The organism is Methanosarcina sp. KYL-1, from assembly GCF_024372725.1.
Taxonomy (GTDB): Archaea; Halobacteriota; Methanosarcinia; order Methanosarcinales; family Methanosarcinaceae; genus Methanosarcina.
Window position 1 is genome coordinate 1 of the sequence record NZ_VOUA01000008.1, and the last position, 57,671, is coordinate 57,671.

Genomic DNA, 57,671 nt, shown 5'->3' on the forward strand with positions numbered 1-57,671 from the left:
AGTTTCAGACAAATTCAGAAGTTCTGCCCGAAATCATGTACTTTGCCTCCCGATCAGGAAAGATCGGATCATGGACCTTTGCTCACACAATTGAGCTGTGTGAGGGATTGCTAACATAGCATTCTTGATATATAAAGGTTTTGATTCTGGCAATTTCGTATATAGATTTTAGACAAAAACTGAATTTTGTCAGAATCAATATAAATTGCCTTTCCGACTCCCGTATAACCGAGACTCGGACCCTTGCTCACACATTTGAGCTGTGTGAGGGGATTCCTTAACATATCAGTATTAATATATAAAGGTTTTCGTTGAGCAATTTTTATGCATATAGAGCCTTTGCAAAAATAGATTTTTGCCAGAATCTATAGATTTATTGCCCCCTGATCCCGCTTGATCAGGGAAGTACCAAGAGGCATCACCGGTATAAATACTTTCTGGTGAGCTGTGCCCAACAGAAGTATTTTATGAAAAAAGTAACCCAAATTCCTGCACAAAAAGGATCAATAAATCACGAATACACACTACAATGAATAGAGATAGGCGTTGAAAGAAGATTTACAGATCTTAAAAAATATAGCAGAACGTATATTAATGCTCGAATCAAAGGCACGGAATCCCGATGATTGAGGAATCAATGCACGTGAACTAACCCTCCCTAAAACCTTCGCCTGAAGGTTCAGGTTTTCATACTTGCATTTAAAGAGGAATTTCGGTTCAATAATATATAAAAAAAGAAGAAATCATGTTATGTAACCGCATCAACAAACTTAGAAAAAAGACTAAGATAAGCACCTATTTCAGTGCGATCCAAACTCTATTTTTAATAAATAGCTGAACTTTTGCTTTTTAATAACTTTTAAATTTTCCCGTGAAATATATATATCGCGAATTCCATTTAATAGAAGGGGAGTTAAAATCCCTTTTGGAAGTTGGGAAGAATTTTGGGAATTTATACCTAATTTAGATCTTATTTAGCTGGGGCTGTGTAAAATAAGGGAGAAATTAGACAGCATGGACAGCGAAATCCATAAGGTCTTTTTATAGGTGCTTTTGGCTTTTAGCCCGATTTTGGCCCCTGAATAGAATCAGGGATTGTTTGCTCCTCAAATGCCAAAATGGAGGTTAGATATTTGATAGACATAGATCCCAGTGCAATTCTGGTACGCTACAACGTGGCTCTGGAAAAGGAAATGACACCTGAAGAGGCCGCAGAAGAGTTATATCCTAAAGACTCGGCAATTTATCCGATTGCAAAGGCCATCTTCGAGGGGGAAGAAGACGATGTGGTGGAAGGCCTGGAAAAAGCCATTGCTACGGGAAAGGATCCGATCTCCCTCATCAATGGAGCCCTGATGCCTGGAATGGCTGTCGTTTCCAAACTATACGATGACGGCGTTATTTTCCTGCCAAACGTAATGATGTCCGCAGATGCAATGCTTGAAGGTATCGAATTCCTGAAGAAAAAAGCAGGAAAAGCACCCGAAGTTAAAGGGAGAATCGTCTGCCATGTTGCAGAAGGGGACGTGCATGACATTGGGAAGAACATTGTTGTCGCACTTTTAAGAGCCAACGGTTATGACGTCGTGGACCTTGGAAGAGATGTACCTGTCGACGAAGTCATTGAAGCCGTGGAGAAAGAAAACCCACTCATGCTCACCGGAACTGCGCTCATGACCACAACCATGTATGCCTTTAAGGAGATCAACGACAAGCTAATGGAGAAGGGCTACAGGATCCCCTTCGCATGTGGTGGCGGTGCTGTGAACCAGGACTTCGTGTCCCAGTATGAACTCGGCGTGTATGGTGAAGAGGCATCCGACGCTCCAAAAATGGCCGATTTCATCAAGGCAAATGGGGACAACGTTGTTAAACTGAGGGAGAAATTCCACAAACACTGAGGAGGTGAAGTAGATGGCAGTAAACAGATTCACTAAAATGGCTTATGCAAAAGCAGATGACATGGTCTTCGGAAAATCCGTCAAGCCCGTCAAAGCAGGACTGGGACTTGAAATCGGTGCTGGCTACACAACCCCTGAAGTGAACTATGCTCCCAGGCCTGAAGCCGGAGCATCCAAGGAAAAGCTCGTAAAGGAATACGAGAGGATCACCACTGACATCATGGCAAGGATGGTCCAGATCGGAGCTCCCTCCGTTGTCCTTGAAACCGAACACGTTCAGCAGATGTCCAACCACCCTGACTGGGGAGCAGCTGTTGCCCACGCCCAGAAAGCTATCATGGAAGACTACCATGATGAGTACGGCATCAAGTGCGCGCTCAGACACACCATAGGAGACATCCGTGAAGACCGTGACTACCTCAAACTCCAGGACAAGTTCCCGCTGCTTATGGAAGCCTTCGAGCAGTGCGCCCAGAACGGAGCAGACCTTCTTGCAATCGAAACAATGGGTGGCAAGGAAGTCTTCGACTACGCCATCCTGAGGAACGACATGGCCGGCGTGCTCTACGGTATCGGGTGCCTGGGCTCCATGGACATGGAACTGGTCTGGCAGGGCATCGTAGACGTCGCAAAGAAGAACAAGGTGGTAGCAGCCGGTGACACGGACTGTGCCCAGGCAAACACCGCAATGTTCATTGCCGGCGGCCTTCTGGACAAGAACCTCGCCCACACCCTGGCGATCATCGCAAGGTCAATTTCTGCCGCCAGGTCCCTTGTGGCCTACGAATGCGGTGCAACCGGCCCTGGCAAGGACTGCGGATACGAAAACACAATCGTAAAGTCCATTGCAGGCGTACCGATTGCCCAGGAAGGAAAGACATCCACCTGTGCCCACTCCGACCTGATGGGCAACCTGGTCATGCAGTGCTGTGACCTCTGGTCCAACGAATCCGTGGAATACCATGGTGAATTCGGCGGTACCACCGTGCAGTGCTGGTCCGAGACCCTGGCCTATGACTGTTCCCTTATGAACGTTGCCCTCGAATCAGGTAACGAAAAGGTTCTCAGGGACATGTTCGTAGCATCCGACATGTACAGGGACCCGCAGGGCTACGTCCTCGCATACCCGCACGCCTACAGAGTCGGACAGGCAATCGCAAAAGACGGAAACAACATCTATCTCCGTGCCAAGAACGCCGCAATCGAATGCATCAACATCGTCGAAGAAGGAGCAAAAGGCAAGCTCTCCCTTTCAAGGTTCGAAGCCAAGGCCCTTGCAGACGCAAAGTCAGCCTTTGAAGCCCTCACCGATGACAAGGACAAGTTCATGAGCGACTGCCTTGACAAGTATAAAAAGGAAGTCAAAGTCTTCCTGCCAAAGGAGAACTACGGTCTCTGATCGAGGAAGTTCTTCCTTTTTCTCTTTTTTTCAGGATTTTTTCAGTTAAGGATTTTTTCAGAATTCTTTTGGATATTTCAGGATTTCTCAGGATTTTCTCAGGCATCACGGATCATTTTAGCCAGAGGCAGCCACAATTGGGACTGAGAACGAAATAAAGAGTCAAAAAAGAGTAGAAAAAGAGTTAAAAATGAGTAAAAAAAGAGTCGGAACCGGAAAAAACTCCGAAAACTGATTTAAAAAAAATTAAACCCTCGTTTTTAAAAAGGAAAAATTAAGTTAAAAAATAGAGAGAAGATGTTTTGTATATCAGCTTTTTATTCATCAGTTTTTATTCAAGCATAATACTCGTCCCTTGCTGCGACCATGGCTTTGATGTTCTCAAGAGGAGTCATGGGGGCAATTCCACAGCCCGGAGCAAGTACATCCACACCGTCCGCAAGGGCCTGTTTGGATTCGGTCTTGATCTTTTCGATAGGACCTGGCAGCAGGGTGAAGGGGCTGGATATGTTTCCGACGAGCCTTGCTCTTGTCCCGATAACTTCCTTTGCCTTCTTGACGCTGCCTATCTTTTCTTCGACGCTCAAGCCCTCAAAGCCGCAGTCTGCCATGTAGTCCAGGACCGGGTTCACGTTTCCGCAAATGTGCAGGACGGTTACGGAATTTACATCGGCAGAGAACTTCTGCAGCCTGGGCTGGAGGTACTGCTTGAAGGAGTCGGGGCTCATGAGGTCAGGGGATGCGACAGGGTCAGCCACGGAAATGACATCTGCCCCTGCTTCGACCATTGCGTTTGCATATTTGATTGTAGCTTCGGTGGCAAGGTCAAGGACCTGTTCGAAAAGGTCTGGTTTCTTGATGGACCATTTCATGAAGGACTTTACACTTGCAAGGTCGGAGGCAACGGTGATCGGGCCTTCCATACCGCCGATGATGGGCACATCGGGACCGACCTTTCCCCTGATGATCTTAATCGCTTCAAGCACAGCAGGAATCCTGCCCCTCTGCAACAGGTCCTCTGGGATTGATGCGCCTTCAAGGTCTTTTGGGTACGGATGCCCGGTAACCGATGGCTGCCTGTTCTTTGTACCCATGTTGATTTCACAGCCCATGCCTTCGACAAGCACGGTCAGGCAGTAGGGGACCCTCACAGCCTCAAGCCCGCTGAGTTCATGGTTGGCAATTGCCAGCTTTGCCATCAGCCCTGCATCGGAGTGAGCTTCCGGCCAGGGTGCCCCCACTTCATCCATGAGTTCTACAATCCCGGTCTGGGTGACGGAACAAACAGGCGTTTTGTCAACTGTCTTGCCTTCGAGGGCATTTAAAAGCCTCTCCTTAAGTGTCATATTACTCATCTTTTATCTCCCCTTACGTTTAGTTTCCTGAATAGGAAGTTCTTTGAAATGTTTGTTTATAGGATAGCCTAATTAAACTTATATCAAATTTATTCCACAAGTTCGCCTCATTGACCCCCTTAGAGGCACATCAAGGTTTCAGAGCTGTCCTGAATGGCTATATCACCAGCAGGGTACTGAAAGCCCCGGGTCAGGATTGACTAGTATAATCTCTATTTTATGCTATATCATTGTTTGGGATTGTACAAACCCGAAGCTGTAACCCGTACATAAGCCGTTATAAAAACAAATAAGAACACGCCATCCAAATAATTGCAGGAACATTTCCGGGAACAAAGCAAACAATCAAGCAAAAAACCGCTCAAAAGAAAATCCCGCTCAAAAGAAAATCTCGATCAACCACATAAACAGAAAAAACCAGAAACGGAGCCAGACCATGCTGCAAATTTCGGAGAAAATAAAGGTAATTGAAGGCGACATTACAAAACTGGAAGTCGATGCCATAGTAAATGCCGCAAACCCCACACTTCTGGGAGGCGGAGGCGTGGACGGGGCCATCCACAGGGCTGCAGGCCCGGAACTGCTGGAAGAGTGCAGGCACCTCAACGGCTGCCCCACCGGTGAAGCCAGGATCACTAAAGGATATCGACTGCTCGCAAAATGGGTGATCCACACAGTGGGCCCGGTCTGGCAAGGGGGCAGGAAAGGCGAAGACGAACTGCTGGCTTCCTGCTACCGGAAGAGCCTGGTACTTGCCAGGGAATACTCCGTAAGGACCATTGCCTTTCCGGCCATCAGCACGGGAGTTTATGGCTTTCCTTTGGAGAGGGCTGCAGGGATTGCGGTTTCCGAAGTAAGGAACTTTATGAAGGAAAATGAACTGCCCGAAACTGTGTTTCTGGTCTGCTTTAACAGAGAAGCCTGCAGGCACCTTCGAAAAGCTATTGCTGAAAATCTTTAAAAGCCTGGTTGTGACTTTAGAATATCTTTTTATATCTCGTTTTATAATTTAGGGTGCCTGCGAAGGAGACACAGGGAAATTTGCAATCTCCTGTAAACAAAACCCCAAAGAAAACAGGAGAAGAAGCTAATGTTTCCCTTCTCATTTCTTGAGGATCGTTTATATATTATGTTAGAAAATTAGATTCTAAATAAAAATTAATAATGACAATAGATTACAGGCATCACAAGAAAAAGCTGACCTGATGAAATATGACCAGATGAAATCGTCTGGTTTTATGCCAGGTATTGCAAACCTCATATAGTCCACTAAACTAAACTGTAAAATTTACGAACTAAACCAACATGTTCACTAAACTAAAATGTTCACCAAATCAACATGCTCAATAAACTAATATACACATAAATACGCCTATTTTCACACCTGAACCTGCAGTAGTAGACCTGAAAAAAGGGATTGGAGGAGTTGCTTATCAGTCACGATGAAGCCTTTCAAAGAGGCCTTGACCTGTTTAACCGCAAAAGGTACGAAAAAGCGATTAACGTTTTCAACAAAATTCTTAATCGGGACCCCGGGCACACGGGAGCCCTTTTCAACAGGGGACTCGCTCTCCTGAAACTTGGGAAAAACGAAGAAGCCCTTAACTCTTTTGAAGAAGTCCTGCAGCTCGACTCCGGAAATCCCGATGCCTGGTACAGGAAAGGGCTTGCCCTGGCCTCCATGAGGGAGTTTGAAGCTGCCCTGGAAGCCTTCGGGCGGTCACTTGAGATAAAGCTAGGTGCAACGGAAGGCTGGTACAGGAAAGGACTCATACTCGCCGAACTGGACAGGACTGAGGAGTCCCTGCACTGTTTTGAAGAAGCCCTGAAGCTTGAACCGGGATGTGCGGATGCCTGGTATGCCAGGGGGACAGTAGAAGGAAGGGAAGACAGGTATGAAGAAGCCCTGGAAAGTTTCGGGCACGCCCTTGAAATAAACCCGAAGCACGCCGAGGCCTGCTATGCCAGCGGGCTGGTCCTTGCAAAGCTCGGAAACTGCGAAAAAGCTGTGGAATGCTTTGACTCACTGATCCGGGAAAACCCGAAACATACGGACGCCTGGGAACAGAAGTGCCTGGCCCTGGCAAAGCTCGGGAAAGACGAAGAAGCCCTGGAATGTCTCGATTCCTTTTTGAAGATAGCCCCGAACAGCGAGACTGCCCTCTACAGCAAGGGAGTCCTCTTAAGCGAGCTTGCCCGTTATGAGGAAGCCGAAAAAGCCTTTTCTAAAATGCTGAAACTCAACCCCGGAAATAAGGAAGCCTGGCTCAGGAAAGGTTTTGCCCTGCTCCAGCTCCTCCGGCTCAACGAAGCCATTGATTCTTTTGAAGAAGCCATCCGGCTGGACCCCACCTATTTCGAAGCCTGGAACCACAAGTGTTTTGCCCTCATGAAACTGGAGGTCTACGAAGAAGCCCTGGAAGCCTTCGATTCCCTCCTTGAACTCTATCCTGAAATGAAAGAGCTCTGGTACAACCGGGCCCTTGCCCTCCTGAAACTGCAGCGCTTTGAAAAAGCGGCCGACTCCTTTGGCAGGGTGACCGGCCTGGACCCGGGTTACGGGGACGCCTGGTTCCAGCAGGGGCGCCTGTATGCCAGGACCGGGAAATACGAAAAATCCCTCAAAGCTTTTGAGAAAGTGCTTGAAATCGACACCAACTCGGCTGATGCCCAGAAGTTCAGGGGCACGGTGCTTGTAGGGCTCGGCCGCTTCGAAGAAGCCCTGGACTCCCTTGCAAAAAGCCTGGAAAAAGAACCCGAAAACTACAAACTCTGGTTCCAGAAAGGGCTCATCCTCCTGGACAGCGGGAAATTTGAAGAGGCCCTCAAAGCTTTTGAAAAAACCGTGGAGCTGAACCCTGAATACGAAACCGCCTGGATGAACAGGGGCTTTACCCTCTATTCCCTGAAACGATATGAAGAAGCCCTCTCAGCCTTTGAGGAGGGCCTGCAGCTGAACCCATTCCAGGAAAAAGGCTGGAACAAAAAAGGAATCGTTCTTGGAAAGCTCAAAAGGCAGGAAGATGCCCTCAAAGCTTTCGACGAAGCCTTAAAGCTCAGGCCTGACTTTGAGGACGCCTTAAAAAATAGGGCGCTCATCCTGCTTGAGACAGGAGAGAACGAAAAAGCCGAAGAAGCCTTTTCCGAAGTCCTGAAAACAAACCCTGAAGACCCTGGCTCCCTTTACAACCGGGGAAAAGCCCTTCTCAGGCTCGGGAGAAAAGAAGAAGCCCTTGAATGCTTTGAAAAAGTCCTGGCCCTGGACCCCGATTACCCCGAACTCTGCTATACGCTTGGAACTGCACAGCTTGAACTGGGGAAGCGGGAAAAAGCCCTGGAGACCTTCGAGAAACTTGCAGCAAACCACCCCCTTGACGTTGAAATCCAGTGCAAGAAAGGGACCCTTGCAATGGACCTGGGAAAGTTTGAATCCGCCCTGCAGGCTTTTGAGCAGGTGCTCCGCAGGAGACCCGGGTCAAAAGAGGCCTGGTACAGGAAAGGGCTTGCCCTCCTAAAGCTGGAACACTTCGAGGACGCAATAAAAGCCTTTGACGAAGTGATTGTAAAGGACGCAAATTACAAAGATGTCTGGACCCACAAAGGTTTTGCCCAGATGAAGCTCGGGAAATACGTCCCTGCCCTGGAAACCTTTGAGAGCGTCCTTAAGGAAAAGCCGGAGTCCGACCTTACCTGGTACTGTAAAGGCCTTACCCTGCGCAAACTGCACAGGCCGGAAGAGGCTGCAGCGGCTTTCGGAACTGCCATCCGCCTTAACCCCGAACACAGGGATGCCCCTGAGCACAGGGCCTTCTGCCTCTTTGAAGTAAAACAATATGAAGAAGCCCTGGAAGCTTTTGATGCCATACTTGGAAAAGACCCTGAAAACCCCTCAGCACTCGAACACCGGGCCCTTTCCCTCCTGAAGCTGAAGAAGTATGAAGAAGCGGCTGAGGCTTTTTCCAGGCTGCTGGAACTTGACCCGGGCAGGGAAGAAGCAAGGTTCAACCTGGGAGTTGCCCGCTTCGAACTTGGCCAGTATGAGGAAGCCCTTTCCATTTTTGAAGGAATGGGCGAAGACCCCCAGAAAGCCTCCCCCGCCCTTTACTGGAAGGGGCTCGTGTTTATCCGCCAGGAAGCTTACGATTCTGCCCTTGGGGTTTTTTCCAGACTTGCCGAACAGAACCCCTGGTTTGCAGATGCCTGGTACTACAGGGGCCTGGCTCTTTCAAAGCTAGGACAGCAGGAGGAAGCCTCAGAGGCCTTTAAGAAAGTCCTGGAAATCGACCCGGGCTTTCAGGACACCTATTACCGGCTCGGGCTTGCCTGCTTTGCCCTGGGCAGTTTTGAAGCTGCAGCAGGAGCTTTTGAGGCTGCACTGAAAGCCTCTCCCGAAAATCCGGACGCCCTGTACAGGAAAAGCCTCTCCCTTTTCAGGCTTGGCAAATACGAGGAGGCCATTGCAGGGTTTATTGGGTTCCTTGCCTCAGAACCTGCGGATGAGCAGGCCCTCGAACACCTGGGCTCAGCCTACCTGAAACTCGAAAGGTATGAAGAAGCCCTGGAAGCCTTTGACAGGGCTCTCCTGCAAAACTCCGAAAAAATAACTGTCCTGTTTGAAAAGGGGCTCGCCTTAAAAGCCCTGGAAAAAACCCGGGAAGCTGCATCTGCCTTTGACGAAGTCCTCAGGCTGAAACCCGACTGCAGCCCTGCTACCGAGCAAAAAGCGTACGCCCTTTTCAAGCTGGGGCAGTATGAGGAAGCCGGGGAAGCCTTTAAAGAGGCTCTTGGGCACTTCCCGGAAAAAGAAGACCTGCATTACTGCCTGGCCCTTGCCCTTTTCAGGCAGGGGAACTTCAAGGATGCTGCGACTGCTTTTGAAAAAGTAAGGGGACCCGGAAACTCCAGGCCCGAACTTCCCTATTACCTCGGGCTTGCCTGCTTCGAACTCAAAGAATACGAAAAAGCCCTGGAAGCCATTGATGAGGCACTTAAGGCCGGGACCCTGAACCCCGAACTCCTTCAAAAGAAAGCCCTTGCCCTGTTCGAGCTTGGAAAGGCGGAAGAAGCAGTCTCGGCGGTTGACAGCTTGCTTGAACTTGTTTCCGAAAACTTTTCTGACGTAGAGACCTTCGCCTTCCCCACGGACTTCAATGAGCTCCTTGAAAAGTTTGCTTTTGCTCTGATGGAACTCGGACAGTACGAAAAAGCCCTGCTGCATTTTGAAAAGCTTGCCTCAAAGGGGATTGCGTCCGAGGACACCCTGTACAATCAAGGGATGGCGCTCCTGAAACTGGATAGGCCCGAAGAAGCCCTTCAGGCGTTTTCCACACTCCTTGAACGTTACCCTGGCTGTGGGAAAGCCGGAAAAGCCCTTTACAGGAAAGGACTTGTCCTCTTTTCCATGGAACGTTATGAGGAAGCTCTGCAGGCCTTTGAGCAGGCAGTTTCCGAAAGCCAGGAAATCCCGGAAAACCAGGGAGGAAACGACCCTGAGTACGAAGATGCCCGGATAAAGCTCGGGCTTGCCCAGCTCAAACTTGAACGCTATGAAGCAGCCCTCGAGACCTTCGGAAAGACCCTGGCAAAAAAACCGAAATCTGCCGATGCCTGGTACAGCAAGGGGATTGCCCTGAGGGGGCTTGACCGGGAGCAAAAGGCCGTGGAAGCTTTCGAAAGGGCCCTTGAACTCAACTCTGCCCTGGAAGCTGCCTGGGAACAGAAAGGGCTTGCCCTCCTGAAGCTGGAGAGGCTTGAAGAAGCCCACCAGGCCTTCAATTCCGTCCTTATCCTGAACCCGGAGAACACAGATGCCCTGTACAGCCGGGCTGCGGCCAATTTCAAGCTCCTCCACTTCAAGGAAGCTGCAAGAGACCTCGAAAGGGTGCTCCTCTTTGCCCCGGACTTCCCGGATTACACGGAAGCCTGCTACAGGCTCGGGCTTGCCCGGATAGAGTACCAGGACTACGAAAAAGCCCTGCAGGCCTTTGAAATGGCCCTGAAGCACGACCCCTCCCACAGGGAAGCCCTCTACCACAGGGCCCTTGTGCTCTTCAACCTTGAGGAGTACGAAGAAGCCGCCGGGAACTTCGGAACCCTGCTTGAGATTTTCCCCGAGGACCCGGAGAGCCTGAACTACCTGGGCCTCTGCAAAATTGAACTCGGAAAAACCGAAGAAGCCCTCAAAGCCTTCGAGCGGGCCGTCCTCTTCAACCCCAAAGACGAAGAAGCCCTCTACAACACGGCAACAACCCTGATAGAGCTTGACCGGGTGGAAGAAGCCCTGGGCTACTTCGACCGCATTCTTGCAGTCTCCCCTGAAAACTGCGATGCCCTAAACTACAGGGGAATTGCCTTCTGCAGGCTTGAAAAATACCGGGAAGCCCTGAAGTCTTTTGACCTTGTGCTCCAGAAAGACCCTGAAAACATCAAAGCCCTCTATAACGTGGGCATCGTCTGCTTCAAACAGAAGCTCTACGAAACCGCGGCAAAGGCTTTCAAGGAAGTCCTTTCCTTAAACCCCTGGCATGAGCCATCCCTCAAGTACCTGGGAATCTCCCTTGCAAAAACCGAAGAGTATGAAGAAGCCCTCAAAGCCTTCGACAAACTCCTCAAAATAAACCCCCGCGATGTCCAGTCCATGAACTATCGCGGCGTAATCCTCGGGAAGATGGGAAAATATGGGGAAGCCATAAAGACCTTCAACGAGATCCTCCGCCTCTACCCCGACCTGGCCGATGCGAAGGAAAAACTGGAGGTATTAAAAAGCCTTGAAAATGAGGAAGGTTCCCGCTAAATACGGGAGCCTTTACCCATTTCCATGAAGACCGCATTCCCGTGAGAAGTTTCTGCAGGGATTTTGAGGGATTCCTGTTAGGAGAACAGTTCCTGTTAGGAGAACAGTTCCTGCAAGGAAAGCAGTTCCTGCAAGGAAAGCAGTTCCTGTTGAAGACGCTGGGAGCACCTGTTGGAGATACCTGAAACTGTCTCCAAACCTTTTTTTCTAAACATTGCTTCCCAAAAGTATATGCCCTTTTAAAAGAATCGGAATTTAAAATCTATTTTGCAAGGTGGGGTGTCAGACAAGTGATATTCATGGATATTGTTTCCTGGGAACCGGAAGATAGTGTAAGAGTGGGAGAAATTTTCTCAACATACGAATACCCGAAAGGCATCAAAGTGATTGACGAGTGGGTCGACCTCTCAGGCTGCCGATCATTCATCATCTACGAAACCGACGACCCGGAAGCTTACATAGCTTCGATTCAGCCGTTCATGGAACTGTGCTGGTTCGAAACCTTCCCGATCATGAAGGCGAAAAAGTACATGCAAACGGTCATGAAACCTGCAGGAAAATCCGGGGTAAAAGGACATGGGGAAGCCGCAAAACTTGAAGGGGCTGCAGAAGAGGAAATCCTGAAGCAGATAGAAGGGCTTGAAAAAAGGGTCCACCGCCTGGAACACCACTCTTTCCTCAAGCAGGAGGACACGCCTGAGAAAGTATGAAGAATAACTGAAGTAGACTGCAAAAAGAAAAAAGGAAATTGAAATTTCAATCTACACGGAAAGGGCCTGGTCTGCACAAAAAAGGTGGAATCTAAACATTCAGTTGGCCGGACTTACACCCTTCCACTTATCCCCAAAAACCTTTTTTGACCTGCTTTTCAAGTACCGACGCTCTCACCGCCCGAGTTCCGTTTCGGGAGCACGGGGTCCGTTTCGCTCGCGTTGCTCGCTCAAGCGGACTCGTATAAAGGATAATTGCAGCTCTAAAAACAGATTTTCGAGTCTTACTTTTTATAGAGTACCGACGCTCTCAGCGGCCGCTCGTCAAGATATAAAATATAATTGACCAGATCTTAAAATAATAGTCCTCTTGAGGGAGCAAAGCGACCGAAAAGGACCGCGCACTGCAGAGCCGCAACTCTGCTGACGAAGGAGGCCGGCCTCTTCCTTAATATATATTGGAATGAACATAAGTATATCCCAATGGCTGTAGACTGTGTTAAGATATTGCAGTGACTATAAAGTACATCCCAATGACTGTGCAAAGATATTGAAAGTAACTTGAAAGTTATTGCAATGATACTGACAAAAAGAATTGAGATGGCTAAAAAGTACAATCAGATTAACTAAGAACCCGCCCGGCAATTTCTGTTGAAGGCATTTTTTCTCAGTGAATTCGGAAAAGGCCGCCCGCTGAGGCGGGCGGTGAGAGTCCCGGGAACGATATTGGGCTAGAGATCTACCGGATTTGAAAACCAGAGTTGAGCTCGGACATAACTCGGGGAGCTTTTCCGAAATATAACAGAATTTCTGCGGAGCGAAGGATAGAAGATAGAAGAATTGAAGATAGAAGAATTGAAGATAGAAGAATTGAAGATAGAAGAATTGAAGATAGAAGAATTGAAGATAGAAGAATTGAAGATAGAAAAATAGAAGATAAAATAAGAGGGGATTTGAAGAAAAATCCCCTCAACCTTATTTTTCAAGCGCACTTTCAAATTTATCTTCGGTCATGCGGTAGATGTGCCAGCCTTCAACAGGCCCGGCCCCGAAGTACTCGTAGAACTCCCGTGCAGGGTTCCAGTCAAGTACAGTCCATTCCATCCTGCCGCAGTTCCTCTCTTTTGCAAGTTTCACGCAGTGGAGGAACATGGCTTTTCCTATTCCTTTTCCCCGGAATTCGGGTTTTACGTAGATGTCTTCGATGTAGAAGCCCTGCTTTCCGACAAAGGTAGAGAAGTTGTGGAAAAAGACAGTAAAGCCTGCAGGCACGCCGTCCATTTCGGCAAAAAAGACCTCGGCATAGGGCCTTTCCCCGAACATGGACTCCAGAAGGGTTTCTTCGGTGGCAGTGACCATGTGGGAGAGCTTTTCGAACTCGGCAATGCCTTTGATGAAATCAAGGATGAGGGAAACGTCTTCTTTTTCTGCGATACGGATGTTTAAGCCGGATTTTTTCTCATTCTCTGTCATTTTTATTCCTTTATTAAATCGATAAGTTTAGATAATCCTAACAGGTTTGATGAGGCTGAATATACTTGATTTCACCCTTCAAGTGCGTAAGTCCTATTAGATTGAAGTTAGTATTTTAATGTAATTTATAGAAGTAAGTGCAATTTATAGAAGTAAGTTTCATCCACGTAAAGTTTCATCCATGTAAACCCTGATGGATAAATGATTATAATCCTGATGGGTAAATGGTTAAACCCTGATAGATAAATGATTATAATCCATGGGTAAATGATAAAATCCTGAGAGGTAAACGATTATTTAGTGAAATGTTATTAGTTAGAGAATAATTGACTGACCGTGCACGGTTTTATAAAAATTATTAAAACCCAAATGAAAGTCTTGTTTGAAATGCTGAACCTGGAAGATTTCAAACCGGTCACTCTTGCCGACCGGGCCTTTTTTGAGCGCCATTATGCGCTCTACCCGCAGACCCATAGTAGCAACACTTTTACGAACATCGTCTGCTGGAACCGTTTTGCGCAGTACCGGTATGCGTATGTGAACGGGAACTTGCTTCTAGCATTCACCACCGCGGGGGTTACCCGGTTCCACCCGCCGATCGGCCCCCGGGACCCTGCGCTTATGCGTGAGCTCATACGGCTGGCGCTGGACGTGAGCGACGACACGCCCCTTATGTTCATCGATCCGGATACTGCACGGTGGATTCAGGAACTCGATCCCGGTCTCGTGCTGGTGCCGGACAGGGACCAATTCGAGTACATGTACAGGGCTGCCGACCTTGCGGAACTCCCGGGAAAGAAATACCTCAAGATCCGCAGCCACCTCAACAGGTTCCGGAAGAACTGCCTGTATGCGGTCGAGACGATCACACCCGGAAACCTGGAAGAGGTGATGGAATTCCTGAAGAAGTGGTGCGAGTGGAAGGGGTGCAAAAAAAATTTAGTCCTTGCCCACGAGATAGAAGCAGCCATCTATGCGATAGAGCATTTCACCGAACTTCCCCTGCAGGGTCTTTTGGTCCGGGTCGATTCGCAGGTAGGAGCCTTCTCCCTCTATGAGCGCCTCAACGCGGATACGGCGCTCATCCACTTCGAGAAAGGACTGCCTGACTGCAAAGGGATCTATAAGGAGATAAATGCGGAGACGGCATCGGTTCTTGCCGGAGAAGTGGAATACATAAACCGGGAAAGCGATCTCGGGGTCGGCGGCCTTCGGGAAGCAAAGCTGCGGTACCACCCACACCATATGGTAGAAGTGTATTCGCTCAAACGTTGAACCCGCTCAAACGTTGAACCTTTTCTCTCACTGGATAAAAGTTAAAAGAAAGAGTTGAAAGAAGAAAGGAATTGAAAGAAAGAGTTGAAAGAAAGAGTTGAAAGAAAGAAATGAAAGAATTCACTCTTCCTTCTTCTTTTCCCCGAAGGCTTCCTTTACGATCTTTACGGCGCAGAGTTCCCCGCACATGGAGCAGGCTTCGCTTTCGGTCTTCCTGGAATCACGGATCTTTCTGGCCCGTTCGCCGTCGATGGCAAGTTCGAACTGTTTTTCCCAGTCAAGGTCCCGGCGGGCGTAGGCCATGGCAAGGTCCTGCTTCCAGGCGCGTTCGCGCTGGCCTTCTTTTAAAAGGTCGATGGTGTGGGCTGCGATTTTTGTTACGAGCACGCCTTCTTTGATGTCCTCGAGGGTCGGGAGGGCGAGGTGTTCCGAGGGGGTCACCATGCAGAGGAAGTCCGTGCCGTACATCCCGGCAACTGCCCCTCCGATTGCGCCGGTGATGTGGTCGAAGCCGGGAGCGATGTCGGTTACCAGAGGGCCCAGCAGGTAGAGGGGAGCGCCGTCACAGAGCTCCTTCATGCCCCGGACGCTGAGCTCGATCTCGTTTAAGGGGACGTGTCCCGGGCCTTCCACAAAGGTCTGGACGTCTGCGGCCCGGGCGCGTTTCACGAGTTCGCCCAGGGTGATGAATTCCATGAACTTGGGGCGGTCGGAGGCGTCGGCGATACAGCCGGGGCGCATGCTGTCTCCCAGGCTCAGGGTGAGGTCGTATTCCTTTGCGATTTCAATGAGGTAGTCGAATTCGGCATAGAAGGGGTTGTCTTCCCCGTTGTGGAGCATCCAGGCCAGGGTGAAAGAGCCCCCGCGGCTGACCACGTTCATGATCCGGTCGCTCTGGCGCAGGCGTTCAAGGGAGTTTAAGTTGACCCCGGCGTGCACGGTCACGAAGTCCACGCCCTGCTCGGCATGTTTCCGGACGGCGTTGAACATGTCGTCGGAAGTCATCTCGACCACGGCTTTCTGAGAGGCTGCAGCCTGGTAGATGGGAACGGTACCCACAGGGATTTCCACGGCCTTGAGGATGCGGGTCCGGATCTCGTCCAGGTCGCCTCCGGTGGAGAGGTCCATTACGGCATGGGCCCCGAAGGCTTCGGCAGCCTTTGCCTTCTCGACTTCGGCCTCGATGTCGACATAGTCCCTGGAGGTGCCAACGTTGGCGTTGATCTTCGTGCTCATGTATTTGCCAATCCCTACAGGCCTGGTCTCCCTCCTGTTATTCCGGGGGATGGCTATCAGGCCCTTTGCCACGCAGGAGCGGACAGTCTCGGGGTCGATTCCTTCGGCTTTTGCCACGGCTTCTATGTAGGGGGTGACGATTCCCTTTTTCGCATCTTCCATCAGCGTCATTGTTACTCCTTATGATGAGGGGATGAGGGTAATAATAAGGACATATCAATTAAGAATTTACCAGTAAGAATGTACCAATCAGGATATACCATTTAGGGACATACCGTTTGGGGACATGCCGTTTGGGGACATGCCGTCGTACAAACAAGAAATATCAAATCATATAAACTGACCAAACTTTAATGATTGATTATAATGATTAGTATCTATGTTTCCGGTTTGCAAAGTAGAACAAACAGTATACTGATATATAGCTTTTCATATGGAAAAAAGTCGCCCAATAATTAATAAATGAGGAAATATATAAATTATGTACCTGAGATTTCAGGATTTTGCCATAAAGGATTTTGCCATAAAGGATTTTGCTGTAAGAAAAGCTAAGTAAAGCAAGATAAGTCGCGAAAGACAAGTTCACGGCAACTATTTTATAAAGGCCCGGGGTTTTTACAGTAGAACCCGCAAGCAAAGCCTTGCAAGGGAGAAGTAAGATAGAAATAAAAGAAGATTAAGGGTACACTTCCTTGTTAGGCCCTTTATCCCAAGCTATCAAACTAACTCATAATAACTCATCAAATCAATTAATTTGACCCTTTGTCCGATTGATATTTGGCCCATTATCCGATTAATATTTGACCCATTATCCGATTAATCATCAAACTAACTCATAAATGACAGGAACTCAGGTTTTTCACCATGACCGTAGTCGCATTTGCAGAAAAGAACAAGGCAGCAGCCCAGATAGCCAGCATCCTGGGCGAGGGGGAGGTAGAGAAGATTTCAGTCGAGGGGCTGCCTGCATACGAGTTCAAGTGGAAAGGGGAAGAGTGGTTCGTGATGGGGCTTTCGGGGCACATCATGAACTATGACTTCCCGGAGCAGTATAACAAATGGAACGAGGTTGACCCGGGGGTGCTCCTGGGAGTGGACCCTGAAAAGTTCGTGACCAGGGCAGAGTATGCGTCTGCCATAAAAAAGCTGGCTAAACGGGCGGACAAAATCATCCTTGCATGCGACTACGACAGGGAAGGGGAAAACATAGGCTTTGAGGCCAAGACCCTGGCCGAGGAGGTCACTAACGTGCCGGTTTCCAGGGCGCGTTTTTCGGCGCTTTCCCCAAAGGAGGTCAGGAAGGCCTTTGAAACTCCCAACGAACCTGACTATAACATGGCCATGGCTGCGGAAGCCAGGCAGATCCTGGACCTGAAGATGGGGGCAGCTTTTACCCGTTTCGTTACGCTCTCGGTCCGGGAGCGGGCAAGGACAAAGGACGTGCTTTCCATCGGGCCCTGCCAGACCCCCACCTGCGGGTTCGTGTACGAGCGGGAAAAGGCAATCCGGGCTTTCGAGGCAAAGGACTTCTGGAAGATTACGGCAATTTTTGCCGCAAACGGCGGGGAGTTTGAGGGTACCCACAGGGCAGGAAACATACATGATAAGGAAAAAGCCGCAGAGATTTTCAAGCGGGTGAAAGGGGCAAAAGAAGGGCTTGTGTTGAAAAAGACGGTCAAGGAATCAAAGACCAGTCCCCCTAACCCTCTCAACACCACAGAGTTTCTGAAACGGGCCTCAAAGTTCCTGGGAGTCAGTCCGGAAGTAGCCCTGGAAGTGGCCGAGCAGCTTTACCTTGCCGGGTTTACCAGCTACCCCAGGACCGAGACCAACAGGTATGCCGATGACTTCGATTTCAAGACCCTTGTAACGGAGTTTTCCCGGCAGAAGGAGTACAAACCCTTTGCCGAATCCATCCTCTCAGCCCCGATTGTCCCGAAAAACGGGGAGAAAGACGGCCACGACCACCCCCCGATCCACCCTATCCGGGGAGCGTCCAGGGGCGAGGTCAGCGGGGCCGTAAACATCCCGCATGCGTCAGAGGTGTACGACCTGATCGCAAGGCACTTCCTGGCAAACCTGATGCCTGCAGCTACTTTTGAAAAGACCCACCTGCACCTGCTTGTGCAGGACGAGCCTTTCGACTCATCGGGGACGGTCCAGAAGGACGCGGGCTGGCTCGACGTTTACCCCTTCGAAAATAAAAAGGACAAACTCCTCCCCTATGTGGAGGAGAGGGATAAGCCTGGCATAAAAAAGCTCAGCAACACAAAGTCAAAGACAAGCCCCCCCAAGAAACTGACCGAAGCCGAACTCCTGACTCTCATGGACAAGAACGGGATAGGGACAAAGGCAACGGCCCCCACACACATCGAGACCAACAAGAAGCGCGGGTATTTCGAGACCAAAGGAAAGACGGTCTCGATCCTGGACACCGGCTTTACCCTGATGGAGGGCCTCTCCCTGACCGTGCCCATCCTGGTCAGGCCCGATATCCGGGCGAAGATCGAAGCCCTGATCCAGGAAGTAGAAGACGGGAAAAAGGAGTTCGAAGCAGCCCTCTCCGAGGGCACGGCCCTGATAAGGGAGATGTACGCCCAGCTTGAGGCAAACAAAAAAGAGCTGACAGCAAGCATTGCGGGCACGATCAAAGATGAAGCGGCCCTCGAGGACAAGAAAAACTATATCGGGACCTGCAAGGCCTGCGGGCACGTGCTCAAGATCGTGCAGACGGACACCGGCAGGTTCGTGGGCTGCACAGGCTACCCCGACTGCAGGAACTCCTACCCCCTCCCGAAAACCGGGGCTCTCTCGATGCTCAGGAGCAAGGAATGCAAAAAAGAAGGGGCTGCGGTCCTGAAGGTAGGGACAAAGTACAACTGGGCTGTGGGGATCGGGCCCTGCTTTACCTGCGACCTCGAAAAAGAATGCTACCCTCCAGAGATAGTCGGCCCCTGCCCGAAATGCGACGGGAGCATGTTCCTGCTCACCCTGAAAGACACCCGTTTCCTGGGCTGCACTAAACGCTGCGGGTACTCCCAGTCCGTTCCCAAGACCGGCAGGCTTACCATGCTCGAAAAGGCCTGCGAGAGCTGCGGCTGGAAACTGTTCAGGCTAAAAGAGCAGGAAGAAGACTCCGAAGAGTTCTGTGTGAACCGGCGCTGCGAAGAAGGCAGGAAATACTGGAAAAAAGCCGGCCCTGCGGCTCCGGCCGGAACAGGAACATCCGCCAGGCCCGCATCCTCAGCCTCCACCAGGCCGGCTGCAGGAAAAGCAGCCCCCTTGGGAAGAACGGTAGCAGGAAGAACAGCTGCAGGAAGGACAGCTGCAGGAAGAACAGCTGCAGGCAGAGCAAACTCAGAAGGGACAAACTCAAGCAGGACAACTACAAGCAGAAAAGAAGACAAATAAAAAGAGAATCAATAAAATAGAAACACGTACAGCCTGAAAGATACCCATTTTCAGATCTCTTTTTTATTTATTGTTGGGAGGCACCGCCAGGCAAGCTGGCTGAGGCACTTTATAAAGCCCGGATTGAAGAACGGTTTCCGGGGTCAAGGGAAATATTTCTCGGGAAAGGAGAGCCACGGGAAGTTAAGAGCCGAAAAAAATGGCTGAAAAGTAGCAGGTCAAGAAAAGTTGGAGGAAAAGTAGCGGGTCAAGAAAAGTTAGAGGAAAAGTAGCGGGTCAAGAAAAATTGGAGGAAAAGCAGAGGGTCGGAAAAATTGGAGGAAAAGCAGAGGGCCAGGAAAGGATAGGCTGAAAGTAGAGCGTCAGGAAAAATTGGCTGGGAAACGGGGAGCCAGGAAAAAAACCAGACTCTAAAGTATCAACTCAAAGCAATGAATGCATAGCTAATGGCTGAAAAACGGAGTGCTCTTCCGGCACTTAAGCTAGAGAAAAGAAAGGTTAGAAAATCCTTGCGGATTTTCCCCTGCTTTTGGTATTCGAAACAGAAAGATTATGCTTCGGCAGCTGCGGGTGCTGGTGCAGGTGCTGCTGCGGGCATGAATTCTACTTCGGTCTTCCTGATCTCGACCCTGCGGAGAGGGTAGATGAACTTGGCCTGTCTGTAGATGCCGGCAGAGAGCCTGCCGAGAATGGCCTCTTCCATGAAGGTTTCGAAGTCTGTTTCGGCTGCACGCCTGATAACGATGTCAACCATCATTTCCCTGATGGCTTTGATCTGGCTTGAGCGTGCTCTCTTGATGGTGAAGCAGGTGGGCTTTACGCGAATACGGTACCCGTCCTTTGTCTTGACCTCGACGTTGGCGTCGATCCTGGAGGTCTGCCTCTTCACGATAGAGCGGACGTAGTCCGTGGTGAGTTCGTGGCCGATAAGGCTGGTAGTTGCGGTGTCCCCGACAACGTTGCTGACCTTGAGAATTACCTTGGTGTTGTTCTTGGTGATGTCGTTGGTGAGTTCCCCAACAGTGGTCTCAACAATGCGCCCCATGAGCAGGGACGGGTCGCCGGCCATGGTGTTCCCGACAATTGTCCTGTTTAAATAAGAGGGTGCTTCGATGTTGTACCATTCCTTCAATTTCCAGCTGTCAAGCTTTCTTTGTACTTTCTTCCTTGCCAAGTGATTCCTCCGAATTGATATTGGATTTTTTATTATTTGATTTACTTAATTTAATTTCAGGTTGGCCCTGTTGATCCCTATTTATCCCCTGAAAAAAGGGGCATTGAGTCAGTTCTCTCGTAAGCGATGAGTGTGAACGGTTTGCGATCCGGCGCGATTTGACCGCTGCAAAGCGCCGCCCTCGCTTAGTTTTCCGCATTGGTTCCGCTAAGGTCCCGCTTAATTCCCATATAAATCCCAGAATCTCCGAGCGTTTCCTCACTCTGATCCCTGTCTCCCGACAGTTCATGGACACCTGACCGCAAAAATAGGATCCCGAAAAAGACCAGAAGTAGACTCAGAAATTTGCGGATTCTAGCTAGTTAATGGCTCTCTATACACATCATTTCAGTATATAAAGAAATCGGTCAAAACCCTCTCTCCGACTGTCCGCCGAAGCGGGAACAGGGCCAGGAAAGAAAAAACGGATTTAAAGGAAAAAAGCCGCCTGGCTTAAAGCAAGCAGCCAGGGGCAAACTGATGGCCAGGGCAAACAGGCGGCTTAAGGCAAACCAGCTGCCTGGCAACCGGCTGCCTGAAGTACACCTGTCCTGACGGCTTAGAGGAAGCGGATCCCCTTCGGCAGTTCGCCCAGTCTCTTCCTGAATTCTTCAGGCCAGTTCTCAGGGTCAAGCCCCTTCTGGGCCAGGAATACGGCAGCCCAGCGTTCGAGCCCGACACCCGAGCAGCCGGACCAGAGTTCTTCTCCGGACTGCAGTTTTACGTTGAAGCCCTTGGGGTACTTGTCCCCGTTGATACTCACATTCTGGAACTCGAGCCATTCCCCGTCCTCCCCGCGGTAGGGAAGGCAAGCCTCGTAGTCGGTAGTCCCTACGACATTGCCTTCGGCAAGGCCGAGCAGCCCTTCCTGGGCCATGAACCAGGGAGTAACTTTTGCTTTCCTCCACTCGATGTCCAGGATCTCGTTGAAAATGTGCATGTAGCGCTCGTGGAGCTCTTCTGCGGCCTTTACGACCTGCTCTTTTGTGCCGAGCCAGAGGATCTCGACCCTGTGGAACTCGTCCACCCGCTCGATCCCGTGGATGCCTCCGCTCTCGTACCTGTGGGAGGTCCCGGACCGGTCAAAGACCCTGATAGGGATTTCTTCGTTCGGAAGGGTCTCTCCTGCCACAAAGCCCCAGAAAGGCGGGCACTGGGCATAGCACATGCCGCCGATAGGCTCGCCAATCTTTTCCTTGATGAGCTTGGTCGGCACCTCGTGGGTTACCTTGTAGTAGTCGGCGACCTCTTCCCAGTACTCGGGGTCCCTGGTCTGCGGGGGGCATACATAATATATCTCAGGATAGACACCCTTGGCGTGCCCGGACTTCATCCAGACGTCCCAGGTGACCATCTTCGGGAAGATCATTTCCCTGTACCCGAGGGGCTGCAGGAGTTCCTCGTACACGATCTTCTCGAAAGTCCTGAACACTTTCGTGGACTGCGGCCCGTGGATCCACTGCCCGCGGCTCGACCCTCTCTTGAGCCAGCCTTCCTTCATCATGGCCTGGGTCGGGTCTTCCGTGAAGGGGTGCTCCATTGGCTCCCTCTGCCAGAGCAGGTTCCAGTGCTCGGCCTTTGCCCCGTACTTCGCAGCCTCGATCTTCTCTTCAAGGAGCGTGAGAATCCTGTCAGGTACGCGGTTCTTCATATCCGCCTCCCCTACCTCAAGCTCAAGGACAATTCCGCCCTCAACGTTCTGCATGCTCCTTATATACGGGACCTTAAGTTCCTTTAACTCCCGTTCCGAAGGCACCTGGATGACAAAAGACTCGACCTCAATGCCCCGGATCCCTATCTTGAAATCCTTTCCGAGCTTTTCAGCAAGCGCCTTCTTGAGCCTGAACACGGCATCGTGCACCCTCACATACCTTCCGGAGTCAAGGGTAAGCTCGATCCTGTCTTCCCCGAGCTGCCATTCAGTAACCAGCGCTCCCTGTCCTTCAGGCGCCCCTTTTGTGAGAAGTGTCCTGTTTGCCTCTTCAAATAACGCAGCCACAGCTTCCATTGCGGGGGCCGGGTCTGCACTTGTTTTAAAATAAGCTTTGAGATTGAACTCTAATTCCAAAGTCATGGCCTCTTCTGTAGTGGTTAGTTGGATAAGTTGGAGAATTATATTAGTGTAAATAATATGTATGGGGTTTATAGTTTGCTATTTTTTGGTGAATTTCGTGTTTTGATGGAGTTGGAGGTTTAAAAATGTTGTCATGGATAGGCAGGTAGCAGGAGATAAAAGGAGATACGTGAACTACCCCTCCCTAAAACCTTTGCCTGACGGCTCAGGTTTTTAAGGAAGGGGCTTCCTGCTTCATTCCCCGGAGTAAGCTCCGCAAGTCCACAGGCTCTTCCCCACGTTCCGCAGGTGTCAAGTTACAATCAGATTTTGAGCTTGAAGTGCAAATTTTTTGATATTAATAGCGGCATTTATGTCCCTGTCATGTTTTGTTTTACACCCAGGGCACTCCCATTCTCTAACATCCAGAGTTATTTTTGAATTGTGATACCCGCAAACGTTACAAAGCTTTGTTGATGGCTCAAATCTCCCTATCCTTAACAGGGTTTTTCCGAACCATTCAGCTTTATACACTAACTTTGTAACAAAACTGCTCCATGAAGAATCACTTATTGCCTGTGCAAGATGATGGTTTTTAAGCATACCGTTAACGTTTAACGTTTCCACAGCTATTGCTTGGTTCTCGCATATAAGTTTAGAGGAAAGTTGGTGCTGGAAATCGTTTCGCTGGTTGCGGATTTTTTCGTGGAGTTTGGCAAGCCTTAATCTGGCTTTTTCCCTGTTCTTTGAACCTTTCGGTTTTTTGCTTACTCTTTTTTGCAGGACTTTCAGGCGTTTCAGAGAGTTTTTCAGGTACTCAGGATTCTCTATTTTTTCTCCTGTTGAGAGAACTGCAAAATCCTTGATACCCACGTCAACCCCTACAGTTGTATCAGCAGAAAATTCCTGTTTTTCGGGCAACTCTTCACCATTATCCACAAGAATACTGATATAGTAGATTTCAGTGGAGGTTCTGGAAACAGTTGCTGTTTTTAGTTTTCCCTCAAACCTCTGGTGGAGAACTGCTTTAACTTTACCGATTTTAGGGAGTTTGACAACGTTATTCTCAAAATCGACAGTGTAGTGTTGAAGGATAGGAAAAGACTGTATGGGGTTCTTTCTTGATTTGAAATTAGGAAAACCATTATTTTCCCTGAAAAACCTAGTAAAGGCGGAATCTAAGTTTTTCGTCATTCCCTGCAATGACTGTGAATTTACTTTCTTAAGCCATTCATGTTCTTTTTTCAGTTCACGAAGCCGTTTGTTCAGGTCATACTGGGATAGGGATTTCCCGTCCTGCTCGTAAGATTTGATTTTCTGTTCTAAAGCCCAGTTATAGACGAACCTGCAGCTACCAATATGGTTAGCTATCATGGTTTTTTGTTCGGCTGCAGGATACAACCTGAATTTATAGGCTTTTAACATCATATTACCAAACGTTTTACGAATTTATATGTATATAGGCAAGTTAACTAATCGTAGTGCCGGGAAGTGGACGGCTTTCATCCCCTCCCTGCCATTTCCGGCAAAGCCGGAACTAACGAGGAAGGGGCCTTCTCGCCTTAAGAGATAAAAGACAGAGTTGAAAGATAAACATCATCCGGATTCCACAAGGATTCCACATGGATTCAGGGAACGGGCACGACCCGGGATTTTCAAAGTTCTCAGCAGGCGTTTTCAGATCTCTGCATTTCATTTTTGCAGCCAACCCGGAGATAAATGCTAAAAAATATAAATCATAAACGTGATTCGTGTCCTAACCCTCAAGTATATTTTACAAGTAATTATTATCGCGTTACCGGGATTCGATGATAAAACACAACTTAAGCCCCTCACTGATTGCCAGGTTTTTTTACCACAACTGCGAACGCTATCTCCGATTCCACGCTACACCCCTGCAGGCACGGGAGAGAGCAGGAATCCCGAAAGCCGACCAGAACCGGAACCCTGTTACAAAAGCCCTCCTGGAGGCAGGGAACAGATGGGAAGAAACTGTAATTCTCAACAAACTGAAGGACAATGTAATAATTCCGGCAGGTGAAGGGGCCCTTCATGAAAGGTCGCACCCGATAGGAACAAGCCTTGAAATTTTCAGGAAACTGAAGAAGGGAGATTCAGTTTACCAGCCGACAATTTCGGTTTCTCCCCGGTTCTACCGGAAGTATGATTTATCGCCCGATACCTGCCATTTCTCCGCCTGCAGGCCTGACCTGATCAGGGTTGTCGAAAAAAAGCCTGAGGGGCTTTGCCTGCAGGTAATTGACGTAAAGGCAAGCGAGGAACTGAGTACAAGCCACAGGATCCAGGCTACCCTGTACGCCCTGATGATGAAGGACGTGCTGGAAACAAACGATACCGGTGTGGAGGTGGACCTGGACCGGGCAGGGATCTGGCTTTCCGGGCAGGACGAGCCGGAACTTTTCAGGCTGGACTTCAACATCAGGATAATTGAGGAGTTTTTGCACTCCCGCCTGCCAAAAATCCTCAACTCTCCCCTCAAAAACATACCCTGGCACGTCTATTCCCGCTGCGAATTATGCGATTTTTACGAATACTGCAGGAAAGAGGCTGAAGAGGCTAATTCAGTATCCCTGGTGCCTTACCTTTCGGTCAGCGGGAGAAACTACCTCCGGGAAGCTGAGTGGGAGCGGGATAACTCTGCTTCAAACAAAAAAACCTCAAACAAACAGCCCTCAAACGACCAGCCCTCAAACAAACAGCCCTCAAACAAACAAACCTCAAACAAACAGCCCTCAAACAAACAAACCTCAAACAACCTAACTTCAAACAACCTAACTTCAATTAACTCCCTGGATGAACTGGAAACTTTTCTGAACAAACAGGGTTCCGACGAGATCCTGGATAAATGCGGGTCCCTGCGAAACAAAGGGGATTTTTTGCGTAATACGGTTAAAGCCCTGAAAGAAAAGGAAGTCGTACTCAACAGGGGAGTTTCCCTTGCCCTCCCCAAGAACGAGGACGTAAGCATTTTCATAACCCTTCAAAAAGACCCTGTTTCAGGCCAGGTCTATACCGCCGGGTTCAGGCGCTTCAAGGGAAAAGCCGTTTACGGAAATGCAGTGAACGAGCGCATCTATGTGGCGGAAAGCCCTGAAAAATGCGCCGAGGTCCAGAGGAATTTCCTGACGGATTTGTTTGAGGAACTGAGAACCCTTCACGACTACAACGACAATTACAACGATGAACTTGACTGGAAAGAGCAAAAATCCCTGCAAACCTACGTTTATGACGGCTATGAACTTGACCTCTTCAGGGAACTGCTCAAGGAAGCCGTAAAAAATGCAGAGCTTGCGCCAACCGCCCTTGAGCTGCTCTTCTATTTCCAGGACCCTGCCCTGTCCGGAGGAAAGAAACACCCCTTTTCCGGAGTGTCTTTCCCGCTTATCGTGCTGACAAATGAGGTACGGAAACTTGTAAGCCTTCCAATTCCGTTTTCCCTCCGGCTCCCGGAAGTTGCCGAAGCCCTGCCTGCACCGGGCCTGGACTTTAAAATCAACCCGAGCAACCTCTTCTGGTTTGAGCACAGCAACGCCATGAAAAGCGACGCGATCTCGATGGCCTGGGAAGGCAGCCGGCCCGAAGCCGTGGACTGGGTCAAAAAGGAACTCTCGATGAGGCTTCTAGCTGCAAGCAGCGTCCTTGACGGGCTCCGCGCAAAAGCCGGGGCTTCCCTGGTCTCCTGGGCTTCGAAGTTCCGGATCCCTGCAGCCCGGAAGTACAACTACCCCGAAGTTTCGCAGATGACTTTCATCACCCGCTACGAATCCTACCTCAGGAACCTGGAGACCCGGGAAAGGCGCAGCCTGCCCCCGGAAGAAAGGATAAAAGAAGGGATCAGCGTCCCCCTCCAGTATCTTGAGCAAAACTTATGGAAGGTAACTTCGGACCTGGACTCCTCCGTATTCGAACAAAACGAAAACATCAGCTACCTCCTCGTCCCCAGGGGCGAAGCCGGCGAAAAAGCCCAGCTCACCTTTGACGACTACAAATACAGGACAAACCTCAGGAACCCACCCAAAGGCGAAATCTGCTTTGCAGCGGTGAACAGGAAAATCAAAAACGAAAAGACCGGGAAATTAACGGGCCTCTTCCTTGAGGTCTCATATAACGATTCTTATAACACCACATTTAACGACTTCTCAAATGGCTCTTCGAATGGCTCTTCGAATGGTTCTTTTAATGGTTCTTTTAATGGCTTCTCGAATGGCTCCTCTAAAGAAGCCAGGAAGCCCTTCAAAACAGGGGACGAAGCCGTACTCCATATCCGGTTTACCGACTTTTCCTCGGAAAGGATAATTGACCGGCTCACCGAACTCGACGAACAGCTGGAGCACGACTTTATCCGCCTCCTCCGGGACCCCAAAAAGTTTGCAGCCCGAATCCGTGAGCCAGGCCCGTTTTTCGAAAACGCCCGGAACTACGCTGCCGAATCAGGCTTTACGGACAGCCAGAAAAAAACCTTTGGCCACATGCTCGAAAACCGCCTAACGCTGGTATGGGGCCCCCCGGGCACAGGGAAAACCTACTTCCTTGCCAGGGCAATCCTCAACATCATCAAAGCAAAAATGGAGCAGGGAGAAAAGGTCCACGTTGCCGTTACAGCCTTTACCCACTCCGCAATCGAAAACCTGCTCATAAAAATCCAGGAATTTGCAGAAGGTGAAGGGATTGCAGGGAAACTTGAGATTTACAAATTGAAAGACATAAAGACCGGCAGAGGCCAGAAAACCTTAAAAGTCCAGTCCGAATACGAAATCCAGGACAAGATAGACTCCCCATTCCTGATACTTGGCGGCACGGTCAACAGCTTCAACAAAATAAAAAGGAAAATGGACCCCTTTGACATCCTTATCGTTGACGAAGCCTCCCAGATGAAGCCCGCCGAACTGGCCCTCGGGATGTCAGCTTTAGGGGAAGGAAAAAGGCTTATCCTGGCCGGAGACGACCTGCAGCTCCCCCCGATCATAGCCGGAAAATACCCGGAAACCGAAGACGGCCTCCCCGGCCTGTACGATTCGATATTCTCATACCTGCGGCACAGGGATTCCCCCGAAAAACCCGAAGACCCCAAAGAGCCCAGAAACCTCAAAGTTTCCAAAGACCCAAAAGTCCCCAAAGACCCAAAAGTCCCCGAAGATCCGGCGTACACCTGCCAGCTCCTTGAAAACTGGAGGATGAATGAAACATTGTCCCGGTTTTCTTCGGCAGCCCTTTACGGGAAAGGATACAGGCCGGCTACCGAGGCGATTTCAGGGCAAAAACTGAAACTCCTGCCTGTAACCGGCCATAAGAAAGAACCTGAACCCGGACCGAAGCCTGAACCGAAAGCCGGACAGGGATCCGAACAGAAACCCGAACAGAAACCCGAACAGAAACCCGAACAGAAACCCGAACAGAAACCCGAACAGGATCACATTTTTAGTTTCTTAAAATGGGCGCTGGACCCGGATTACCCGTTAACCGTAATAATCCTTGAAAACACCCGGGCAACGATAGAAAACGAAATAGAAGCCGAACTGGCTGCAAAACTTGCCATACACTTAAGGCAAACCCTGTCCCGGGAAGGAGCTGGCAGCCCCTACCCGGACAATGAAGAAGGCGACTCCGAGTTCTGGAAATCCGGCCTCTTTATCGTAAGTCCCCACCGCGCCCAGATACGCACGATCCAGGCCCACCTGAGCAAACTTAGGGCCTGCCACACCCGTCCTTTTGTAGACACAGTGGATAAAACCCAGGGCCAGGAAGCCGAAGCCGTGATAGTCAGCTACGGGGTCAGCGACACCGATACCGCAATGAACGAAGCGGAGTTCATTTACAGTTTGAACAGGCTGAACGTGTCGGTTACCAGGGCAAAGTCCAAGTGCGTGGTTTTCCTGCCGAGGCCGCTGCTGGAACCTCCCCTGGAAATTTTGCAAAATAAGGAGGCTGCTGAGGGGCTCAACCACATGCTTAACCTGGTGGAGTTCTGCAGGGAGAACGGGGAGGAGAGAGGGTTTGAGATGGAGCCGGGTTATGGGGGGGTTTGCAGGTTGACGGGGATCAGGGCGAAGAGTGAAACTAAATGAGGAATAAAATCGCAATTCTGGCCGCCAGTTTTTGTGAAGATTTCTCTGGAAATGAAATTGCGCTTTTTGTTTTACTGAATCAAAACCCACGGCCCTCACGACTTCTTTGACCCCGACAGCGGCCCCCGTTTCGCAGCAAACGGCCTTTTCCTTGAATTTAATGAAGAAGATGAAGATGAAGAATAAAATAAAGAAGGTGAGGAAAAAAATAAAGAAGGTGAAGATGAAGATGAAGATGAAAATGAAGATGAAAAAGTGTCAGCTGCTTACATAACAGCTGCGTATATATTTCATCTATCATATCGTATATTATATAGATGGCTGAGATTCAAGCAGGGATGAGATTTCCAGTTTAGTTGAGATTTCCAGTCTGGCTGAGATTTCCAATCGGGTGTAACGCAGGCCTGAGCGTTTAAAAATACGGGACGAACTCTATGGAAGACAGAGAACCACACATGGACGTTTAGCAGATCCGGCTTCTTATCGCAGAAAGAAAGGGTGAAATAAAGGAGAAATTCAAAGCAGAAGTAATGGATATCTTCGGTTCATACGCACGCGGGAAGGAAAAAGAAGGAAGCGATATTGATGTCCTTGTGAGGTTCGGGGAAGGAGCAGGCCTTTTTGATTATACCGGGCTTGAGTTCTATCTCGAAGACCTGTTTGGAGTTCCGGTGGATGTTGTTTCGGAAAGGGACCTTCATCCGATAGTTAGAGCTGATATATTGAAGGGAACTGCCGGGGGCATAAAATCCCCTCTGCTTTACCTGTGCGAGATGCTCAAAGCTGCCAGAAATATAAAAAAGTTCACTGAAGGGGTGGACAAGGACACTTTTCTGGAGGACAATCTAACAAAGGATGCAGTTGTACTCCAGCTGGAGATCGCAGGTAAAGCCGCAAAATCCGTTTCTGCCGATATACGGTCAAAGGCTCCGGAAGTAGATTGGGAGGGTCTGATGGGAATGGGAGACCGCCTGATATCGGCTTATTTTGATGTAGATTATGACCATGTCTGGGATGCCGCAATAAAAGACGTCCCGGTGATTGAACGGGCTATTGGAAGATTGATTAACGAATTGAATTCCGGCAAGCAGGGATAAGCAGGGAATATAATATATGATATGGGGGAAAAGAAATGAAGCCGGACAGGTGCACATTCTGCAGGGGAAAAATCTCCGAAGGCAAAGCTGAGTTCCTGGGAAAAGTCGGGCAGAAAGTCCTCGTCATTAAAGGTATTCCCGCGTATGTCTGCGAAGACTGCGGGGAGGCCTATTACACACCTGAGGTTTCCGGAATAATTGACGGGATCAGGAAGGACTTCAGCGAATCGAAGCTGCTCTTGCGTCCCATTGCAGCCGGGGAACTGAGCTTTGACGAATATGCCTCCGCAGACGACGGTAGAGACGACGGTAGAACGGATCCTGAATGCGAAGAATTCATGGAAAAGCAGTACAAAAAACTTGAAGAGAGGAAAAAATTTGTCCCTTTCGAGAACCTTGATGTCGGGTATCGGAAAAAGCATCAGGGAAGAAGTAATTGAGATTTGATCAGGATTCAAGCTTCCTGGTTGGGAAGGATTTTCAGGGGACTCTGCCGGTTAAATCTTTTTTGCTTCTTTTTTTTGCATTATTTTTGGGGCAGGCATGGAATAGCCGCACTGCGTGCGGACAGGAACGGTTAAGGACGGTATTACGGTTGCCCTGTTTTCCAGCTTACGGATCATCAAGCAGACTCTGGTTTTTTATGCTGAACTGCAGCCCGAGTTCTGCGTAGGGAGTTTTAAGACACAATAATTATATTTATTCTCCCGCCACATCTCCGCATATTCCGGACCACCCAAGCAAGCCGAACCCAAGCAATCTGAGGGACTGGAGAGACTGTCCTTTTGCAGACCCAGAGGGTAACCTGCATTTTTCTGACTAACTTCAGTAAAGAAGTAAAAAGAGCCTGTTTGATGAGCTCAAGAGGAATAACATAAATCTGAAAGTCACTTTATTTTTATAGGAAGAATTTCATATGGATACCATGCTTGAATTCAAATAATTTACAAAAGAAATTTAATTAAGCCTTTGAGAATCCCGAATAAGAAAACTTTTCACGTATTTTATTAGTCTGGATTAGTATTTGAAGGCCCTTCCAGGTGGAGGATATGCAAAGCGCACTTCTGGGAAAAGCGGCTCTTCCAGAAAAGACCCGGGTAAGATGCGGATTATGTCGGAGTGAAAATTTAAGGGCACTGGAATCATAACTGGATATGGAAACCCAACAGGCGTGGAAACCCAACAGGTATAAAATATCAGGAACTATGGTCACTATGAAGGTTAAGAAAGTGAGTCTGACAAATTACCGGGGTGCTCAGGACCTTTCCATGGACTTAAATCCACAACTTAATGTTTTTGTTGGTGTAAATGGTTCCGGTAAATCAACGGTCCTGGATGCAATAGCCATCATGCTTTCATGGGCTGTCAGCAGGATTAACCGTGCGGGAGCAGCGGGCAGGCCTATCGTTGAAAGTGATATTAGCAATGGTAAGTCTACGGCGTCCATTGAGTTATCCTGCGAAACTGAGGGCAGGACTGTTGGGTGGAAGTTGTCAAAAGTCAGAAAGGGGTATGCTGCGGAAGACAGGACTAACCTTCAGGAACTGAATGAATATGCAAAAGAAATTCAGAATAGGATCTCCGAAACTTCTGAAAATGTAAACCTTCCAATATTCGACTATTACCCGGTGAACCGTGCCGTGCTGGATATCCCTTTGAGGATACGCGGAAGGCACAGCTTTGGCTTGCTTGCAGCTTATGAAGGTGCTTTGACCAGCGGGGCAGATTTCAGGACCTTTTTTGAGTGGTTCCGCGAGAGGGAAGACCTTGAAAACGAGATCCTGAGACATCGAAGGGATCAGGAGACTCAATTGGATCAGAAGACCCGATTAACTCTTCGGGACTATGAACTGCACTATGGAAACGAAAACACAAAGAATGCAGCTGTTAAACCGGGGGAGTGCCGGTTCCCGGACCCGCAGCTGGAAGCTGTCCGTACTGCCCTGAGCAGGTTCTTGCCGGAATTTTCAAACCTGACCGTACGCAGGCAGCCTTTGCGTATGGAAGTTGAGAAAAACGGCAAACCTTTTACTGTGAACCAGCTTTCCGATGGGGAAAAGTGCCTGATTGCATTGATCGGAGACCTGGCGAGAAGGCTGGCAATTTTGAACCCTGTCTCCGCAAACCCGCTGGAGGGCACGGGTATTGTCCTTATAGACGAAATCGACCTCCACCTGCACCCAAAATGGCAGAGGATGGTGGTTCCTAAATTACTGGACGTTTTTCCGAACTGCCAGTTTATCGTATCTACCCATTCCCCAAGTGTTATCACCCACGTGCAGCATGAGAGTTTGTTCCTCCTCAAGCAAACGGACTCAGGAATTGTTGCTGAAAAGCCAGGAGAGTCCTACGGGAAAACCGTGGACAGGGTACTTGAAGACCTTATGGGCCTGGAAACGACAAGACCGAATGAGGTAGAGTCGGACCTTGATACTATTTTTGAGACTATCAATGCCGGTAAAATAGAAGAAGCAAGAAACCTGATTTCAGCCCTGAAGGAAAAAATCGGAGCTGACCCTGAACTTGTGAAAGCCGAGGTCCTGATAAAAAGGAAAGAGCTGATCGGCAAGTGAAGCATATTGTCAAAAACCGGGAACCCCTGGAACTCACCACATGGAAGGCTTTGTCCAGCCCGGACTGGGACCCGGACTACTAAACCCTCAGCGGCAAGGAAAAAAAAGCCGTAAAAACTTCCCTGATGGAGGAGCAGGGTTACATCTGCTGCTACTGTGAACGGCGGCTTACAGATGACGATTCCCATATCGAGCATTTCAGGCCCCAGAGTGACCCCTCTGTCGACCCCCTGGATTACTCCAACATGCTCTGTTCCTGCCAGAACCAGCTGAAACAGGGAGAACCCCGGCACTGCGGAAACCTGAAAGGCAACTGGTTTGACCCCCTCCTCCTGGTCTCCCCCCTTGACCCGGCCTGCGAGGCACGTTTTACTCACACCGCAGACGGCAAAATCCGCCCTGCCAGCGAATCCGACGATGCAGCAAGGGCAACAATCGAAAAACTGGGCCTAAACATCCCGAAATTGAACAACCTCCGCAAAAAAGCAATAGAACCATTCCTGGACGAAACCCTGGAAGCCCGGGAGTTTTCCCTCTTCGTAACCGGCTACCTCAGAAAAAGCCGCGAAGGAACGTTCGGTGAATTCTGGACAACTATCAATTTCCTTTTCGGGCAATTAGCGGCTCAGTAAAAGGCAAGGTTAGCAAGTTCAGGAGAAAAGTACCACGGAAGTTACCACGGAAGTTACCACGGAAGTTACCACGGAAGTTACCACGGAAGCCATCCCTTGTGGAAGTAAGTAGGACCATGTCGGGACCAAGTCGGGACTATGTTGGGACCAAGTTTTAGGCAGATACTCCTTTCAAGCGGCACAGCATAACTTCTTTTTTATATTTAGCCGGCGGGCGGGCGCCCCACCCGTACCCCGCACAACCGGCAGACCCCGTGCAGAACTCCACCCCCCTCAACCGGGAGTTTTAAGACTCGATTATTATATTTCTCCACCCACCGTACCCGCCTCCACTCACCCCGTACCCACCCGAGCAACCTTCCCCCGAGCAAGCCGAGGGCCTGGCGCGCCTGTGCTTTTGCAGGCGCTGGATAAAATCCAGGGCAGGGGAGATGAAAAAGTGAGCGCTGGCTGAGGGGGGGTCGACGGTGGTGGGACAGCGAGGGGGCGGAGGGGAGTTTGCTGCAGTTTGAAAGGGGCGGATGAGTCGGTTGCCTCAAAAAGTTAGTACAACTCTATTTTGATATTTAGCCGGCGGGCGGGCACCCCACCCCCCGCACAACCTTCAGTCTAGAAGCGGAATCACTCTTACGGAGCCGAAGTTTTTATTCTTCCCTCTCCTCATAAACCCCGGTAAGCAATATTCTCTTCTCAAAACCCCCTCTCTCTTCCCTCTTCTTCTCCTGGACCCTCAGCACATCCTCGAACCCCCTGATGCGGGAAAGGGTATCAATGACCTCCTTTACGTCAGCCAGCTCCTCTACACAGGGATCTTCCGTAAACTCGGCTACCTCTTCATGGAGCTTCTTAACAAGGTATCTCAGATATTCCCGGTCCCCGTCAAGAATTTTGCACTCCGGGGTCCGGTTTGAGGTCTTTATGATTTCGGGAATTTTGTCGCGGACGAGTTTGTCATGGGATGTGAAGGTGGGTTTTTCGGGCATTTTGAACCTCGGGTTGCTGTGTTGGGGTCCGGTTAGCTATTGGTATCTATCAGATATTTGTTATGGTTTTTAAAAGGACCACCTTAAAAGGACCACCTGTATCAGGACCTTCAGTATCCTTGATGAGGAAGATCCCCTTTCCCGGATTGAATTTATGAGGGGGATTTTGAGATCCGGTTACAGGGGAAAAATAATAGAGAGAAAGGTAAACGGTTGATGGGGAGAAAAGGGTGAGCAGCCTGCCGGGAGAAATATAATAAAAAACTAAGTTTAAAGCCCCATAACCCCGGGATACAATAAATTTTTAACAAAGTGTTCGTTACCCTTCGCCTGATAAGTGTTCAGAAACTCCCTGATTATCGGATTCACGACAAAGATCTGGATAATCAGGACTTTTAATCTTCAGTCTCAGTATTCATTTCAGCAATTATCGGCTGCATGTTAAGATACATTGGAACAAATTCTCGGTTTTTGTATTTCTCTACAAGTTTGAATTCATTCAGTTGATAGAAGCCGATTGAATTTCTTTTGGAATCAACAAGAATATATCTGCACCCTATACTATCGCAAACAGATAATGTTTTACCTATGGCTGCAAGCAACAGGTATGTACCTATCCCTCTTCTTTCAAATCTGGAATCTACCGCAAGTCTTGCAATTTTGACTCCAGGATACTTGCGGTATTCGTAATGTTCAAGTCCGTCTATTACAGCCTTAGCTTCGATTGTATCTGCTATAAGGGTAAAAAATCCTACTAGTTCATTCTTCCAAAAGCACAAACTGGTCCTGCTTATCAAATTATTTTGATCATTAAGAGCATCGTTTTTCAGAAAATCATTCAATTCCCTGCTTAAACAGCTAAAAGAAGAAATATTGTGGTTTTTATTAAGAGGGATTGTATGAAGTTCAGAGTCTGGAATTATGAAACTCAAGCTTAAAACCTGTTATTCTCATGTATTTTCTTTGCGCGCTTGAACATTCCCACTATTTTCTTTGAAACTACAGGATTTTTTTCGTTCCTGAAAAACTCCTTTGCATCTTCTCCTTCAAGAACAAGACCAAGTTCTATAGGCTTTGCCATTGTCAATTCCTTCTTTTTTATTATCAAATAATCTATGCTAGCTTATATATAATCTTATTGCAGATGTTAACCACCATTACAAATAACGTAACATTTTGATTTCATTGCTGAGAATTACTCTACCTCTTCAACTGCCCGGTACTTCACAATGGGTTGCTCCTTTAAGGGTTGCCTTTTTTGGTGACTGAATTGAAATCGAGAACCCTGGAATCTTGCTTTCTGGTCGAACAGTTGAGGACATGTTCCAAGGCGTATGAAAGATACACAACCATGTTATTGCCCCTGTTTTCCGGGAACTAACCCTGTCGAGCAGTGGGGCAGCGGTGTCCGGCGCATGTTCAAGAAGCAGAGGCTCTTGGGCTTCCCGAACAGGAGAACAACTTAAAATAAGCCGGTTTCACTACGGGTTGCCTTTAAATCGACTTATGTTCCAGACGCACCCTCAAAACGTCCTCAAACCCCAGGATCCCCAAAAGCGCATCAATGACCTCCATCACATCAGCCAGTTCCTCAACACAGGGGTCCTCCGTAAATTCCAGTGCTTCCTCCTGAAGCTTTTTAATGAGGTAGCGCAGGTATTCCCGGTCCTCATCGAGGGTCCTGCATTCTGGGATTCGGTTTGAGGTTTTCATGATTTCGGGGATTTTGTCGCGGACCAGTTTGTCATAGGGTATGAAGGTGGGTTTTTCGGGCATTTTGAACCTCTAATTGCTGTGTTGGGGTCCGGTTGGCTATCGGTATCTATCAGATATATGGTGTTATGGTTTTTAAAAGGACCGACTGTAAAAATTTTCAACCAGGGAAAGGGGATCTTCTTATCGAGGAAACTGATGGTCCTGAGGAGGGGATTTTGAGATCCGGCTACAGGGGAAAATTAGTAGAGAGAATGGTAAACGGTTGATGGGGAGAGGAGGGAGAGCAGTCCGCCGGGGGAAATATAATAAAAAAGTAATATTTAGACAGCTCCACAGGTGGCTTCCAGTTCTCATTCTTCAATGATTTGCCAGTGTCCACCTCTGGCTGGCCCGACTCTTTTGAGGAAACCTTTTTTCTTTAAGGTGTTCAGATTCTTTTGGACTGCAGATGGATTTATACCAAGTTTGTCGGCAAGTTCTGTTTTTGCAATTGCCGGATTATTTTGTACTAAAATCAGGATCTTACGCTGGCTTTCGTTGATTTCAGACCACCTTTCAGACCACCTTTCAGACCACCCTTCTACCTTCTTCTCTTCCACTTTTTCTTCACTTTCTTCAAAGTACTTTCTTTTGAAAGTAACAATAAACTGGGTCCCGATCTCCTTGAAATCAGCATCTTGTTCCATTGAAAGGATCAGGCTTATTCCCCTGCCCCATTTTTCAATCCAGTGAATTTCATGGAAGATTTCAGCTATCAGTTCATTCCTTCTCTCAGAAACCATTTCGGTCTTGATCTGTTCGATTGTGAGCCCGCCGTAAAGGAGACCCTTATTTCTAATTTCCACGCGGTTTTTGAATATAGCCACATTTACGGAATCGTATTCATAGTAGTCCCGGTGGCAAAAGGCGTTTATGATGGCTTCTCGTATTGCTTCTTTTGCGATTTCCGGGACGTCGATTCTCTTGAGGCCTTCCAGCCGCATTCCAATGTGGATGTTCCTGAGGATGTACTTTTCAGCCTCACCGATCAGATAGAACAGGTCTCCTGTGTAGTCCTGCATGTCAATGATATATGAAGTGTCATTTGTAGCAAAAACAGCGCACCTGAGTCTTGCATTCGGGAAAAAATCCTCGGGTTTCTTTCCGAAGAGAATTACTGCCGCATTTGTCAACTTTCCGGCATCAATAAGCTTCAACTTTTTCAGGGAATTTTCAAGGCCACTGAATTCTCTTCCCGCTTCCTTCAAGAAAAAACGTACCTTTTGCTCATCGATATCTCCTAAAACTGCTTCCTTGCAAATAGACCTGTCCCACTTCAATTGATCCTTATTTTTTCTGAGTATGAGGTTTTCGAGTTCCTTTACACTCAGGGGCATATCTTCATCGGAAGTCCGGATGTAAGCCTTTCCGTATGCAAAATATGGCACCTCATTTCCCCGGAACTCAAGTTCTATGCAGGTTTTTCCTTGAAGGGTTACCTGCTTTATTGCCGGATATATCCTGGGTTCAATATGAGCAGAGATTGCCTGAGAAATGGCCCTCAAAGTATCATTACCAATTTCCTGTCCTACAATAGTCCCGTCGTCCTTGACCCCGAAATACAATTTGCCTTCCTGGTGTTTGTTGAGCATGGCAACTATGGAAATTACTGCCGGTTTTAATTGCGCAGTGGATTTTTTCAGTTCAAGTGTCTCGGATTCTTTCAACTTGAAATAGGAGTTCATGACCAGGACCTGCAAGCCATTCTTGCGTCTTTAAGATAATATCCAAGTCTTATAAAGGATATGGATTTTAGTTTCTTTAAAAATATTTGAACAAATCGGCACTACAGGAAAAGGAACAGAATATGTTCTAGCAGGAACTACAGGTGAAAATGAAGATACTTTCTAAAGGAGACATAGGGGACATAAAGGGGACATAAAGGGGACAAACACGCCATAATTACGCCAAAGTTGTTATGATCAAAGATGTTTAAAAAACTATAATCAAGCCAACTGCACCAGAAACAAAGCCGCCTTCAAAATTCTATAGAGGCGCCACAAAGCCGCACTAAAGCCGCATAAGCCGCACTAAAGAAAGGTCGTGGGATTCATGAATGCGATGCCTTCCCGGGCGGCATCCCTGACGAGATCTGGAAAGGTGACAACGATGACACAAATCTTTGCCCCGGAGATCACGGCATCGGATTTTAAAAAGTAAATTGAGCAATGTTTTTTGTATTACGAGCTGATAATAATCAATTAAGATAGTTACTTATATTCTATAATTCTGTTCTGCAGATGCGGAGGAAACAATTGTGGCAAAGCCAATTGAACTGGGTCTTGTCCTGGAAGGTGAGGATGCCAGGGAATTCTGGGAAAACGAGAAGAAGCCTGCAACCGAACAACAAATAGAAATGTTTAAGCGGGCAAGGAAACTTGCAAGTACAGTCAGGTTGTAAGCTTGCCGCATAAAATACCGGATCTTGAACTTGTTACTTATTCGCTTTCCAGGAGAAACGATTTTTCATCTTTTTGCTGTGAAAACACCGACCTTGACGATTTTTTAAAAAACGATGCCATGATAAATCAAGAACAGCTAATCAACAGGCAAAATCAATTTATAATTCCGAGGGCTCTTATAACCTTTTTTCCGGAAACCGAAGGCAATTTAGCCAACCGGGACCTCCACCGTGGCAATTTCACCTAGCACCTGAGCCTGTTCCCTCGTTACTTCCAGAACAAGCTGGATAGCTTCCTTAATGTTTTCAAGTGCCTCTTCCTTAGTATCCCCTTCGCTGATAGCGGCAGGAATTTCAAGGCACTGGGCGGTATAGCCTCCCTCCTCAGACTCTTCAAGTTTAATTGTGAACCGCATAAAGATTAATTGGTGATTTTGATATTAATATACTCTGCCTCCGAAACCCTATTTCCTCACCCAAACACTCCCTTCACTCTTCCCTCCCCTCAAAAACCCCCGTAAGCAAAACCCTCCCCGAAAATCCCCCTCTCTCCTCCCTCTTCCTCTCCTGCACCCTCAGAACATCCTCAAACCCCCTGATCCCGGAAAGCGCATCAATGACCTCCCTCACATCAGCCAGTTCCTCAACACAGGGGTCCTCCGTAAATTCCAGGGCTTCCTCCTGAAGCTTTTTAATGAGGTAGCGCAGGTATTCCTGGCCCTCATCGAGGGTCCTGCACTCCGGGGTCCGGTTTGAGGTCTTTATGATTTCGGGGATTTTGTCGCGGACGAGCTACGGCCCGAGTTGAGGCCCGAGTTACGGCCCGAGTTACGGCCCGAGTCACCGCTTGCTACTAAAGTGCTCGTTCTTTTAATGGAAAATGATGCCGGGAAGGCAGAACTAGCTTCTGGATTGGGGCACAAGACAGTATCAGGAGAGCTTAAAAAACAAATCAAGAACCTTCTGGAACTTGATTATATTGAAATGACAATCCCCGACAAACCCCACGGCAGCAAGCAGAAATACCGCCTGACAGCCAAAGGTAGGGCATTCTTAGCCAAAGAAGGTCGGGAAGACGCTGAATGAGCACAGCGCCTCTTTCATATTTTGAAAAAATCTATGAAACTGAAGATAGGTTCCAGAGGGCTGGAAAAACATATTTCAGGCACCCTAATTTCCACCCTTTGCCCTAAAAAGTCAACCAGTGACAGATTTACATCATTTCTTTTTCTTTATTCATTTCATCTATTTTTGCACGTATCTTATCCATTTCCTGTTTGTACCTAACTTTGATTTCTTTAACTTCTTTGTAGATAAGCAGGCTTTCATCACTGATTCCTTTCATTGACTCTATATGTGCTACGAATTCATCTCTGCCTTCATCCAGTCGCGGTTCTACTTTCCGCCATTCAGCATACTTAATATCCAGCTCTTCTTTCCTTTTGTCTTCAAGCGTAAAGATCTCATCCCAGAGGTCCATAATCTGGCTTTCTATCTCTTCTTTTGCAGGCATCATCTTCCCCCGTTCGTTAAATCTTATTATAAGAGCGTTCCTATTAATTCCTTTCAGTAACTTTTTTTCTGTCAGCTGCCATGCCAGCTTCTTCAACCGGAGATCCCGGTCCTCATCGAGGGTCCTGCACTCCCGGGTCCTGTTTGGGGCTTTTATGATTTACGAACAGGTGTTCTTTTTTGAAAAAAATGCTGGTTAATAGCCATAGCAACCTTATTAGTCGTATCCGGGTCGTTCTTGTACGGCCGACGAAGGAGGCCGGCCTTTTCCAAATGTAAATTGATCAGGAACCGAATAGAAAGTGGAATTGGAATCATAGAGGGTACAAACGGGGCATAATGGGACATAAAGGGGACATAAAAGTGACAAACGGGATTAAAGACTTACTTAAGCCGCATAAGCCGCACTAAAGCCGCAAAAATAGATGCCGAACAGGTAACCGAACAAGTACGAAGATTGCTCTTCTGTTTGCACGTGGTATTCACAGCGTATTGAGGATCAGCTTCTCAATGAAAATGGTTCTGCTCACCAGCTTTGACATCATATTTGAAAATATGATAATCGAAATTATCATATAACTCAAAAATATGCTAATTAAGACTATCATATTATGCAGAAATCTGATATACCAGTCGAGCGTAAATTTAAGATAAGAAAACCTCAAAACTGCACGGTCAATCTTCTTCTTCCTCGCCTCCCAGCAGCCTCTCATTTGCGGTCAGGATCTCAACTCCCAGGTCCCTGAAGTCCTTATCATGGGTCACGAAGACCATGTCCTTTGCGCGGCAGATCTCAGCAAAGACCAGGTCGTTAAAGTCGTATTTTCCCTGCTCGAAAATTTCCATGATTTCCGGGAGGTTTACTTCCTGCATTTCCGGGTCGCAGGTCAGGGTACTTCTCAGGATCTTTTTTAAGTTGTGAGAGATGTCCTGGGCAACAGGCCGGAACCCGGGAGAGTTTCGAAACTCCTTGTACTTCGAAAACTCGGACTGCTGCTTGAACTCTATCCTGGCAAAAGCATTGATGAACTCCGAAATGATCAGGCAATTTATGTAGATGCTGCTGTTTGAGGCCCGTATCTCTTTTAAAACCCTGGAATAGAGATCCGACCTGGGGTCCGAAAAACCGATCGGGCCGTAGATATAGAGCCAGATGTTCGTGTCAAAGAAAAAGAGCTGCTCCCTGGAAAAATCATAGCCTTCAACGGAATGGACCTTTACGGGGAGGGCTTTTCCAGGATGGGCTTTTACCGGCCGGACCTTTGCATGGCGCTTTAAAGGATAGACCTTTGCAGCATGGACCTTCTTACGCATCCTCATCTCCTATCACCTCCCGAAACGCCTGCCTGTAGGAATCGGCATGCTCGAAATAGCCCTTTGCCCGCTCCACAACCCTTTTAAGAATAAGCTCGTCTTCAGGGGCGACACCCGTAAAAAACAGGTTCTCTTCAACGAACTCCCCGGGAAAACTCCCGTACAGCTGCCCCAGAGCCGCATTCAAAAAAGCCGGCGTCAGGTCATCGGTATCCTCAAAGGAGAGTTCTACCCTCTTATTCTCCCGGAAAGCTCCCGCAATCCTGTCATGCACCTTCTGCCCATCACAGGCGGCAACGCAACAGATGCCTTCGGTAACCTCAATAACCCTGATTTTTATCGTCTCGGTCGTAACAATCCCCATATGATATTCTCACAATAGCTTAAAAAGGTCAGGCCTGAGTGGGGGACGGGCCGGAAAACCTGAACAAATAGATTGGGGTTTAAACAAGCAACTTGGAGGAAAAGCCTCAAACATTAAACAAGCAGCTTGAAGCAATAAGAAGGCCGGCTGAAAAACTTCCTTCGAATACGGTTTGCCTCTCAGTCCGTCTTTTTCTTAAAAAACAGCCACCCTTTTCCCTCATTCCCATACTTTGTCCGGATAAGGACATAGTCCCCCTGCAGCTCCTTCCCCTCAAGCGTCACAATGATCTCCTTTTCTTCATACTTCCTGAGCTCAAAAGTCCCCCTGTCCCAGATCTCAACTTTGCCAGCCCCATATTCCCCTTCAGGGATCTCCCCTTCGAAATCCGCGTATTCCAGGGGGTGGTCCTCGGTCAGGATGGCAAGCCTTTTTATGCCGGCTTTTTTTGGCGGCTCTTTTGGCACGGCCCAGCTTTTCAGGACCCCATCGACCTCCAGGCGGAAATCGTAATGGAGAGTGCTTGCATCATGCTTCTGGATTACAAAAATAGGCTTTTTTGAACCCTTTTTCGAACCGCCTCCAGGAGGTTCGGGGGTCTTTTCAAAATCTCTCTTCTTCTCATATTCTTCAAGCATGGAAGATCACCTAAAGATATGCTGGCGGCAGGTATTAAGGGTCAAAGGTCATTCAAAAAGGTTATCCGGCCTTAAAATACCTCAATAAAGCCGCTTACAGGAAAAGGAAGCAGTAGAGGTTGAATTTTACCGGGTTTTGCAGCGTTCTTTTACCTTCTCGCAAGGGCATAGTCGATATAGACCTGCAAAAACTCCTCGTCCGCCTGCAGGAGCACGGTCTCGAACATGGCAACGTGGATCTTTTCCTCTCTGGCAATGTCCAGGAGGACTTTTCTTATCTCCTCACTTTTAGTAAGGTTGGACATCTGTTCATAGATGTTGACGGCATCCAGTTCTGCAATCATGGCAGCTCTGAGGATTTCTTTATCAAGGTCTTCAGGTCTGGTTTTTTCAAGGTCTGCAAGGACTTCCGAAAGCAAATTCTCTACCCCCATTAATTGAATGAACAAGTAAAAGCAAGTAAAAGTAAGGCTCTTTTCCGATAAGTAGTAAGGCGCTTTTCCGATAAGTAACTGCCTTTTCTCCGGAGGCGAGAGGAAGGAGTTACCCTTCTCCCCATATTTACCGGCCTGGCTTTTTTGATTAAAACCTTATTTTTGCCATACATAGTTCAAAAATTTATACACTACTCTTACAAAAATATATAAATAATTTTGGAGTCTTAATAAAATTAATTACTTCAAAAACCCGAGATTCCCACAAAAATCCTTACCCTCCAGAACCCCAGAGAGGAAACTCCATTGAAAAAAAATATAACCCTTTTTTTTGCGTTACTGTTTCTATTTATGGTGAATTTGATTGCTTTTACCGGAGAAGCTGCCCCAGGTCCTGAAACACTTCAGGCTAACGAAACGGCCTCTCAGGTACATGAATTTGCAGTTACACCTCTTAACCCCGAATTTGTGGAATACCAGCAGTTAAGGTCCATGGAACCTGTTTCTACCCAGGACGAATACGGGTATGCCTCCGGGCTCGGGTACATCCCTTCCCCTGTGGACCTCTCCGGGCTTTCAAAACCCGAAAGTGAAAGAAATGAGAGGTTGCTGTGGGCTTTCGAACCCGAACTCCCCGCTGTCTACGACCTCCGCTCGGAAGGCCTGGTAACACCTGTGAAGAACCAGGGAAATACGGGAAGCTGCTGGGCCTTTGCGAGCACGGCTTCCCTTGAATCTTACCTTCTGGGAACAGCAGGGGAAAGCAGGGACTTTTCCGAAAACAACATGAAAAACCTTGTTAGTGTGGCTTATCCCGAAGGTTTTGACATGACTCCTGCCGAAGGCGGAAATGCCTTCATGTCTGCGGCATACCTTGCCCGCTGGACAGGGCCCGTAAACGAGTCCGATGACCCCTACAATGATGCATCGGCGTATTCGCCCCAGGGGCTTCCCGTGCAAAAACATACCCAGGAGATTCTCTTCTTACCGGGCAGGACCGAATCCCCGGACAATGAATACATCAAAAGGGCGATTATGGAATACGGAGCAGTATACTCCGCTTTTTACTGGGCTTTGGCTAATTACAATGCAGAAAACCACAGTTATTACTATACTACAAGCAGATCCCCGCAAGGTGCAAACCATGCAATAACCCTTGTGGGATGGAACGATTCCTTTGACATGAACAGATTTTCCCAGATTCCTCCGGGAGATGGGGCTTTTATCGTGAAAAACAGCTGGGGAGAAGACTGGGGTGAGGAAGGATATTTCTACATATCCTATTATGACTTGAAGCTCGGCTACGACGAAAATGCCGTGTTTACAACCGGGCCCCGGGACAACTATGACTATATCTACCAGTATGACCCCCTGGGCTGGGTCGGCAACACGGGGTACGGAAGTACAGGCGCCTGGGGAGGCAATGTCTTTTCCTCGGAAGGAAACGAGACCCTGAGGGCAGTGGGGTTCTATACGACCGACCTGGATACGGAGTATGAAATATACATCTACAGGGACCCACTTTCCGGGCCCGTTAATTCCGAAGGTGTTTATGCTGTTCGGGAAAACGGCACTTCTCCCCTTCCTGGCTACCATACCCATGTGCTGAATTCCCCGGTAACCCTCAGCCCCGGAGAGAATTTCTCAGTTGTTATAAAGTTCAGCAACCCCTCAGAAGAAAACCCCCTTGCTATTGAAAAGCCCCTGAGGGACTACAGCAGCAGGGCGCAGTCCAATCCCGGGGAAAGTTACATGAGCCCGGACGGAAACAGCTGGGAAGACCTGAACTCAAGGATTGCGGAAGCAAACCTCTGCATAAAAGCCTTCACAACAACCGACGAGCTCCCTGAAGCTAAGTTCTCGGCCAGTGCAACCAGCGGCGTATCTCCCCTTACAGTTGAGTTTACGGACCTCTCGGAAAACGCCTTTTCCCTGGAATGGGACCTGGACGGAGACGGTGAAGTTGACTCCACAACCCGGAACCCTGTGTACACTTACGAGCTCCACGGCAGTTACAACGTCTCGCTGAAAGTGAACAACCGTAACGGATTTGATTCCGAAACAAAGAACTCTTATATAACAGTCGAATCCCTTTCAATCCTTTCTACAGAACCCGAGAGGGACGTTTTGACCTTTGAAGACGAAATGCAAAACTTCAGCATCACGACAAGCCACCCCTGTACGATAAGCTGGTACCTGAACGGCATGAAAAAGGAATCAGGAACAGGAATAACTGCAAGTTCATATCTGGAAGGCAGCCTTTACCCCGGTTCCTATAACGTCACAGCAAATGCCGCGGCAGGAGCCGAAACTGTCCCGCATTCCTGGAACTGGACCGTCAGCTACTGGAACCCCTGGGACAATTCAACGTCCCATGAAGGAGAAAACATAAGCACTGAGGAACTGCAGGAAGCCATCCACTGTCAGCTAAATGGGCTTACCTTCCCTTATACCGGGGCAAACGCCACAGATGATAGGTTCGACCGGCTTATCCGGAGCTGGCTTGGAGAGTGAGCCAGAAAGAAAAAAATTCAGGTGGAAGGAAAACTTGTGCGGAACCTCAAACTCCCGTGGAACCACAAACTCGTGTGAAACAAAAAACTCAGGTTCCCGTAGAACCAAAAATCCTGTGAAATGAAAAATTCATGTGGAATGAAAAAATCAGGTAAAAACGGGGAGCAAACAGTTTTGCTTCCCGGAAACTTATTTTTGCAGCTTATTTTTCCTTTTTCAGGGCTTCTCCGACCCCTTCCCCGATTTTAACATTCATAAGGAAATCGTCAACTGTCGCAAGAAGGGACCCGATTTTTTCAGACTGAAAGCGAACAGCAACCCTGTCCTCGCTGATTTCACTTTCCATGCTCCTGAGGTTATCCGGGGCAAGAGCTTGCAGGATCCTTGCGGCAGACTCCCTTGATTCGGGGTCCGGAAATTCAATTGTACCGGTGATTTTCATAAATGTCCCTCACACGTTTTGCCATATCAAACTTATCCTTTTCAATACAAGCTTAAAATAATACCAGCTTAAAATTATTCTCTACTCATTTTCCCTTATCAGGCACATCATTTTCCCTTATCAGGTACTTTATTTTCCTTTCCCTTTGCCTTTCCTGTCTTTCCGGAGCTGTTCACCTATGATCTGGTCTGCGATGCTCAGGAACTCCACGGTATTTCCCAGGGGAATTGAGGCTCCGGAGGCAACACTGTGCCCGCCTCCGTTCCCGCCAACAGCTCCTGCGGCTTCCCGCATGGTAAAGGCAAGGTCAAGGCCTTTTGAGACGAGTTCGCGGGTGCCCCGGGAAGAAATTTTAAGGATGCCTTCGGACTCGTTTAAGCAGATGAAAGGAAGTTCGGGGTGGAGGTAGCGGACCACAGTGCTTGCAAGGCTCCCCGTGGAGAGGGCATCAACAGTATTGATGTACCAGATGTTTTCCCCTTTACTGATTTTTTCCACGTTTTCCCTGATGTCCAGGGCCAGGTTTTTCTCGTGTTCCCTGGTAAGGGCGAGGGCTTCATCCACAACTCCCGGGTCTTTCAGGCAGAGGGCAAGGGCAAGCCCGTAGAGTTTCAGTTTTCCGCAGGTGTTGAGGATAGAGATGAAATCGTAGACGTTGTGCACAAGCTCCCGGTCCAGGAGGTAGATGTCCCCGATGACGGCTTCGACAGCTTCCGGGCTTGCCTGCCTGGCCAGTTTCAGGGCAACGGCGTTGACCAGCTTTGAGACCCCTTCATCGGACAGGTCTTCGATCTTTCCGGAAAGCTCCAGCTTTTCCAGGAACTCTTTAACTCTCTCAGGATAAGCGGTGATGTCTAAGAAAGGCTCGGTGCTGTAGGCGAGCACCTCGGCAAGGTCCCCGTCCCCTACTTTCAGCCCTTTTCTGACGGACACTACTCCGGCTTTTATGGCTTCTTCCAGGATCAGGGCGTTGGCCGTTTGAAAGAGCTGCCTGTCCCCTACGGCACCTGCAATCGCAAGCCCTGCAAGGTCGATGTTGCCGGGCCCGAGTTCCCGGGCTACCAGGTAGCAGGTGCCCGACGCCGAGATGTCCGTAGCCCCGTCGATTCCCACCATGTGGGCGTTTACAACAGCTTTTGCAGGGGACTCTCCCACAGGCTGGTGGTGGTCAAGGACAACGACATCGGCTGATACCTTCCCGATAAGTTCCGGCTGCCCGCTACCCATATCGCAGAAGATGACAAGCTCCCCCGGAGAAATGCTCCTGTTTACCTCTTCGACGACACCTCCGTCCAGCTTTGCAGCTATGGAAAGCTGGAAAGGGATGCCTGCCCGGAGCAGGGCCTGGGCCATGATCCCGGCCGAAGTCAGCCCGTCCGCATCATTGTGGGAAATCAGGCGCACAAACCGGTATTTCCGGATTTTATCTGCTGCATTTTTTGCAAGGTTTGTCAGTTTGTTAAGCTCGCTCAAAACCCATCACTCGTAAATTTCATAGTAAAGTCAGGGAGCCGGCATAAATATTTAGCTGCCAGGCTCAGAGGCTGCCAGTCTATACAGGCTTGATGATATAAAACACAATACCCCGGGAAAGAGGTCCAGGTGCCCTGCAGCAGAGCATACCCCGCAAGAAGACTGTCTGGAAACCCGAGAAAGATATGATAACAGAAAAGAATATGATAATAAAGGGGAAAAACAGACAAAAAACATTGGCTACATATAAAAAAATTAATCATTTGGCATTAAATAATAGTACAGTTTTTCAGGACTTGAGGCATACAAAATCTCTCCGGGGGTCAAATTAATTAATGAGAAAATACTATATTTAGAAATGCGGCAGGGCGCCCTGCCAGCTTCGGACATCAGTAGTGTAGCGGTCATCACCGGGCGTTGCCAACGCTCGAACCCGGGTTCGAATCCCGGCTGATGTATACCTTTCTTACACATACTTTTTTCATGCTTTTTGCAGGCATGTTTTTTGTGAATTTCTTTCTTCTGGCAGTTTGGTTTTTTGTGAATTTCTTTCGCTCCACACAATCATCTAAAAGTTTTTAAGTTAACAAGCTTAAAAAGGAGTTAACTCTAATTTAGAGTAAAGAGCATTTCTTACGTAGGGGGATTCAAGTGAAATACACCTATCAGGATTCTACCGAATTTCCGGTCCAGAGGGATTTTATTCAGGACCTGCAGGATTTCTTAAAAGTTTCAAAGGAGGTAATACCTCTTGAGAATTCAGCGGTCAAGATAAAACAGGAGAAAAAGGAAGAGACTGCGGTCCTGGAGAAAAGAATCCAAGATATAGACCAGTACCTGAAAGATATGACCGATTACATAGAGGAACGTACGCTGGGGGTAGATGCAGAAGAGATCCTTGAAATCAAAATGAAAACCCTTGAAGCCATTTCAACAACAGCTTCCGCAAAAAAGGATGAAGCTTTTGAGGAGCTTGAAACAAAGGCAGGAACGGCCAGGATGGAGCTGCATCAGCTTGAAACGAAGATGCTTTCGATCCTGAGCCCTTTTTTCGAAGCAGGAATTTACGAGGCAAAACATGCGTACTCGGCTTCCGTTGAGGAGAAGAAGCTGAAAGGTAAGCAGGCAAGTTCCTTTGACGGGATGAAGTACGAGTTTGACCTGATTTTCACGCAGGACATGCTAAAAGTAGAAGACCTGCACGAACTTGTCCTGCCGGTCTGGGTAAAAAGCGGGATACTTCGTAAGGAAGAAAAAATAAAGAAACTGGATGTGTCCGACTTCCACGTAATGTCTGCGGAATACGAAGGGGACAGCCTCAAGACCGTATTCGAAGATAAGGATGCCGAACACCGGTTCACAGTCTCGGCTGATGAGAAGGCCTTCCTGATCCAGTACGGGGACTATGAGATAACGGGGGATGAGGAGCTGGCTGCTTCCATAAATATGGACTCCCTACATGCAGTCGTAAAAAAGCTCAAAGATTTTTTCAGGGAATCCGTAAAATCCAGGAAACTCACACGGATTCTCCTGGAAGGAGAAAATGCAGTTGAAGAAAACAGGGTCATGGACTCCCTCAAGTTAATTGCCGGAACCTACGGAAAACTGGTAAGGGAATGCATCGACAGGGGCTATACAAATGGTGAGATCACCATAAAAATCGAAGAGCAGGGGATCAGAACAGAAAAATACATCGGAACTTCTGAAGTTTTAAGCCAGCTTACGGACCTTGGAAGCGAGGGGCTGGAACTTGCAAAAATCCTGGGGGTAGCAAAGACCTGAAGGTATGGATAGGGAAGAATGAAAAACAGGCAAGAAGGAAACACCTCCGGGACATCAGGTCCATCCGCAGGTTCATGATGACATAAGGCACCAGGAGCCTGGAAGGAGCTTGAAGTTTGACTGCATGATCTGAAGGACCTGAAGGACCTGAAGGACCTTTGGGGTGCTGTACACCCTTACGGCTGGAACAGTGAAGAAGATTTTCCATTAAAAAGTGAAATTTTGAGATCTGCCCGGCACTCCGGCCGGAACCGGATCCTGGCCCGGACCGGAAGATGCGAAATCATCCGGAGTCATAATTCCGGGTATAAGCAACCGGATTCAAGCATCCGGGTTCAACCAGCCGTATTTAACAAGTCTTGATCAGTCCTCTTCATACGTATTCCGGATTTCGATCTCCTCGCACTTTTTCCCGTCCGGCAAAAAAGGCGTGAAAAGGATTACTGAAAAAAGAAGTAAAAATGTCCCCCACATCCTGGGCCCTGCCTCAAAGGTAACATAAAAAATGAGAATAAACAGCACAATCCAGACAATAAAACTCAACTGAAGCGCAATCTTTACTCTGTATAGATATTCCGTGCTCTCGCTCAAAAAATTCCCCCTTCAAAAATCCCCAATTAAAATAATTCCCGCTAGAATAAATAATTGTTTATTTTAGAAACAATTATTTATTATAGACACGGGATGGTCTAATTTTGAGACGGATGAAGTAAAAATATACAAAACAAGACCTGATTAAGAGAAGGAGAATTCAATAACAGGAGAATTCAAAAAAATAATTATTTCGTACGGCCGTTCCATCCGAGAAGGCTCCCGGGAAGCAGCCCAACTTCAAAATACCAGGACCTAATGCCCTTCTTCTAACCCTCTTCTAACCCTCTTCTAACCCACTTCAACCTTCTTCTAACCCTCTTCTAACCCTCTTCTAACCCTCTTCTAACCTTCTTCCATATACCTGGCAACGGAAAGGTGCCCCATCATCCCTTTGCAGATAGGAAGCCCCCAGGTTTTAGCACTCTCAAGTGTGCCCTTGTTACTTGCGCACTGCTTGCAGACGCAATCTATGAGCCCTTCCTTTTTTATTCAAGATCAGAATTCAAGATCAGAATTCAAGATCAGAATTCAAGATCAGAATTCAAGATCAGAATTCAAGATCAGAATTCAAGATCAGAATTCAAGATATCTGAGCAGTTTTTCTCCTTCACTCACACGCCTGAGAAAATCTTCCCTATCAGCATATGGGACCCCTGCCGCCACGGCATCCGCAGCTTTCCTGCCAAGCCCCGGGAGTTCCCTGATAAGGGCATTAGATGCGGAATTAATCCTGAGTGGGTAAGGAATCCCGGTGATCGAGCGCATGCCGTGCCCGGTCACGGTTACGTCCGTGAAGGTCCGGAGGGGGAGGGAGGAGGGGATCCCTACCAGCAGGGGATAAGAGCCCAGCTGCCTTCCGAAGGTGGTCCCGTTCTCGTGCACCTCGCACATCACGTCCCTGAGCACCGTCCCTTCGGGCACAACCCGGCGCAGCATGGGGAGGTCTATGTTTTTCCGGACCTGGTCTTTGTAATTCAAAAAGAGCTTCTTGTGCTTTTGGGCAGCCTCATCCCTCCCGTACATCGGGGTCCCGGGGAAAGCCATGACCTGCCGGATGTTGATCCTCCGGAGGAGGAGGCCGGAATCGAGCACCAGGGAGAGGAAGTCGTAGTTCAGCTGGAAGGTCTTTTTTGTCTCTCCCATAAGCCCATGCACGAAGTTCAGGCCGGGAAGGATTTCAGGGAGCCCGTTTGCCCCGCGGACGGCTCCAAGGCTGTTTACGAGCCTTATAGCCTCGAAAACCTCTTCGGAAGTAGCCTTGAGGTTATTTGCGGAAATGACCTTCGGGTCAGCACTTTCCATCCCGAAAGCCGTTACATCCCCGGAGGTGTGGTATTTGATAATCGTCCTGAGGATTTGTTCGGACTCTTCCGGGTAGGCTGCAATGGTGATCGGGTTTGCATTGTCCATGTGGAGCACGGAAAGGTCCGGGGCGACGTTGCGAATTCCCCGGTAGAGCCTTTCGAGAACTTCAGGTTCGGGTTTCGGGACAGGCCCGCCTGCATCGGTCCCGTGGTAAGACAGGAGATCAGGCTGCCTCCCAATCCTGAAATACCGGGCTCCGTGGGAATAGAGGCAGGAGACCTCGGAGACCACGTCCTCCACGGGCCGGTAGTCCGAAGCCCCGTAAAAGGGCTCGGTACAGAAGGAGCAGTGGACAGGCCGACCGCAGCCCCTGTAGGTCTCAAGCTCGCACATGCAGTAAGGGTAATCCGGGTGCTGCCTGACCAGGAATGCCCCTTTTTGTCCCCAGCGCCCGATCTCGGCAGTCGTCCTGAAGCGGTGCTCCACGTTTTCCGGGGCTTTCAATTTACTTTCCGGCTGCATCCCCTTACCGGGCTGCTTCCCCCTGCCCTCTTCAAAGAGGTCAAAGACAAAAGCCTCGATGTCCATCCGGGCAAGCACGGCATCCCCGAGGGAAAGCCCGCTTTCTGCGCCCTTTGCGGCTTTTCCGCCTTCACAGCTAAAGCCGAGCCTTATAGGGCCGCCTATGACTTTTACGCCGCCCGAAACCCTGAAAAGAGCCTCGATTTCCCCGGGGGTGATGGGAGATGCCCTGAGATATTTCCCGGGCACGGTCATGCCTGCAATAACGATTAGAAGGTCTGCCTTTTTGACCAGTTCCCCGGCCCCCGGCGGGTTTTCCCTCAGGCGGTCAATGGTCAGGTAGTGGATGTCTTTTTCGGAAAGCCCCCGCTCCCGGAGCGCGCCTGCTATGTACCTCGGATAGGGGGAAATGTAGGGAGGGACCCCCAGGCAGGCGGGTTCGTCCACGTAGCCGTCGATAATCAGTGCTTTCATTTTAGCCTCTAATTGCCCCTTAAATGTTACCATTTAAAAACTGCCCTTTCTGGAAAAGGATTCGGATAGCAGTTACAATGGTAGCAGTTGCAATGGTAGCAGTTACAATGGTAAGATAGTAGATAATTATGGTTCAGATAAAAGGGTAGATGCAAGATACGATATAAAAAGGATACTGAAACCATGTACATAGTAAAACCGTATAAGGAAGAACAGGATGTACAAAGAACATATACGGAAGAAGGCAAACCATCCACAGAAGTAACCGCAAAAGGACACAAATGGTAAGCGTAAAAACCATGAAATGAAAAGAAAATAATGGGGCCGGGACCGAGAATCGAACTCGGGTCGTAGCCTCCACAGGGCCACAGGATGGACCTCTACCCTACCCCGGCCACAGGGTCTGGTGCTTCAGGTTTGAAGCAACCTATAGAAGGATTTTTTTTATATAAAGTTTTTGCTGTGAAAGACAGGAAACTCTTCTTTGGAAAAGGGAGTTACCTGCTTTCCGGCATTCAAGGGGGGTAAAAACCCGGGTTTGGACCGGGTTCCGGAGGGTTTCAGAGGGTTTTGAGCTTTTCAAGGGCAAGTTTTGCGGCCTTTTCCCCGGAAAGGAGCATGCCTCCGAAGACCGGGCCCATACGCGGGGCGCGAGTTGCGGCATTTGCGGCCATGCCGGCAACGATCAGGCCGGGGTAGATCTCCTGGGTGGCGTCCACAGCCAGGCGCTCGCCAATTTCGGACCACATGGGCTTTTCCCCGAGCATCCCGAGTTCCCCGATCTTTGAGTTGGGGATTTTCCGGAGGATCGTGTTGCAGACCACGGCGTCGTGCCCTGTCCCGTCGATCACGAGTTTTGTGCGGATCATAAGGGGGTCCACGTGGAGGCGCTGGGTGGTTACAGGCCCCCAGTTAATGACGATGCCCGTGACCCTGTCGTCTTCCCGGATCATGACATCTTCGAAACTGACAAGGTTAAAGACCTCGGCCCCTGCGGAAGTGGCGCCCGCAATCAGCTTTCCCACGGATTCCACGGAGTTTGCCACGTAATACCCGGGCTGGTACTCCTTATACCTGATCCCGAAATCGTCCAGGATGCGGCAGGCCTCTTCCTGCACAACTATGCGGGGGAACATCATCCCGCCGGCCCACATGCCGCCCCCGAGGGAGAGCTTCTGCTCATATAGGGCGACCTTTACCCCGGCCTCAGCCAGGTACTTTGCAGCCACAAGGTTTGCAGGGCCTCCCCCGATAAGGGCCACGTCGATGTCCGTGTATTCAAGGAAAGTTTTAGAGTACTCTTCAAAAATTGCCCGTGTGATTATGACTTCATCAAGTTCCATTTTCATCTCTCATCAGGAGTTATAGGGATAGGAAATTCAACAGTAAACAAACCCGGTTTTTGCAAAAGACAGACCCCGGTTTTGTAAACCTTTTTTCGTGAGAATTGGAATTCACATTTCCATAATAGGCATTGTTTTTAAACTTATTGGAGTCTGCAGGGAGGGGGGCTCTAAGTTAGAGTGAATTAGCGGTTTCTAAAAACACTGTCCTTCTTTCTTTTTGCTGGGATTTTTTCCGGCGAGTGGTAGCTTTCGGTTTACGCGGCGAAAGGGGAAGGAAGAGTGGGGAAAAATGGCCCTGGATTTTTTGGATGGATTGAACTTAGGTTTGGGGTGATTTATTCTGTTTTGTGCTTTGAACTGTACCGAAACAACGTTTAACAGCCAGATTCCATGCCCGGCCACGCTCGACGAAGTCGAGCGGCCTGCCCTTAAAGTTAATGAATAAAAAGAAGAGAGTGGAAAGGGAACTAAATTTTTGTTATTATTTTGCTCTCAAAAAATCGTAGGGATTCAATTCCATTGTTAAGATATGTTCCACTTAGATCAAATAGTGATAGAGTAATCAAAATCAAAACACAAAAACGTTAATCATTAAATAGTTTAGAAACTCAAACTGTTGATGGATCTAATGAATTATACTACCTTATCATATTACCCAATCGAATCACCTGAAGAGTTTATTCAAAATTTAATTTTACCAATATTTCAAATAGTTGTAACTGGAGTTATTTCTCCAGTATTTGTGTACGTTCTGAAAAGAATATTTGATGAAAAATGGGCAAACAAGACGGAATACATTTGGAAGGAAATAATTCAAAGAAATAGATCTGTAAAGAATTGTCAAAAGGATTTTAGAAATTTAGGTGCCAAAAATTTTTGGTGGTTCATGTATATTTATGCAGGATTCTTTGGAGGCCTAATTTTTTTGATGGCTATCTTATTTTTGTCATTTTTTTTAGCTAAATATTTAAGCTCAATAGATTTGTTAGATACTTATTTTAATGAACATGACAAAGAACTTGAAAGTTTGTTTTCCCTCTGTTTCTCAACAATTACATGTGTGTCTTCACTTGTTTTTCTGTACACCTCAGAAAAGATACACAATTATGGAAAATCTATTAATGAAGAAAACTTATTTAGAAAATATAATAACTTTATAAACTATTCTCTGGCTAATGCTTTAGCTATTGCAGTTTACTCTCTATTTTTATATCCACTTCTATTCATCATTTTGAAAGATGAGATCGTACATAATTATTTATTATTTAATGCTTGTCTATCCATTTTTTCAATAGCAATCCCTATTTTTTCATTGTATAATTTATATTTAAGTAAAAAAGCATACATTCAAAGAGTAAAGAGTTATTTGAATTTCAAATATCATAGAACCTTTCCATATATCTTAATCCGAACATCGGTAGGAGGTGAAGTAGAAGGGAGATTGGCAGATGTATTCAGCTCTAAATACATTTTGCTAAGTACAGAAAAAAATACAGAAATAACATTACTGAGATCGATTGACGTATTAAAGGTAAACTATGGGAAAATGGGAAGCCCATCAAAACAGAAGAAATTAATTGATTTTCCCGAAAAGGAATAAAAAATGCTGAAGTTTTAATAAACTTCATGCAGCTTTTTAATTTTCCTTGTCAAAGTGAGCGGGCCTCACTTCGTTCGGAACAAGAACCACGGGAGACACCATTCCGGTTACATCGGAAACACTCACCAAACAATCGCTTGAAACCCCGCCAGAAACCCATCTACTTTCACAAAGCCTGCCATCCCATAGTCAAAAGGACTGAGCGATTCGACAGGGCGGGGACGAGGGGAGGAAGGGTTGAGAAAAGAGGGGGTCAAAGAATCTGTTTTTGCAGTAAAGTTAAGGTTGCTTTGGCAAAGTGAATGCAAGCGTCCCAAAACCGACAAAAAATAAAAAAGAAGAGATGTTATAAATCACTAACTTCTTCAAGAAAAGCGGGCCGCTTCTTGAATTCGGATTTCAGGTCGGAAAAACGTTTTGTCCATCCTGCCTCATCATTTAAAACGTCAAGATAAATGTCTTTGACCTTTCCAAGGTACCTGGCTGCAATGCCGTAGGTCTTTCTGGTCCCGTTAGGTATGTTTCGATAGGCTTTTTGCCAGTAATATTCGAGGATTTTTTCCGGGAAATCTTTGTTCAGTTCATCTGCAAACTTATCGAAATTATCTTCAGTTGAATAACCGAACCTGCTTTTGGGAGGGTTTAGAATTGATTTGAGGACTGTATCTTTCATGCCCTTATCCAGGCATATCAGCAGATAATCGTGGAAGTCTTCTTCTTTGATCTTATCGAAGATTTCAGGCTCAACGGATTTCCAATCAGGCCCTTTGAAGAATCCTTTCAGCCTATTGTATTCGGCATAATATTTCTGTCTGGTAAACTCAAATGACTTTAAAAGAGCAGCTTTTGCACTCTCGTAGTCTCCTTTCGACCTATAATATTCGAACAACCTGTCCAGCATATTCTTCTCTTCGGTACTGCGAGATAATGCTGTCTGAACAAGCCGCTCCAGGTTAGCGGTATCCCCTTTTTTGGAGAAGTGCTCCCATAAAAATTCAAACAACTCAGTAAGCCTGCCTTCCCCCTTTAAGATCCCTTCTTCTGCTGTTTCCAGAGCTTTTTCCAGATTTCCCTTCTCAGAATAGAATTTAACCAGGTCCCAGTAATCCATTCCATAACTAAGGATTTGCATGCGCTCCTGCAGGTAAGCTTCGTCGTCATGGAGGTATTCTTTCTGGATTCTCATTATCCTTTCTTTCCGCCACTTGGAAGGATGTTCATCAAGTTTTTTCACAAGATATTCCCATTCTTCCTTTGTCTTGCAAATCTCGAAAAAAATCTCCATCAGGCCATCTTCAAAACCGGAATTGTGGACGTTATACTCCTCAAAGGCTTCGTCTAAAAATTCAAGCTTTGAGGAAGTTGACAGTTCTCCTTCCGTAATAAGTTTTAAAATCTGGTCAAGGTACTCGTATGCTTCTTCCTCATCTTCTTCAGGCCCACCGCCAAGCCTGTTAAACTCTGAGATTATATCCCTGGCATCTTCCCAGTATTCAAACAATAGCCCATCATTTATGGAGACTATATCGTCACATGTTATGGTTTCCGGCATTGAACTCTGTTTTTCTTTGAACCATTCCAGAACCAGCTGGTGTAATTCGGGTTTTTTAACCAGCAGGGTGCTTACCAGATCGTAAAAGTCTGAGGTATTCAGAGACCGCAGGCGTTCATGTAATGAAAAAATTTCAGGTTGTGTATGGTTTTCTTCTGCCATCATTTTACCGCCTTTCTTACTATGGTACTAAATTGCTACATTAAACTTGAATTGATTATTTATGATGATTGAAACTGCATTATAATATCTTATAGAAACTTAAACAAGTTTGCACAGTTGGCCCAATTAAGGAGGTGACCCAATTAAGGACCTGACCCTGTCGGAGGTGGCCCAATTTAGGGGTGATTCGATTCAGTATTTGAATTCAGGAAATCAGATTCCTATATATATATAACCAGCTTGAATGACCACATTGATTAACAATAAATACCCGAATTCGGGGGGAAAAGAATGAAAATAAGTGCAAGAAACGTCATGAAAGGAAAGGTAAAAAGCATAACCCACGGTGCGGTTAACTCGGAAATCATAGTTGAACTACCCGGCGGTGCAGAGATCGTATCCATAATAACGAAAAGTTCGGCTGAACACCTGAACTTGAAAGAGGGACACGAAGTATATGCGGTTATCAAGGCCACGAATGTGATGCTGGCCACAGATTAACCGGCCAACTAATTTTTTTTGTAAAAGCAAAACCAGGCAATAACATTTTCCGGCCAAAACCCTGCATAATTCCCTCACCCTGAGAAACTCCACGTCAAACGGAAACTCCGTAATTCTTAATTTTTGTCCTTTTTTATATTATCTAATTTGAACCAGACATGTACTGAGGAGGTATGTACTGAGGAAGCATGAACTGAGGAGGCATGTACTGAGGAGGCACTTACTGAGGAGGCACTTACTGAGGAAGCATGTACCGGGGTATACTTTTATGTAGAAGAAATTTATAATTTATTAATGAAATAAGGGGGGGAATTGTTTGCAAAAGGATGAAAGAAAACCATCTTTTCAGCCGGAACCGATACCATCACCTGAACCTGGACCAGTTCCGTCTCCGGAGCCAGTACCGCACCCTGAGCCTACCGGAGAACCGGGAGACAAGAAGAAGAAAAATTAACTGCAGGCCGTATGCCGCTTTTCTGGCGGACACACGCCAGTGAAGCTTGCAACCGAACCCGGCGAGAGTTCAAAAACCATGATCACCAGAGTCTACATCTCCCACTGTGAGCAGGACGAGCTCCTGGCTCAGGAAACGGCCCGGGCCCTCTGGGCTGTAGAGCTTGAGAGCTTTTCTTCCCTGTACAGGAAAGCCTGGGCCCTTTCCAGGGCAGAGAGGATACGCTTCGGGGTCCGGCAGTCGGACTGCGTAATTGCAATCCTCACCCCGGAAGGGGCGGCATCTCCCGAGGTGAACCAGGAAATAGGGCTGGCCGTGGGGACCGACCAGCTCGTAATCCCG

44 protein-coding genes, 2 tRNA genes and 1 pseudogene (1 of these 47 running past the window's edge) are annotated in these 57,671 nt (G+C 48.0%); 22 read left to right on the forward strand and 25 right to left on the reverse strand.

From position 1 onward, the window contains the following. The first annotated feature begins 1,118 nt into the window (after positions 1 to 1,118). Entirely contained in the window at positions 1,119 to 1,901 is a 783-nt protein-coding gene (mtaC, locus tag FTO70_RS07815; RefSeq protein WP_255335189.1) for a methanol--corrinoid protein MtaC, read from the forward strand. Positions 1,902 to 1,914: 13 nt separating this feature from the next. Next, the gene (gene mtaB / locus FTO70_RS07820; protein ID WP_255335190.1) at positions 1,915 to 3,300 is read left to right on the forward strand and encodes a methanol--corrinoid protein co-methyltransferase MtaB; all 1,386 of its coding nucleotides are present in this window, start codon (positions 1,915 to 1,917) and stop codon (positions 3,298 to 3,300) included. Between the two features lie 335 nt (positions 3,301 to 3,635). On the opposite strand, the gene mtaA is transcribed toward mtaB, so the two are convergent. Continuing rightward, positions 3,636 to 4,655, reverse strand: a complete 1,020-nt coding sequence (gene mtaA / locus FTO70_RS07825) for a methylcobamide:CoM methyltransferase MtaA (protein ID WP_255335191.1) — start codon at positions 4,653 to 4,655, stop codon at positions 3,636 to 3,638. Between the two features lie 436 nt (positions 4,656 to 5,091). On the opposite strand from mtaA, the gene FTO70_RS07830 reads away from it, so the two are divergent. From FTO70_RS07830 to FTO70_RS07840, 3 genes are all read left to right on the forward strand, one after another. Then, the gene (locus FTO70_RS07830) at positions 5,092 to 5,616 is read left to right on the forward strand and encodes an O-acetyl-ADP-ribose deacetylase (protein ID WP_255335192.1); all 525 of its coding nucleotides are present in this window, start codon (positions 5,092 to 5,094) and stop codon (positions 5,614 to 5,616) included. Between the two features lie 465 nt (positions 5,617 to 6,081). After that, positions 6,082 to 11,448: a tetratricopeptide repeat protein gene (locus FTO70_RS07835; RefSeq protein WP_255335193.1), complete on the forward strand. Its 5,367-nt coding sequence runs from the start codon at positions 6,082 to 6,084 to the stop codon at positions 11,446 to 11,448. 299 nt (positions 11,449 to 11,747) lie between these two features. Then, positions 11,748 to 12,158: a DUF3303 domain-containing protein gene (locus FTO70_RS07840; protein ID WP_255335272.1), complete on the forward strand. Its 411-nt coding sequence runs from the start codon at positions 11,748 to 11,750 to the stop codon at positions 12,156 to 12,158. 975 nt (positions 12,159 to 13,133) lie between these two features. On the opposite strand, the gene FTO70_RS07845 is transcribed toward FTO70_RS07840, so the two are convergent. Further along, positions 13,134 to 13,631, reverse strand: coding sequence for a GNAT family N-acetyltransferase (locus FTO70_RS07845; RefSeq protein ID WP_255335194.1), 498 nt, complete (start codon positions 13,629 to 13,631; stop codon positions 13,134 to 13,136). 387 nt (positions 13,632 to 14,018) lie between these two features. Here FTO70_RS07845 and FTO70_RS07850 point away from each other — a divergent pair, with 387 nt between their 5' ends. Continuing rightward, positions 14,019 to 14,906: a DUF2156 domain-containing protein gene (locus FTO70_RS07850; protein ID WP_255335195.1), complete on the forward strand. Its 888-nt coding sequence runs from the start codon at positions 14,019 to 14,021 to the stop codon at positions 14,904 to 14,906. A 120-nt stretch (positions 14,907 to 15,026) separates the two neighbouring features. Here FTO70_RS07850 and thiC read toward each other — a convergent pair whose 3' ends face one another. Beyond that, positions 15,027 to 16,313 carry a phosphomethylpyrimidine synthase gene (gene thiC, locus FTO70_RS07855; RefSeq protein WP_255335196.1) on the reverse strand — a complete coding sequence of 429 codons (1,287 nt, stop codon included), beginning with the start codon at positions 16,311 to 16,313 and terminating at the stop codon, positions 15,027 to 15,029. 693 nt (positions 16,314 to 17,006) lie between these two features. Between thiC and FTO70_RS07860 the strand changes: the two genes are divergently transcribed. After that, on the forward strand, positions 17,007 to 19,553 hold the full coding sequence (locus FTO70_RS07860) for a DNA topoisomerase (protein ID WP_255335197.1): 2,547 nt from the start codon (positions 17,007 to 17,009) through the stop codon (positions 19,551 to 19,553). Positions 19,554 to 20,103: 550 nt separating this feature from the next. Here FTO70_RS07860 and FTO70_RS07865 read toward each other — a convergent pair. The 3 genes from FTO70_RS07865 to tnpB all read right to left on the reverse strand — a co-directional run bounded on the left by FTO70_RS07865 (position 20,104) and on the right by tnpB (position 24,244). After that, positions 20,104 to 20,727 (reverse strand): 30S ribosomal protein S3ae, encoded by a 624-nt coding sequence (locus tag FTO70_RS07865; RefSeq protein ID WP_255335198.1) that lies wholly within the window; start codon positions 20,725 to 20,727, stop codon positions 20,104 to 20,106. Between the two features lie 598 nt (positions 20,728 to 21,325). After that, positions 21,326 to 22,834, reverse strand: a complete 1,509-nt coding sequence (locus FTO70_RS07870) for a serine--tRNA ligase (protein WP_255335273.1) — start codon at positions 22,832 to 22,834, stop codon at positions 21,326 to 21,328. Between the two features lie 297 nt (positions 22,835 to 23,131). After that, on the reverse strand, positions 23,132 to 24,244 hold the full coding sequence (tnpB, locus tag FTO70_RS07875; RefSeq protein WP_255335199.1) for an IS200/IS605 family element RNA-guided endonuclease TnpB: 1,113 nt from the start codon (positions 24,242 to 24,244) through the stop codon (positions 23,132 to 23,134). 383 nt (positions 24,245 to 24,627) lie between these two features. Between tnpB and FTO70_RS07880 the strand changes: the two genes are divergently transcribed. From FTO70_RS07880 to FTO70_RS07900, 5 genes and pseudogenes are all read left to right on the forward strand, one after another. Next, positions 24,628 to 28,905, forward strand: a complete 4,278-nt coding sequence (locus FTO70_RS07880; RefSeq protein ID WP_255335200.1) for an AAA domain-containing protein — start codon at positions 24,628 to 24,630, stop codon at positions 28,903 to 28,905. Positions 28,906 to 29,408: 503 nt separating this feature from the next. After that, entirely contained in the window at positions 29,409 to 30,002 is a 594-nt protein-coding gene (locus tag FTO70_RS18045; RefSeq protein ID WP_255335274.1) for a HepT-like ribonuclease domain-containing protein, read from the forward strand. A 35-nt stretch (positions 30,003 to 30,037) separates the two neighbouring features. Continuing rightward, positions 30,038 to 30,442, forward strand: a complete 405-nt coding sequence (locus tag FTO70_RS07890) for a type II toxin-antitoxin system MqsA family antitoxin (protein WP_255335201.1) — start codon at positions 30,038 to 30,040, stop codon at positions 30,440 to 30,442. A 774-nt stretch (positions 30,443 to 31,216) separates the two neighbouring features. Further along, entirely contained in the window at positions 31,217 to 32,575 is a 1,359-nt protein-coding gene (locus tag FTO70_RS07895; RefSeq protein WP_255335202.1) for an AAA family ATPase, read from the forward strand. Positions 32,576 to 32,682: 107 nt separating this feature from the next. Then, positions 32,683 to 33,207 (forward strand): annotated as a pseudogene (locus tag FTO70_RS07900) (retron system putative HNH endonuclease); the annotation flags it as partial. Between the two features lie 644 nt (positions 33,208 to 33,851). Here the strand turns inward: FTO70_RS07900 and FTO70_RS07905 are convergent. The 4 genes from FTO70_RS07905 to FTO70_RS07920 all read right to left on the reverse strand — a co-directional run bounded on the left by FTO70_RS07905 (position 33,852) and on the right by FTO70_RS07920 (position 35,966). Continuing rightward, the gene (locus tag FTO70_RS07905) at positions 33,852 to 34,190 is read right to left on the reverse strand and encodes a nucleoside triphosphate pyrophosphohydrolase (protein ID WP_255335203.1); all 339 of its coding nucleotides are present in this window, start codon (positions 34,188 to 34,190) and stop codon (positions 33,852 to 33,854) included. A 395-nt stretch (positions 34,191 to 34,585) separates the two neighbouring features. Next, a complete protein-coding gene (locus FTO70_RS07910) occupies positions 34,586 to 35,122 on the reverse strand; it encodes a GNAT family N-acetyltransferase (RefSeq protein ID WP_255335204.1) in 537 nt (178 codons plus the stop codon). A 2-nt stretch (positions 35,123 to 35,124) separates the two neighbouring features. Then, positions 35,125 to 35,271, reverse strand: coding sequence for a hypothetical protein (locus FTO70_RS07915; RefSeq protein ID WP_255335205.1), 147 nt, complete (start codon positions 35,269 to 35,271; stop codon positions 35,125 to 35,127). 413 nt (positions 35,272 to 35,684) lie between these two features. Beyond that, on the reverse strand, positions 35,685 to 35,966 hold the full coding sequence (locus FTO70_RS07920; protein WP_255335206.1) for a nucleoside triphosphate pyrophosphohydrolase: 282 nt from the start codon (positions 35,964 to 35,966) through the stop codon (positions 35,685 to 35,687). Between the two features lie 32 nt (positions 35,967 to 35,998). On the opposite strand from FTO70_RS07920, the gene FTO70_RS07925 reads away from it, so the two are divergent. Further along, a complete protein-coding gene (locus tag FTO70_RS07925) occupies positions 35,999 to 36,172 on the forward strand; it encodes a hypothetical protein (RefSeq protein ID WP_255335207.1) in 174 nt (57 codons plus the stop codon). A gap of 84 nt (positions 36,173 to 36,256) precedes the next feature. On the opposite strand, the gene FTO70_RS07930 is transcribed toward FTO70_RS07925, so the two are convergent. After that, positions 36,257 to 37,630, reverse strand: coding sequence for an RNA-binding domain-containing protein (locus FTO70_RS07930; RefSeq protein ID WP_255335208.1), 1,374 nt, complete (start codon positions 37,628 to 37,630; stop codon positions 36,257 to 36,259). A gap of 572 nt (positions 37,631 to 38,202) precedes the next feature. Here FTO70_RS07930 and FTO70_RS07935 point away from each other — a divergent pair. Continuing rightward, on the forward strand, positions 38,203 to 38,346 hold the full coding sequence (locus FTO70_RS07935; protein WP_255335209.1) for a hypothetical protein: 144 nt from the start codon (positions 38,203 to 38,205) through the stop codon (positions 38,344 to 38,346). Positions 38,347 to 38,555: 209 nt separating this feature from the next. Here FTO70_RS07935 and FTO70_RS07940 read toward each other — a convergent pair whose 3' ends face one another. Then, positions 38,556 to 38,762, reverse strand: coding sequence for a type II toxin-antitoxin system HicB family antitoxin (locus tag FTO70_RS07940; RefSeq protein WP_255335210.1), 207 nt, complete (start codon positions 38,760 to 38,762; stop codon positions 38,556 to 38,558). 73 nt (positions 38,763 to 38,835) lie between these two features. Then, positions 38,836 to 38,976, reverse strand: coding sequence for a hypothetical protein (locus FTO70_RS07945; protein WP_255335211.1), 141 nt, complete (start codon positions 38,974 to 38,976; stop codon positions 38,836 to 38,838). Positions 38,977 to 39,219: 243 nt separating this feature from the next. On the opposite strand from FTO70_RS07945, the gene FTO70_RS07950 reads away from it, so the two are divergent. Beyond that, the gene (locus tag FTO70_RS07950; RefSeq protein WP_255335212.1) at positions 39,220 to 39,432 is read left to right on the forward strand and encodes a Fic family protein; all 213 of its coding nucleotides are present in this window, start codon (positions 39,220 to 39,222) and stop codon (positions 39,430 to 39,432) included. 127 nt (positions 39,433 to 39,559) lie between these two features. Here the strand turns inward: FTO70_RS07950 and FTO70_RS07955 are convergent, their stop codons facing one another. From FTO70_RS07955 to FTO70_RS07975, 5 genes are all read right to left on the reverse strand, one after another. Further along, the gene (locus tag FTO70_RS07955; protein WP_255335213.1) at positions 39,560 to 39,955 is read right to left on the reverse strand and encodes a hypothetical protein; all 396 of its coding nucleotides are present in this window, start codon (positions 39,953 to 39,955) and stop codon (positions 39,560 to 39,562) included. A gap of 578 nt (positions 39,956 to 40,533) precedes the next feature. Beyond that, positions 40,534 to 41,178: a PIN domain-containing protein gene (locus FTO70_RS07960; RefSeq protein WP_255335214.1), complete on the reverse strand. Its 645-nt coding sequence runs from the start codon at positions 41,176 to 41,178 to the stop codon at positions 40,534 to 40,536. After that, on the reverse strand, positions 41,165 to 41,536 hold the full coding sequence (locus FTO70_RS07965) for an STAS-like domain-containing protein (RefSeq protein ID WP_255335215.1): 372 nt from the start codon (positions 41,534 to 41,536) through the stop codon (positions 41,165 to 41,167). The genes FTO70_RS07960 and FTO70_RS07965 overlap by 14 nt, the downstream gene beginning before the upstream one ends. A gap of 179 nt (positions 41,537 to 41,715) precedes the next feature. Next, complete coding sequence (locus FTO70_RS07970; protein WP_255335216.1) at positions 41,716 to 42,174, reverse strand: DNA polymerase ligase N-terminal domain-containing protein; 459 nt, start codon at positions 42,172 to 42,174, stop codon at positions 41,716 to 41,718. A gap of 149 nt (positions 42,175 to 42,323) precedes the next feature. Then, positions 42,324 to 42,608 carry a demethoxyubiquinone hydroxylase family protein gene (locus tag FTO70_RS07975; RefSeq protein ID WP_255335217.1) on the reverse strand — a complete coding sequence of 95 codons (285 nt, stop codon included), beginning with the start codon at positions 42,606 to 42,608 and terminating at the stop codon, positions 42,324 to 42,326. Between the two features lie 351 nt (positions 42,609 to 42,959). Here FTO70_RS07975 and FTO70_RS07980 point away from each other — a divergent pair, with 351 nt between their 5' ends. After that, positions 42,960 to 45,122, forward strand: a complete 2,163-nt coding sequence (locus FTO70_RS07980) for a lectin like domain-containing protein (protein WP_255335218.1) — start codon at positions 42,960 to 42,962, stop codon at positions 45,120 to 45,122. A gap of 202 nt (positions 45,123 to 45,324) precedes the next feature. Here the strand turns inward: FTO70_RS07980 and FTO70_RS07985 are convergent, their stop codons facing one another. Both FTO70_RS07985 and FTO70_RS07990 read right to left on the reverse strand, forming a co-directional pair. Beyond that, a complete protein-coding gene (locus FTO70_RS07985) occupies positions 45,325 to 45,564 on the reverse strand; it encodes a KEOPS complex subunit Pcc1 (protein WP_255335219.1) in 240 nt (79 codons plus the stop codon). 129 nt (positions 45,565 to 45,693) lie between these two features. Next, on the reverse strand, positions 45,694 to 47,037 hold the full coding sequence (locus FTO70_RS07990; RefSeq protein WP_255335220.1) for a DHHA1 domain-containing protein: 1,344 nt from the start codon (positions 47,035 to 47,037) through the stop codon (positions 45,694 to 45,696). Between the two features lie 386 nt (positions 47,038 to 47,423). On the opposite strand from FTO70_RS07990, the gene FTO70_RS07995 reads away from it, so the two are divergent. Next, positions 47,424 to 47,495 (forward strand) — tRNA-Gly (locus FTO70_RS07995). Between the two features lie 193 nt (positions 47,496 to 47,688). Continuing rightward, entirely contained in the window at positions 47,689 to 48,819 is a 1,131-nt protein-coding gene (locus FTO70_RS08000) for a hypothetical protein (protein ID WP_255335221.1), read from the forward strand. Positions 48,820 to 49,182: 363 nt separating this feature from the next. Here the strand turns inward: FTO70_RS08000 and FTO70_RS08005 are convergent, their stop codons facing one another. From FTO70_RS08005 to FTO70_RS08020, 4 genes are all read right to left on the reverse strand, one after another. Further along, positions 49,183 to 49,410, reverse strand: a complete 228-nt coding sequence (locus FTO70_RS08005) for a hypothetical protein (RefSeq protein ID WP_255335222.1) — start codon at positions 49,408 to 49,410, stop codon at positions 49,183 to 49,185. A 576-nt stretch (positions 49,411 to 49,986) separates the two neighbouring features. Beyond that, a complete protein-coding gene (locus FTO70_RS08010) occupies positions 49,987 to 51,714 on the reverse strand; it encodes a radical SAM protein (RefSeq protein WP_255335275.1) in 1,728 nt (575 codons plus the stop codon). A gap of 319 nt (positions 51,715 to 52,033) precedes the next feature. Continuing rightward, a tRNA-His gene (locus FTO70_RS08015) sits at positions 52,034 to 52,109 on the reverse strand. Between the two features lie 165 nt (positions 52,110 to 52,274). Next, positions 52,275 to 53,057 (reverse strand): sulfide-dependent adenosine diphosphate thiazole synthase, encoded by a 783-nt coding sequence (locus tag FTO70_RS08020; RefSeq protein ID WP_255335223.1) that lies wholly within the window; start codon positions 53,055 to 53,057, stop codon positions 52,275 to 52,277. A 622-nt stretch (positions 53,058 to 53,679) separates the two neighbouring features. On the opposite strand from FTO70_RS08020, the gene FTO70_RS08025 reads away from it, so the two are divergent. Beyond that, the gene (locus FTO70_RS08025; RefSeq protein ID WP_255335224.1) at positions 53,680 to 54,660 is read left to right on the forward strand and encodes a hypothetical protein; all 981 of its coding nucleotides are present in this window, start codon (positions 53,680 to 53,682) and stop codon (positions 54,658 to 54,660) included. 346 nt (positions 54,661 to 55,006) lie between these two features. Here the strand turns inward: FTO70_RS08025 and FTO70_RS08030 are convergent, their stop codons facing one another. After that, complete coding sequence (locus tag FTO70_RS08030) at positions 55,007 to 56,374, reverse strand: lipopolysaccharide assembly protein LapB (protein WP_255335225.1); 1,368 nt, start codon at positions 56,372 to 56,374, stop codon at positions 55,007 to 55,009. A gap of 291 nt (positions 56,375 to 56,665) precedes the next feature. Here FTO70_RS08030 and FTO70_RS08035 point away from each other — a divergent pair, with 291 nt between their 5' ends. The 3 genes from FTO70_RS08035 to FTO70_RS08045 form a co-directional block, all read left to right on the forward strand. Further along, positions 56,666 to 56,875 carry a molybdopterin-binding protein gene (locus FTO70_RS08035; RefSeq protein ID WP_255335226.1) on the forward strand — a complete coding sequence of 70 codons (210 nt, stop codon included), beginning with the start codon at positions 56,666 to 56,668 and terminating at the stop codon, positions 56,873 to 56,875. A gap of 326 nt (positions 56,876 to 57,201) precedes the next feature. Next, entirely contained in the window at positions 57,202 to 57,372 is a 171-nt protein-coding gene (locus FTO70_RS08040; protein WP_255335227.1) for a hypothetical protein, read from the forward strand. Between the two features lie 35 nt (positions 57,373 to 57,407). Beyond that, a protein-coding gene (locus tag FTO70_RS08045; RefSeq protein ID WP_255335276.1) for a toll/interleukin-1 receptor domain-containing protein crosses the window boundary here: on the forward strand, positions 57,408 to 57,671 show its start. Its footprint extends 297 nt past the window's final position; only the first 264 of its 561 coding nucleotides appear in the window; the start codon lies at positions 57,408 to 57,410; its stop codon lies beyond the right edge, outside the window.

Bases quoted from the DNA above. Each gene is read 5' to 3' on its own strand.
- tnpB (WP_255335199.1), bottom strand. From the start codon at position 24,244: ATGTTAAAAGCCTATAAATTCAGGTTGTATCCTGCAGCCGAACAAAAA.
- FTO70_RS07980 (WP_255335218.1), top strand. From the start codon at position 42,960: ATGGTGAATTTGATTGCTTTTACCGGAGAAGCTGCCCCAGGTCCTGAA.
- FTO70_RS07850 (WP_255335195.1), top strand. From the start codon at position 14,019: ATGCTGAACCTGGAAGATTTCAAACCGGTCACTCTTGCCGACCGGGCC.
- FTO70_RS07970 (WP_255335216.1), bottom strand. From the start codon at position 42,174: ATGCTTGAAGAATATGAGAAGAAGAGAGATTTTGAAAAGACCCCCGAA.
- FTO70_RS07915 (WP_255335205.1), bottom strand. From the start codon at position 35,271: ATGGCAAAGCCTATAGAACTTGGTCTTGTTCTTGAAGGAGAAGATGCA.
- FTO70_RS07975 (WP_255335217.1), bottom strand. From the start codon at position 42,608: ATGGGGGTAGAGAATTTGCTTTCGGAAGTCCTTGCAGACCTTGAAAAA.
- FTO70_RS08020 (WP_255335223.1), bottom strand. From the start codon at position 53,057: ATGGAACTTGATGAAGTCATAATCACACGGGCAATTTTTGAAGAGTAC.
- FTO70_RS07950 (WP_255335212.1), top strand. From the start codon at position 39,220: ATGGAAAATGATGCCGGGAAGGCAGAACTAGCTTCTGGATTGGGGCAC.
- mtaC (WP_255335189.1), top strand. From the start codon at position 1,119: ATGGAGGTTAGATATTTGATAGACATAGATCCCAGTGCAATTCTGGTA.
- FTO70_RS07860 (WP_255335197.1), top strand. From the start codon at position 17,007: ATGACCGTAGTCGCATTTGCAGAAAAGAACAAGGCAGCAGCCCAGATA.
- FTO70_RS07840 (WP_255335272.1), top strand. From the start codon at position 11,748: ATGGATATTGTTTCCTGGGAACCGGAAGATAGTGTAAGAGTGGGAGAA.
- FTO70_RS07930 (WP_255335208.1), bottom strand. From the start codon at position 37,630: ATGAACTCCTATTTCAAGTTGAAAGAATCCGAGACACTTGAACTGAAA.
- mtaA (WP_255335191.1), bottom strand. From the start codon at position 4,655: ATGAGTAATATGACACTTAAGGAGAGGCTTTTAAATGCCCTCGAAGGC.
- FTO70_RS07890 (WP_255335201.1), top strand. From the start codon at position 30,038: ATGAAGCCGGACAGGTGCACATTCTGCAGGGGAAAAATCTCCGAAGGC.
- FTO70_RS07985 (WP_255335219.1), bottom strand. From the start codon at position 45,564: ATGAAAATCACCGGTACAATTGAATTTCCGGACCCCGAATCAAGGGAG.
- FTO70_RS07920 (WP_255335206.1), bottom strand. From the start codon at position 35,966: ATGCCCGAAAAACCCACCTTCATACCCTATGACAAACTGGTCCGCGAC.
- FTO70_RS08010 (WP_255335275.1), bottom strand. From the start codon at position 51,714: ATGAAAGCACTGATTATCGACGGCTACGTGGACGAACCCGCCTGCCTG.
- FTO70_RS07940 (WP_255335210.1), bottom strand. From the start codon at position 38,762: ATGCGGTTCACAATTAAACTTGAAGAGTCTGAGGAGGGAGGCTATACC.
- FTO70_RS08035 (WP_255335226.1), top strand. From the start codon at position 56,666: ATGAAAATAAGTGCAAGAAACGTCATGAAAGGAAAGGTAAAAAGCATA.
- FTO70_RS07845 (WP_255335194.1), bottom strand. From the start codon at position 13,631: ATGACAGAGAATGAGAAAAAATCCGGCTTAAACATCCGTATCGCAGAA.
- FTO70_RS07895 (WP_255335202.1), top strand. From the start codon at position 31,217: ATGAAGGTTAAGAAAGTGAGTCTGACAAATTACCGGGGTGCTCAGGAC.
- FTO70_RS08025 (WP_255335224.1), top strand. From the start codon at position 53,680: ATGGATCTAATGAATTATACTACCTTATCATATTACCCAATCGAATCA.
- FTO70_RS07965 (WP_255335215.1), bottom strand. From the start codon at position 41,536: ATGGGGATTGTTACGACCGAGACGATAAAAATCAGGGTTATTGAGGTT.
- FTO70_RS07830 (WP_255335192.1), top strand. From the start codon at position 5,092: ATGCTGCAAATTTCGGAGAAAATAAAGGTAATTGAAGGCGACATTACA.
- FTO70_RS07880 (WP_255335200.1), top strand. From the start codon at position 24,628: ATGATAAAACACAACTTAAGCCCCTCACTGATTGCCAGGTTTTTTTAC.
- thiC (WP_255335196.1), bottom strand. From the start codon at position 16,313: ATGACGCTGATGGAAGATGCGAAAAAGGGAATCGTCACCCCCTACATA.
- mtaB (WP_255335190.1), top strand. From the start codon at position 1,915: ATGGCAGTAAACAGATTCACTAAAATGGCTTATGCAAAAGCAGATGAC.
- FTO70_RS08040 (WP_255335227.1), top strand. From the start codon at position 57,202: ATGAAAGAAAACCATCTTTTCAGCCGGAACCGATACCATCACCTGAAC.
- FTO70_RS08030 (WP_255335225.1), bottom strand. From the start codon at position 56,374: ATGGCAGAAGAAAACCATACACAACCTGAAATTTTTTCATTACATGAA.
- FTO70_RS07960 (WP_255335214.1), bottom strand. From the start codon at position 41,178: ATGAGGATGCGTAAGAAGGTCCATGCTGCAAAGGTCTATCCTTTAAAG.
- FTO70_RS07905 (WP_255335203.1), bottom strand. From the start codon at position 34,190: ATGCCCGAAAAACCCACCTTCACATCCCATGACAAACTCGTCCGCGAC.